This is a genomic window from Asanoa hainanensis (assembly GCF_900188485.1).
Lineage (GTDB): Bacteria > Actinomycetota > Actinomycetes > Mycobacteriales > Micromonosporaceae > Asanoa > Asanoa hainanensis.
Genome location: NZ_FZPH01000008.1, coordinates 113,495 through 169,499, shown reverse-complemented (window position 1 = coordinate 169,499; position 56,005 = coordinate 113,495). Strand labels below are relative to the sequence as shown.

Annotated in this window: 54 protein-coding genes (2 of these 54 cut by a window edge); 25 read left to right on the top strand and 29 right to left on the bottom strand. The window is 71.7% G+C overall.

The window, feature by feature from the left end:
* Positions 1 to 374, top strand: partial view of a DUF4389 domain-containing protein gene (locus CHC05_RS20875; RefSeq protein ID WP_089251378.1) — the 3' portion only. 274 nt of this gene lie to the left of the window's left edge; only the last 374 of its 648 coding nucleotides appear in the window; the start codon falls outside the window, past its left edge; it ends in the stop codon at positions 372 to 374.
* A 21-nt stretch (positions 375 to 395) separates the two neighbouring features.
* Here the strand turns inward: CHC05_RS20875 and tuf are convergent, their stop codons facing one another.
* The 4 genes from tuf to CHC05_RS20855 all read right to left on the bottom strand — a co-directional run bounded on the left by tuf (position 396) and on the right by CHC05_RS20855 (position 5,257).
* A complete protein-coding gene (gene tuf / locus CHC05_RS20870; RefSeq protein WP_089251375.1) occupies positions 396 to 1,583 on the bottom strand; it encodes an elongation factor Tu in 1,188 nt (395 codons plus the stop codon).
* Positions 1,584 to 1,844: 261 nt separating this feature from the next.
* A complete protein-coding gene (locus tag CHC05_RS20865; protein ID WP_089251373.1) occupies positions 1,845 to 3,065 on the bottom strand; it encodes an RNA polymerase sigma factor in 1,221 nt (406 codons plus the stop codon).
* Positions 3,065 to 3,481 (bottom strand): YciI family protein, encoded by a 417-nt coding sequence (locus CHC05_RS20860; protein WP_089251371.1) that lies wholly within the window; start codon positions 3,479 to 3,481, stop codon positions 3,065 to 3,067. Before CHC05_RS20860 ends, CHC05_RS20865 begins: the two co-directional genes overlap by 1 nt.
* Positions 3,482 to 3,640: 159 nt before the next feature.
* Positions 3,641 to 5,257, bottom strand: a complete 1,617-nt coding sequence (locus CHC05_RS20855; RefSeq protein ID WP_089251369.1) for a glycosyl hydrolase family 18 protein — start codon at positions 5,255 to 5,257, stop codon at positions 3,641 to 3,643.
* Positions 5,258 to 5,378: 121 nt separating this feature from the next.
* Between CHC05_RS20855 and CHC05_RS20850 the strand changes: the two genes are divergently transcribed.
* The 4 genes from CHC05_RS20850 to CHC05_RS20835 all read left to right on the top strand — a co-directional run bounded on the left by CHC05_RS20850 (position 5,379) and on the right by CHC05_RS20835 (position 8,012).
* Positions 5,379 to 5,864 (top strand): glutathione peroxidase, encoded by a 486-nt coding sequence (locus CHC05_RS20850; protein ID WP_089251367.1) that lies wholly within the window; start codon positions 5,379 to 5,381, stop codon positions 5,862 to 5,864.
* 200 nt (positions 5,865 to 6,064) lie between these two features.
* The gene (locus CHC05_RS20845) at positions 6,065 to 6,937 is read left to right on the top strand and encodes a DUF4397 domain-containing protein (protein ID WP_179266294.1); all 873 of its coding nucleotides are present in this window, start codon (positions 6,065 to 6,067) and stop codon (positions 6,935 to 6,937) included.
* Between the two features lie 7 nt (positions 6,938 to 6,944).
* Positions 6,945 to 7,676 carry a class F sortase gene (locus CHC05_RS20840; RefSeq protein WP_089251362.1) on the top strand — a complete coding sequence of 244 codons (732 nt, stop codon included), beginning with the start codon at positions 6,945 to 6,947 and terminating at the stop codon, positions 7,674 to 7,676.
* 24 nt (positions 7,677 to 7,700) lie between these two features.
* Complete coding sequence (locus CHC05_RS20835; protein WP_089251360.1) at positions 7,701 to 8,012, top strand: hypothetical protein; 312 nt, start codon at positions 7,701 to 7,703, stop codon at positions 8,010 to 8,012.
* A gap of 83 nt (positions 8,013 to 8,095) precedes the next feature.
* Here the strand turns inward: CHC05_RS20835 and CHC05_RS20830 are convergent, their stop codons facing one another.
* The 4 genes from CHC05_RS20830 to CHC05_RS20815 form a co-directional block, all read right to left on the bottom strand.
* Complete coding sequence (locus CHC05_RS20830) at positions 8,096 to 8,479, bottom strand: hypothetical protein (RefSeq protein WP_089251358.1); 384 nt, start codon at positions 8,477 to 8,479, stop codon at positions 8,096 to 8,098.
* A 108-nt stretch (positions 8,480 to 8,587) separates the two neighbouring features.
* Positions 8,588 to 9,400, bottom strand: a complete 813-nt coding sequence (gene proC / locus CHC05_RS20825) for a pyrroline-5-carboxylate reductase (protein ID WP_089251356.1) — start codon at positions 9,398 to 9,400, stop codon at positions 8,588 to 8,590.
* A 26-nt stretch (positions 9,401 to 9,426) separates the two neighbouring features.
* The gene (locus tag CHC05_RS20820) at positions 9,427 to 10,455 is read right to left on the bottom strand and encodes a 6-phosphofructokinase (RefSeq protein ID WP_089251354.1); all 1,029 of its coding nucleotides are present in this window, start codon (positions 10,453 to 10,455) and stop codon (positions 9,427 to 9,429) included.
* Between the two features lie 156 nt (positions 10,456 to 10,611).
* On the bottom strand, positions 10,612 to 11,130 hold the full coding sequence (locus CHC05_RS20815) for a polyadenylate-specific 3'-exoribonuclease AS (RefSeq protein WP_089251352.1): 519 nt from the start codon (positions 11,128 to 11,130) through the stop codon (positions 10,612 to 10,614).
* Positions 11,131 to 11,180: 50 nt separating this feature from the next.
* Between CHC05_RS20815 and CHC05_RS20810 the strand changes: the two genes are divergently transcribed.
* Positions 11,181 to 12,011 carry a DUF1028 domain-containing protein gene (locus CHC05_RS20810; protein WP_089251350.1) on the top strand — a complete coding sequence of 277 codons (831 nt, stop codon included), beginning with the start codon at positions 11,181 to 11,183 and terminating at the stop codon, positions 12,009 to 12,011.
* Here the strand turns inward: CHC05_RS20810 and CHC05_RS20805 are convergent.
* On the bottom strand, positions 12,008 to 12,880 hold the full coding sequence (locus CHC05_RS20805) for a phosphotransferase enzyme family protein (RefSeq protein ID WP_089251348.1): 873 nt from the start codon (positions 12,878 to 12,880) through the stop codon (positions 12,008 to 12,010). The genes CHC05_RS20810 and CHC05_RS20805 overlap by 4 nt on opposite strands.
* A 299-nt stretch (positions 12,881 to 13,179) precedes the next feature.
* Between CHC05_RS20805 and CHC05_RS20800 the strand changes: the two genes are divergently transcribed.
* Complete coding sequence (locus tag CHC05_RS20800) at positions 13,180 to 13,872, top strand: Crp/Fnr family transcriptional regulator (RefSeq protein WP_089251346.1); 693 nt, start codon at positions 13,180 to 13,182, stop codon at positions 13,870 to 13,872.
* A 47-nt stretch (positions 13,873 to 13,919) separates the two neighbouring features.
* On the opposite strand, the gene CHC05_RS20795 is transcribed toward CHC05_RS20800, so the two are convergent.
* Positions 13,920 to 14,186, bottom strand: coding sequence for a hypothetical protein (locus tag CHC05_RS20795; RefSeq protein ID WP_089251344.1), 267 nt, complete (start codon positions 14,184 to 14,186; stop codon positions 13,920 to 13,922).
* 159 nt (positions 14,187 to 14,345) lie between these two features.
* Between CHC05_RS20795 and CHC05_RS20790 the strand changes: the two genes are divergently transcribed.
* Positions 14,346 to 17,876, top strand: coding sequence for an AAA family ATPase (locus CHC05_RS20790; RefSeq protein WP_089251342.1), 3,531 nt, complete (start codon positions 14,346 to 14,348; stop codon positions 17,874 to 17,876).
* Here the strand turns inward: CHC05_RS20790 and CHC05_RS20785 are convergent.
* Positions 17,873 to 18,601, bottom strand: coding sequence for a lysophospholipid acyltransferase family protein (locus CHC05_RS20785; RefSeq protein WP_089251340.1), 729 nt, complete (start codon positions 18,599 to 18,601; stop codon positions 17,873 to 17,875). The two genes, CHC05_RS20790 and CHC05_RS20785, sit on opposite strands and share 4 nt — an antisense overlap.
* A gap of 174 nt (positions 18,602 to 18,775) precedes the next feature.
* Between CHC05_RS20785 and CHC05_RS20780 the strand changes: the two genes are divergently transcribed.
* The gene (locus CHC05_RS20780) at positions 18,776 to 19,624 is read left to right on the top strand and encodes a DUF308 domain-containing protein (RefSeq protein WP_089251338.1); all 849 of its coding nucleotides are present in this window, start codon (positions 18,776 to 18,778) and stop codon (positions 19,622 to 19,624) included.
* Between the two features lie 378 nt (positions 19,625 to 20,002).
* Positions 20,003 to 21,418, top strand: a complete 1,416-nt coding sequence (locus CHC05_RS20775) for an alpha,alpha-trehalose-phosphate synthase (UDP-forming) (RefSeq protein WP_089251336.1) — start codon at positions 20,003 to 20,005, stop codon at positions 21,416 to 21,418.
* Here CHC05_RS20775 and CHC05_RS20770 read toward each other — a convergent pair.
* Positions 21,405 to 22,721 carry a GH1 family beta-glucosidase gene (locus CHC05_RS20770; protein ID WP_089251334.1) on the bottom strand — a complete coding sequence of 439 codons (1,317 nt, stop codon included), beginning with the start codon at positions 22,719 to 22,721 and terminating at the stop codon, positions 21,405 to 21,407. The genes CHC05_RS20775 and CHC05_RS20770 overlap by 14 nt on opposite strands.
* A 170-nt stretch (positions 22,722 to 22,891) precedes the next feature.
* Here CHC05_RS20770 and CHC05_RS20765 point away from each other — a divergent pair, with 170 nt between their 5' ends.
* Entirely contained in the window at positions 22,892 to 26,281 is a 3,390-nt protein-coding gene (locus CHC05_RS20765; RefSeq protein ID WP_245871092.1) for a discoidin domain-containing protein, read from the top strand.
* Between the two features lie 104 nt (positions 26,282 to 26,385).
* The gene (locus tag CHC05_RS20760; RefSeq protein WP_089251330.1) at positions 26,386 to 27,426 is read left to right on the top strand and encodes a LacI family DNA-binding transcriptional regulator; all 1,041 of its coding nucleotides are present in this window, start codon (positions 26,386 to 26,388) and stop codon (positions 27,424 to 27,426) included.
* On the opposite strand, the gene CHC05_RS20755 is transcribed toward CHC05_RS20760, so the two are convergent.
* Genes CHC05_RS20755 through CHC05_RS20730 form a run of 6 tightly spaced genes read right to left on the bottom strand, consistent with a single transcriptional unit; the run spans position 27,423 to position 32,444 of the window.
* The gene (locus CHC05_RS20755) at positions 27,423 to 28,232 is read right to left on the bottom strand and encodes an alpha/beta hydrolase (RefSeq protein ID WP_089251328.1); all 810 of its coding nucleotides are present in this window, start codon (positions 28,230 to 28,232) and stop codon (positions 27,423 to 27,425) included. The two genes, CHC05_RS20760 and CHC05_RS20755, sit on opposite strands and share 4 nt — an antisense overlap.
* Positions 28,229 to 29,647 carry a flavin-containing monooxygenase gene (locus CHC05_RS20750; RefSeq protein ID WP_089251326.1) on the bottom strand — a complete coding sequence of 473 codons (1,419 nt, stop codon included), beginning with the start codon at positions 29,645 to 29,647 and terminating at the stop codon, positions 28,229 to 28,231. Before CHC05_RS20750 ends, CHC05_RS20755 begins: the two co-directional genes overlap by 4 nt.
* 32 nt (positions 29,648 to 29,679) lie before the next feature.
* Positions 29,680 to 30,348: an endonuclease/exonuclease/phosphatase family protein gene (locus tag CHC05_RS20745; protein ID WP_089251324.1), complete on the bottom strand. Its 669-nt coding sequence runs from the start codon at positions 30,346 to 30,348 to the stop codon at positions 29,680 to 29,682.
* Positions 30,345 to 31,292 carry an ROK family glucokinase gene (locus tag CHC05_RS20740; RefSeq protein WP_089251322.1) on the bottom strand — a complete coding sequence of 316 codons (948 nt, stop codon included), beginning with the start codon at positions 31,290 to 31,292 and terminating at the stop codon, positions 30,345 to 30,347. Before CHC05_RS20740 ends, CHC05_RS20745 begins: the two co-directional genes overlap by 4 nt.
* A gap of 46 nt (positions 31,293 to 31,338) precedes the next feature.
* Entirely contained in the window at positions 31,339 to 31,959 is a 621-nt protein-coding gene (locus tag CHC05_RS20735; protein WP_089251320.1) for a hypothetical protein, read from the bottom strand.
* 29 nt (positions 31,960 to 31,988) lie between these two features.
* Positions 31,989 to 32,444: an SRPBCC family protein gene (locus CHC05_RS20730; protein ID WP_089251318.1), complete on the bottom strand. Its 456-nt coding sequence runs from the start codon at positions 32,442 to 32,444 to the stop codon at positions 31,989 to 31,991.
* Positions 32,445 to 32,565: 121 nt separating this feature from the next.
* On the opposite strand from CHC05_RS20730, the gene CHC05_RS20725 reads away from it, so the two are divergent.
* The 3 genes from CHC05_RS20725 to CHC05_RS20715 are packed head-to-tail and all read left to right on the top strand — an operon-like array spanning position 32,566 to position 36,735.
* On the top strand, positions 32,566 to 34,359 hold the full coding sequence (locus CHC05_RS20725; RefSeq protein WP_089251316.1) for an AMP-dependent synthetase/ligase: 1,794 nt from the start codon (positions 32,566 to 32,568) through the stop codon (positions 34,357 to 34,359).
* Positions 34,356 to 36,059 (top strand): sensor histidine kinase, encoded by a 1,704-nt coding sequence (locus CHC05_RS20720; protein ID WP_089251314.1) that lies wholly within the window; start codon positions 34,356 to 34,358, stop codon positions 36,057 to 36,059. Before CHC05_RS20725 ends, CHC05_RS20720 begins: the two co-directional genes overlap by 4 nt.
* Before the next feature lie 7 nt (positions 36,060 to 36,066).
* Positions 36,067 to 36,735, top strand: coding sequence for a response regulator transcription factor (locus tag CHC05_RS20715; RefSeq protein WP_089251312.1), 669 nt, complete (start codon positions 36,067 to 36,069; stop codon positions 36,733 to 36,735).
* Here the strand turns inward: CHC05_RS20715 and CHC05_RS20710 are convergent.
* Positions 36,732 to 37,178 carry a DUF4395 domain-containing protein gene (locus CHC05_RS20710; protein WP_089251310.1) on the bottom strand — a complete coding sequence of 149 codons (447 nt, stop codon included), beginning with the start codon at positions 37,176 to 37,178 and terminating at the stop codon, positions 36,732 to 36,734. The two genes, CHC05_RS20715 and CHC05_RS20710, sit on opposite strands and share 4 nt — an antisense overlap.
* Positions 37,179 to 37,290: 112 nt before the next feature.
* Positions 37,291 to 38,130 carry a thioredoxin family protein gene (locus tag CHC05_RS42565; protein WP_245871089.1) on the bottom strand — a complete coding sequence of 280 codons (840 nt, stop codon included), beginning with the start codon at positions 38,128 to 38,130 and terminating at the stop codon, positions 37,291 to 37,293.
* A gap of 69 nt (positions 38,131 to 38,199) precedes the next feature.
* Here CHC05_RS42565 and CHC05_RS20700 point away from each other — a divergent pair, with 69 nt between their 5' ends.
* Both CHC05_RS20700 and CHC05_RS20695 read left to right on the top strand, forming a co-directional pair.
* Entirely contained in the window at positions 38,200 to 38,859 is a 660-nt protein-coding gene (locus CHC05_RS20700; protein WP_089251308.1) for a class I SAM-dependent DNA methyltransferase, read from the top strand.
* 12 nt (positions 38,860 to 38,871) lie between these two features.
* A complete protein-coding gene (locus CHC05_RS20695) occupies positions 38,872 to 39,258 on the top strand; it encodes a hypothetical protein (RefSeq protein WP_179266293.1) in 387 nt (128 codons plus the stop codon).
* Between the two features lie 60 nt (positions 39,259 to 39,318).
* Here the strand turns inward: CHC05_RS20695 and CHC05_RS20690 are convergent, their stop codons facing one another.
* The 4 genes from CHC05_RS20690 to CHC05_RS20675 all read right to left on the bottom strand — a co-directional run bounded on the left by CHC05_RS20690 (position 39,319) and on the right by CHC05_RS20675 (position 43,508).
* A complete protein-coding gene (locus CHC05_RS20690; protein WP_089251306.1) occupies positions 39,319 to 40,443 on the bottom strand; it encodes a glycosyltransferase family 4 protein in 1,125 nt (374 codons plus the stop codon).
* A 4-nt stretch (positions 40,444 to 40,447) separates the two neighbouring features.
* Entirely contained in the window at positions 40,448 to 41,707 is a 1,260-nt protein-coding gene (locus CHC05_RS20685) for a M48 family metallopeptidase (protein ID WP_089251304.1), read from the bottom strand.
* A 124-nt stretch (positions 41,708 to 41,831) separates the two neighbouring features.
* The gene (locus CHC05_RS20680) at positions 41,832 to 42,059 is read right to left on the bottom strand and encodes a hypothetical protein (RefSeq protein ID WP_089251302.1); all 228 of its coding nucleotides are present in this window, start codon (positions 42,057 to 42,059) and stop codon (positions 41,832 to 41,834) included.
* 72 nt (positions 42,060 to 42,131) lie between these two features.
* Positions 42,132 to 43,508, bottom strand: a complete 1,377-nt coding sequence (locus tag CHC05_RS20675; protein ID WP_089251300.1) for an NYN domain-containing protein — start codon at positions 43,506 to 43,508, stop codon at positions 42,132 to 42,134.
* 131 nt (positions 43,509 to 43,639) lie between these two features.
* Here CHC05_RS20675 and CHC05_RS20670 point away from each other — a divergent pair, with 131 nt between their 5' ends.
* The 7 genes from CHC05_RS20670 to CHC05_RS20640 all read left to right on the top strand — a co-directional run bounded on the left by CHC05_RS20670 (position 43,640) and on the right by CHC05_RS20640 (position 50,588).
* Positions 43,640 to 45,349, top strand: a complete 1,710-nt coding sequence (locus tag CHC05_RS20670) for a DEDD exonuclease domain-containing protein (RefSeq protein WP_425426818.1) — start codon at positions 43,640 to 43,642, stop codon at positions 45,347 to 45,349.
* A 155-nt stretch (positions 45,350 to 45,504) separates the two neighbouring features.
* Complete coding sequence (locus CHC05_RS20665) at positions 45,505 to 47,286, top strand: RelA/SpoT family protein (protein ID WP_089251298.1); 1,782 nt, start codon at positions 45,505 to 45,507, stop codon at positions 47,284 to 47,286.
* A gap of 394 nt (positions 47,287 to 47,680) precedes the next feature.
* Positions 47,681 to 47,995 carry a hypothetical protein gene (locus CHC05_RS20660; RefSeq protein ID WP_089251296.1) on the top strand — a complete coding sequence of 105 codons (315 nt, stop codon included), beginning with the start codon at positions 47,681 to 47,683 and terminating at the stop codon, positions 47,993 to 47,995.
* A gap of 116 nt (positions 47,996 to 48,111) precedes the next feature.
* The gene (locus tag CHC05_RS20655) at positions 48,112 to 48,648 is read left to right on the top strand and encodes an NUDIX hydrolase (RefSeq protein ID WP_089251294.1); all 537 of its coding nucleotides are present in this window, start codon (positions 48,112 to 48,114) and stop codon (positions 48,646 to 48,648) included.
* Positions 48,641 to 49,453, top strand: a complete 813-nt coding sequence (locus CHC05_RS20650) for a nucleotidyltransferase family protein (RefSeq protein ID WP_089251292.1) — start codon at positions 48,641 to 48,643, stop codon at positions 49,451 to 49,453. Before CHC05_RS20655 ends, CHC05_RS20650 begins: the two co-directional genes overlap by 8 nt.
* 33 nt (positions 49,454 to 49,486) lie before the next feature.
* Entirely contained in the window at positions 49,487 to 49,774 is a 288-nt protein-coding gene (locus CHC05_RS20645; RefSeq protein WP_089251290.1) for an Lrp/AsnC family transcriptional regulator, read from the top strand.
* Positions 49,761 to 50,588 (top strand): alpha/beta hydrolase family protein, encoded by an 828-nt coding sequence (locus CHC05_RS20640; RefSeq protein WP_089251288.1) that lies wholly within the window; start codon positions 49,761 to 49,763, stop codon positions 50,586 to 50,588. The genes CHC05_RS20645 and CHC05_RS20640 overlap by 14 nt, the downstream gene beginning before the upstream one ends.
* Positions 50,589 to 50,646: 58 nt before the next feature.
* On the opposite strand, the gene CHC05_RS20635 is transcribed toward CHC05_RS20640, so the two are convergent.
* The 5 genes from CHC05_RS20635 to ctaE all read right to left on the bottom strand — a co-directional run bounded on the left by CHC05_RS20635 (position 50,647) and on the right by ctaE (position 55,237).
* On the bottom strand, positions 50,647 to 50,832 hold the full coding sequence (locus tag CHC05_RS20635) for a hypothetical protein (protein WP_089251286.1): 186 nt from the start codon (positions 50,830 to 50,832) through the stop codon (positions 50,647 to 50,649).
* Positions 50,833 to 50,999: 167 nt separating this feature from the next.
* Positions 51,000 to 52,604, bottom strand: a complete 1,605-nt coding sequence (qcrB, locus tag CHC05_RS20630) for a cytochrome bc1 complex cytochrome b subunit (protein ID WP_089251284.1) — start codon at positions 52,602 to 52,604, stop codon at positions 51,000 to 51,002.
* Positions 52,601 to 53,737 carry a cytochrome bc1 complex Rieske iron-sulfur subunit gene (gene qcrA, locus CHC05_RS20625; protein WP_089251282.1) on the bottom strand — a complete coding sequence of 379 codons (1,137 nt, stop codon included), beginning with the start codon at positions 53,735 to 53,737 and terminating at the stop codon, positions 52,601 to 52,603. Before qcrA ends, qcrB begins: the two co-directional genes overlap by 4 nt.
* On the bottom strand, positions 53,734 to 54,564 hold the full coding sequence (qcrC, locus tag CHC05_RS20620) for a cytochrome bc1 complex diheme cytochrome c subunit (RefSeq protein ID WP_089251280.1): 831 nt from the start codon (positions 54,562 to 54,564) through the stop codon (positions 53,734 to 53,736). The genes qcrA and qcrC overlap by 4 nt, the downstream gene beginning before the upstream one ends.
* Before the next feature lie 73 nt (positions 54,565 to 54,637).
* Positions 54,638 to 55,237, bottom strand: a complete 600-nt coding sequence (gene ctaE, locus CHC05_RS20615) for an aa3-type cytochrome oxidase subunit III (protein WP_089251278.1) — start codon at positions 55,235 to 55,237, stop codon at positions 54,638 to 54,640.
* Between the two features lie 103 nt (positions 55,238 to 55,340).
* On the opposite strand from ctaE, the gene CHC05_RS20610 reads away from it, so the two are divergent.
* Positions 55,341 to 56,005 carry the 5' portion of a cytochrome c oxidase assembly protein gene (locus tag CHC05_RS20610; protein WP_089251276.1) on the top strand. The gene runs 262 nt beyond the window's last position, so the window shows 665 of its 927 coding nt (coding positions 1-665); its start codon is at positions 55,341 to 55,343; the stop codon falls past the right edge of the window.

The following is a 56,005-nucleotide window of genomic DNA, read 5'->3' as shown; positions in this document are numbered from 1 at the left end:
ACTGGAACCTGGAGCTCCAGCGCTTCGCCAACCGGGTGACCGTCTACTTCGCGCTGATGGACGATCGCTACCCGGCCACGGACGACCACCAGTCGGTGCGGCTGGACTACGACTACCCGGGCGGGACGCTGAACCGGTTCCTGCCGATCGTCAAGTGGCTCCTCGCGATCCCGCACTACGTGGTGCTGTTCTTCCTGCACATCGGCGGCGTGGCCGCGGTGATCATCGCCTGGTTCGCGATCCTGTTCACGGGGCGCTACCCGCGGGGGCTCTTCACCTATGTCGAGGGTCTGCTGCGCTGGCAGAACCGGGTCACGGCGTACGCGTTCACCCTGGCCACGGACCGCTACCCGCCGTTCCGCCTGGCCCCGTAGGACCAGGCGGAACGTGGGTCGCTAGAGGATCTCGGTGACCGTGCCCGCCGCGACCGTTCGGCCGCCCTCGCGGACCGCGAAGCCGAGCCCGACGTGCATGGCCACCGGCCGGCTCAGCTCGACGGTCAGGTCGACCGTGTCACCGGGCAGGACCATGGTGATCCCCTCCCCCAGCTCGATCGCCCCGGCCACGTCGGTGGTCCGGAAGTAGAACTGGGGCCGGTAGTTGGCGAGGAACGGCGTGTGCCGGCCACCCTCGGCCGCGGTCAACGCGTGCAGCCGCGCGGCGAACCGGCGGTGCGGCGTGACGGAGCCGGGCGCCGCCACGACCTGGCCGCGCTGCACCTGGTCGCGCTTGACCCCGCGCAGCAGGATCGCCGCGTTGTCACCGGCCTCGGCCGTGGCCAGCGACTTGCCGAACGTCTCCAGCCCGGTCGCCACCGTCGTCAGCGTGTCGCCGAGCCCGACCACCTCGACCTGGTCGCCGACGCGCAGGGTGCCGCGCTCGATCGCGCCGGTCACGACGGTGCCGCGACCGGAGATCGTCAGCGTGTTCTCGATCGGCATGAGGAACGGCTCGTCGACGGCCCGCGGCGGCACCGGCACGTACCGGTCGACCGCGTCGAGCAGGTCCACGACGGACCGCGTCCACACCGGGTCGCCCTCCAGCGCCCGCAGCGCGGACACCCGCACGACCGGCACCTCGTCGCCCGGGAAGCCGTACTCGGAGAGCAGGTCCCGGACCTCGAGCTCGACCAGGTCGAGCAGTTCGGCGTCCTCGACGGCGTCGGACTTGTTGAGCGCCACCACGAGGTGCGGCACCCCGACCCGGCGGGCGAGCAGCACGTGCTCCCGGGTCTGCGGCATCGCACCGTCGAGCGCGGACACGACGAGGATCGCGCCGTCCACCTGCGCCGCACCCGTGATCATGTTCTTCACGTAGTCGGCGTGGCCGGGCATGTCCACGTGCGCGTAGTGCCGCGTCGCGGTCTCGTACTCGACGTGGGCGATGTTGATGGTGATGCCCCGCGCCGTCTCCTCCGGAGCCCGGTCGATCCCGTCGAAGGCCACGAACCGGTTGGTTGCCGGGTCGGCCTCCGCCAGAACCTTGGTGATCGCGGCGGTCAGGGTCGTCTTGCCGTGGTCGACATGACCCATGGTGCCGATGTTCAGATGTGGCTTTGTCCTTAGGTACTGGCTCTTCGCCATGGTGGGTTCAGTCCTCCTGAACTGGATGAAAGGAGGGCATTTGAAGGTGCGCGGGCGGGCGCCACCCCGCGTCGGGGCCGCCGATCGAGCGGGCCGTGATGACAGAGAACTCCGCGCCAGAACCGGGCCGGGACCAACCCCTCCCCGCGGGTTCTGCTGCTGCGAGGAAGGGTCAGAGATCAGCGCCGTCGGCGGCACACCGCAGGAAGAAACCTGCGGGCCGCGCGGGGCTGCTGAAGAACATGACCATCACGGTACGGATCAACCGCGCGCCCGTCGAACGTATTCCGCCCGGGTGTGGAGGTAGCGCTGTTGCGGCTGGCTCATGGTCTTCGCGGCGGCGGCCAGGTAGGCGGCCCGCGCCGCATCGAGGTCGCCGGAGCGCTCCAGCAGGTGGGCACGGGCGGCGTGCCAGCGGTGGTCGGCGGCGAGGCGCTCGTCCTTGCCCAGCGGGTCGAGCAGCGCCAGCCCGGCGGCCGGGCCGCGGACCATGGCGACCGCCACCGCGTGGTTGAGCGCCACCACCGGGTTGTCGGAGTGGTCGAGCAGCACCTCGTACAGCAGCATGATCTGCGGCCAGTCGGTGTCCTCGGCCCGCGCTGCCTCGTCGTGCAGCGCCGCGATCGCGGCCTGGATCTGGTATGGCCCGGGGTCGCCGCTGGGCAGTGCCGCGGAGACGAGCGCGACCCCCTCGGCGATCTGAGTGCGGTCCCAGCGCGACCGGTCCTGCTCGTCCATGGGCACCGGCGTGCCGTCCGGCGCCGTGCGGGCGGCCCGGCGGGCGTCGGTCAGCAGCATGAGCGCCAGCAGTCCGGTGGCCTCCGCGTCGTCCGGCAGCAGCCGGTGCACGAGCCGGGCCAGCCGGATCGCCTCCGTGGACAGCTCCACCCGCTGCAGGGTGGGGCCGGTCGTGCCGACGTAGCCCTCGTTGAAGATCAGGTAGAGCACGCGCAACACGGCCGCCAGCCGGGCCGACCGCTCGTCCGCCGGCGGGAGTCCGAACGGCACGCCGCTGTCCTTGATGGACTTCTTGGCCCGGGTGATCCGGCGGGTCATCGTGTCCTCGGGCACCAGGAAGGCCCGGGCCACCTCCCCCGTGGTCAGGCCGCCGACCGCGCGCAGGGTCAGCGCGATCTGCGACGCCGGTGACAGCGACGGATGGCAGCACATGAACAGCAGCACGAGCGAGTCGTCCGTGGCCGGACCGGGTGCCGGGACCGGCCAGGCCGCGACCGTCTCCTCGCGGCCCCGGCGGGCCTGGTCGGCCCGGAGCAGGTCGGTGAGGCGGCGGGCCGCGACCCGGACCAGCCAGGCGCGCGGGTTGTCGGGAACGCCGTCCACCGGCCACTGGCGGGCGGCGGCGAGCAGCGCCTCCTGCACCGCGTCCTCGGCCGTGTCGAAGTGGCCGTAGCGCCGGACGACCGCGCCGAGGACCTGCGGCGCGAGCGTGCGCAGCAGGTCCTCCCCCGACGGCTCGAGCATCACTCGTCGAACTCGGGCGCCCCGGCGATCGGCCGCACGTCGACGTACCACTCGTTGGCCAGCTGCGCGCCCGCCGGGTGCGGGGTGTCGGCCAGCTTCGCGGCGATCTCCGTGGCCCGGTCGAAGCTCGCGCACTCGACGATCGTGTAGCCGGCGAGGACCTCCTGGGTCTCCGCGTACGGGCCGTCGGTGACCACCGGCACGCCGTCGCGGAGCGAGACCCGGCGGGTGTGCACCGGCGCGGCCAGGCCCTGGCCGTCGACGAACTCACCGGACTCGACGAGCTCGTTGTTCCACTTGGTCATGAACTCGTGCAACGCCGCCAGGTCGTCGGGCGTCCAGGCGGTGCCGGAGCCCGACCCGGTGATCATGTCGAAGTCGCGCTGCGAGCCGGTCAGCATGATCATGTATTTCATCGTCGTCTCCTCGGTTCGAAGCGGCGCCCGTGGTGGCGCCTGCCAACCGAGACGTCGGCGCCGACCACCCGCTCCGGACATCCTCCCCCGAACCAAAGAGAGCGGAGGGCCGTCGACCGACCCTCCGCTCCCCGTGGGGTGTTGCGTTGACCTAGGGGATCACCCCAGGCCGTTCTTCATCGCCGAGATCAGCTCGCCGTTGGCGGTGTCGCCGGACAGCTCCCAGAAGAAGCCGCCGCCGAGGCCCTGGCCGTTCGCGTACGACATCTTGCCGGCGATGGTGCTCGGGGTGTCGTAGCTCCACCAGTTGCTGCCGCACTTGGCGTACGCCGTGCCGGCGATCGTCCGGTTCGCCGGGCAGGTGTTCTTGAGGACCTTGTAGTCCTCGGTGCCCGCCTCGTACGTGCCCGGCGCGGGACCGGTCGCACTGCCACCGGGCGCCTCCTGCGTCACCCCGGTCCACCCCTTGCCGTAGAAGCCGATGCCGAGCACCAGCTTGCTGGCCGGGATGCCTTTGCTCTTGAGCTTCTGGATCGCCGCGTCGGCGTAGAAGTTCGGAATCGGGATGCCGGTGTACGAGGTCAGCGGCGAGTGCGGGGCCGTCGGGCCCTGTGCCGCCCAGGCGCCGAAGTAGTCGTACGTCATGGGCATGAACCAGTTGACGCTGTTCGCCGCACCCGCGTAGTCGGTCGCGTCGATCTTGCCGCCGGCGCTGCCGTCGGCCGTGATCGCGGCCGTGACCAGCGCGGACGAACCGAACCGCGAGCGCAGCGCGGCCATCACGTTCTTGAACGCGTTGGGCCCGCTCGCGTCACAGCCGAGACCGCAGGCGTTGGGGTACTCCCAGTCGATGTCGATGCCGTCGAACACGTCGGCCCAGCGCGGGTCCTCGACCATCTGGTAGCAGGACTCGGCGAACGCCGCCGGGTTCTGCGCCGCCTGGGTGAAGCCGCTCGACCAGGTCCAGCCGCCGATCGAGTAGATCACCTTGAGGTTCGGGTACATCCGCTTGAGCTTGCGGAGCTGGTTGAAGTTGCCGCGCAGCGGCTGGTCCCAGGTGTCCGCGACGCCGTCGACGCTCTCCGCGGCCGTGTACGCCTTCTCGTAGGCGGGATAGGTCTCGCCGATCGAGCAGCGCCCGCCCGCGGGGTTGCCGAACGCGTAGAGGATGTGCGTCAGCTTGGCCGCCGACCCGCTCGTGTGGATGTTCTTGACGTGGTAGTTCCGGCCGTACACGCCCCACTCGGCGAAGTAGCCGATCAGCTTCTTGCCACCCGAGGGCGGGTTCGTCGGCGGGTTGGTCGGCGGGTTCGTGGGGTTCCCGGTCGGCGGGTTCGTCGTCGGGTTGCCCGTCGGCGGGTTGGTCGGCGTCGTGCCGGTGGAGCAGGACGCGCCGTTGATCGTGCAGTTGAGCGGTGCGCGGTACGGACCGGTGCCGTTGTAGCCCCAGCTCACCGAGGCGCCGGGGTTGAGCGGACCCATCCAGCTCTTCTTCACGGCCATGTAGTGGTTGCCGGTGCGGGTCACGTCGGCGTCCCAGAAGCTGCCCATCGTGGTGCCGGCCGGCAGGTCGAACTCGATCCGCCAGGTCGACAGCGTCGACGACGAGCCGTTGGCCACGGTCACCCGCGCCTCGTGCCCGGTGCCCCAGTCGGAGGCCGCGACGAAGGTGGCGGTGACGGTGCCGGCGCCGAAGGCGGAGGCCACCGGCACGGCGGCGGCGACCACCACCGCCGCTACGCCGGCCCAGAGGGCCCGGCGCACCGAGGTTCTCATAGGAGGTCTCCTTTAGTTAGGAAAGTTTCCAAATAGATAATGATGAGAAGCTACCCACCGCCAGAGACCTCGTCAAGATGTGCATACATCGATGTTCCAATTGATCTAGTAGCCTCAGCCCATGACAGTGCTCGACACCGATATCGCCGCCCTCTCCGGCGGCCCGGCGGACCTCAAGCAGTACGCGGGCAAGGCCGTGCTCGTCGTCAACGTCGCCTCGAAGTGCGGCCTCACCCCCCAGTACGAGGGCCTGCAGCGGCTCTACGACAGCTACGCGCAGCGCGGGCTGGTCGTGCTCGGCGTGCCGTGCAACCAGTTCAACGGCCAGGAGCCCGGCACCTCGGAGGAGATCGCCGAGTTCTGCTCGGTCAACTACGGCGTCACCTTCCCGCTGACCGCCAAGGTCGACGTGAACGGCGCCGACCGCCACCCCCTCTACGCGGCCATGGTGGACACCGCGGACGCCGACGGGCACAGCGGCGACGTCCGGTGGAACTTCGAGAAGTTCCTCGTCGCACCGGACGGCACGGTCGCCGCGCGGTTCGGCCCGCAGGTCATGCCGGAGGCGCCGGAGCTCGTCGAGGCCATCGAGCGCCAGCTCCCCTGACGCATCGCGGGGGGCGGAGTCCCGTTCGCGAGATCAAGTCACGAGATCCGCTCGGGGGAGCCCGTTCGGCCCACCCCGTCGACCGACCGGACATGATCCGTGCATTGTCAGATTTTTCCACCTTTCAGGACTTGCGGTCCGGTCCGACTGACGGGACTCTGTTTCGCGTGCTGCGATTCTCGTCAGCAGGAGGAGATGTCATGACCTCTGCGCGTCCCGCCCCCCGCGCGCTGCGCCGGCTGGCCGCGGCCACCGGCGCCGTCCTACTCGGTGCCGGCCTGTCCGCCGCGATCGCCGCACCCGCGTCGGCCGAGGCCGGCGTGGGCTACGTGCGCCTCGCCCACCTCTCCCCCGACACCCCGCCGGTCGACGTCTACGTCGACGACCTCTCCGGCAAGGTGAAGGGCCTCAAGTTCGACGCCGTCGCGTACGGCGTGATGTCCGACTACCTGTCCGTGCCGCCCGGCACCTACGCGGTGTCCATGCGCAAGGTGGCCGCCGACCCGAAGTCGCCTCCGGTGCTGACCCGGGACGTGAAGGTCACCGAGGGCAGCGCGCACACCGTCGCCGGCACCGGCCGCTTCGCCGAGCTCGGCCTGACGGTCATCGACGACGACATCAGCGCGCCGCCGACGGACCAGGCCAAGATCCGGGTGCTCCAGGCCTCGGTCAAGGCGCCGGTGCTGGACATCAAGACCACCGGCGGCCAGCAGGTCGGCTCCGGGCTCCAGTTCGCCACGACGAGCGACTACCGCGACGTCAAGCCCGGCAACTGGACGCTCGACCTCCAGCCGCAGGGCGGTTCGGCCGCCAAGGCGACCTGCACCCTCGCCGGCGGCACCACGTACTCGCTGCTGGTCCTCGACGGCAAGAACGGGCTGACCACCGACCTCAAGGTCGACGCCAAGGCCGGCCAGATCACCCCGGTCGGCGGTGTCGAGACCGGTGCCGGTGGCACCAGCGGCGCCGGGACGATCGCGCTGGTCAGCGGTCTGAGCCTGGTCGCGCTCGCCGGTGTCGTCGGCGTGGCCGCGGTCGGGCTCCGGCGCAGGGCCGCCCGCCGCACCTGGTAAGAGCCATATGAGCACAGTGGACCGGTCGACCCCCGCGGTGATCAGGCACCGCGGGGGTTGGCTGGTGCCGGCCGGCCGGACCGGCGTCGTCGGCCTCACAGCCACGGCGCTCGCGCTCTGCGCCGCGGCCGGCGCCTCGCTCGGCCTGGCCGTCGGCGACTCGACCCCGCCGCCGGCCGCCGCGCGCTGGCACGTCGGCTGCTGCGTCCGGCCCGTCGAGGCGGCCGTGGTCGCCGACCCGCTGGCCGCCCTGCCGCCGCCGTCCGAGGTGCGCATCCCGCGCGTCGACATCCGGTCCGCGCTGGTCGGCCTCGACCTCGACAGCAAGGGCGAGCTCGAAGCGCCGGTCGACTTCGCCAAGGCCGGCTGGTACGAGCAGGGCACGCGGCCCGGCGAGGCCGGACCGGCGGTGATCGCCGGCCACGTCGACTCGTACCGTGGCCCGGCGGTCTTCTTCCGGCTCCGCGAGCTGCGCCCCGGCGACACCGTCGAGGTGCGGCGGGGTGAGCGGTGGCTGCCGTTCCGGGTGGTCGCCACGGGCCACTACCCGAAGGACAAGTTCCCGACCGCACGCGTGTACGGGGCCACGCCCGGCGCCGAGCTCCGGCTGATCACCTGCGGCGGCGAGTTCGACCGGTCCAAGCGCTCCTACCGCGACAACGTGGTGGTCTACGCGGTCGACGCCCGGGTGCCCGAGCTGCCCCGGACCAAGGGCCACGGGCCGACCGAGTGGCAGTGAGGCCGCCGGCTCGTTGACCATGACGTGCTACCCGACCTCACGCATTTCGAGCGGCACCGGGAGGCGGCGGACGTCGACCTCGACGGGACCGTGCTGCCCGGACTCTCCGCGACGTTCCACCGGCGAGCGGCCGGCTCCCGGACCGAGTCCGTCGGCGTCTACCGCTACGCCGGTGTCGAGGTCTTCATGGCCTGGGGGTACGTGGACGAACCGCACTGCCGGTTCACCGCGTACGCCGGCCCACACGGGTGGGGCGCACCGCGCCGGGGCTGCCCCTCCGTCGACGCGGTGCGCGACCTGTTGGCCACCCTGGGGCCGGTGCCCACTCCCCACTGAGACCACGTGTCGGCACCAGGGACCGCGAATCCCCGGTCGTGGTTCCAGCGTTCCCCGGGCGGGGCACCGGTCCCGGGCCCGGGCTAGTCGGACGGCGCGGTGGCGGGTACCGCGACGGCCGAGCCCGCGTGGGCGGTGGCGAGCCGCCGCACGGTGACGAGCGAGAACAAGGTCAGGGTGAGCGCGGTGACCAGGGCGGCGGCGTGCCAGTACGGGTTCAGGATCTGCGTGAACCCGAGCACGGCGACCGGGAGCTGGACGATCGCGACCAGCGCCAGCAGCGCGAGCCGGCGGCCGGTCCAGAGGTAGGCGGTCCACAGCGGAGCCGTCACCACGCTGAGGGTCAGCACGTCGAGCGCGGCGTGCAGGTACGGGTTGACGACATTGGCGTGCGCGAAGGCGGAGGCCGGCGCGGCGATGAAGAGGGCCGCTGCGACAGCGGCGACAACTGTGACGAGACGTCGCATGGTCGTACCTCCGTGCAATCGGGGCTTCACCATCTGTAATGAAGGTAAGGCCCCGGCCCGGCGGCGCGAAAGTCTCGGCAGCGTGAGTGAATCACCACGAATGGGTGTTCAGGAGTTCTGTTCAGCCAGTTCACGGGCCCGGTCGCGGGCCGCCTCGAGGGCCGCGAGCAGCGCCGCGCGGACGCCGTGGTTCTCGAGCTCGCGGATCGCGGAGATCGTCGTGCCGGCCGGCGACGTGACCGCCTCGCGCAGCTTGACGGGGTGCTCGCCGGAGTCGCGGAGCATCACCGCCGAGCCGATCGCGGTCTGCACGATCAGGTCGTGCGCCACCTGCCGGGGCAGGCCGAGCAGAATGCCGGCGTCGACCATCGCCTCGACCAGCAGGTAGAAGTAGGCCGGGCCGGAGCCGGACAGGGCCGTGACCGCGTCCTGCTGCGACTCGGGCACCCGGATGGTCGCGCCGAGCGGCTTGAACATCTCCTCGGCGAGGGCCAGGTGCGCGGCGGTCACGTGCGGGCCGGCGGAGATCGCCGTCATCGCCTCGTCGACCAGCGCCGGGGTGTTGGTCATCACCCGGACGATCGGCACGCCGTCCTGCAGCCGCTTGGCGAAGAAGCTGGTCGGCAGGCCGGCGCAGAGCGAGATGACCAGCTTGTCGCCGGGGACCTTCGGGCCGATGTCGGCGAGCAGGGTGGCCGCGTCCTGCGGCTTGACCGAGATCGCCAGCACGTCGGCCTCGGCCACCGCGGTGAGGTTGTCGACGACGCGCACGCCGTACCGCTGGCGGAGCTCTTCGGCTCGTTCGGTGCGGCGCGAGGTGGCGAGCAGCCGGTCGACGGGCCAGCCCGCGCGCAGCAGCCCGGAGAGCATCAGCTCACCGATCTTGCCCGCGCCGATCACGGCGACCGTCTTGTTCGTCATGGCTGCTCGCCCCTCACGCTTGTGGATCAAGAACCGAAGAACACCTCGGCCTCGGTGTAGCGCTCCAGCGGCACGGTCTTCAGCTCGCGGGTCGCCTCGACCAGCGGGACGCGGACCACGTCGGTGCCCTGGAGGGCGACCATCTTGCCCCAGTCGCCGTCGTTGACCGCGTCGATCGCGTGCAGGCCCAGGCGGGTGGCGAGGACCCGGTCGAACGCGGTCGGCGTGCCACCACGCTGGATGTGACCGAGGACGACCGTGCGGGCCTCCTTGCCGGTCTTCGCCTCGAGCTGCTCGGCCAGCCACTGGCCGATGCCACCGAGCCGGACGTGGCCGAACGAGTCGAGCTCCTGGTTGTGCAGCACCATCTGGCCGTCGAGCGGCTGCGCGCCCTCGGCGACGACGACGATCGGCGCGTACTGGTGCTGGAAGCGCTTCTCGACGTACCCAGCGACCTGCTCGACGTCGAAGTTGCGCTCCGGGAGCAGGATCACGTTGGCGCCACCGGCCAGGCCGGCGTGCAGGGCGATCCAGCCGGCGTGCCGGCCCATGACCTCGACGACCAGCGTGCGGTGGTGACTCTCCGCAGTGGTGTGCAGGCGGTCGATCGCCTCCATCGCGATGTTGACCGCGGTGTCGAAGCCGAACGTGTAGTCCGTGGCGTTCAGGTCGTTGTCGATCGTCTTCGGCACACCGACGACCTGGACGCCGAGGTCGAAGAGCTTGGTGGCGACGCCGAGGGTGTCCTCGCCGCCGATCGCGACCAGCGCGTCGACGCCCATCGCACCCAGGTTGCTCTTGATCTGCTCGACGCCGTTCTCGATCTTGAACGGGTTGGTGCGGGAGGAGCCGAGGATGGTGCCACCGCGCGGCAGGATGCCGCGGACCTCGGGGATGCCCAGCGGCATGGTCAGGCCCTCGAGGGGACCACGCCAGCCGTCACGGAAGCCCACGAAGTCGTGCCCGTAGGTGGAGACGCCCTTGCGGACGACCGCCCGGATCACCGCGTTCAGACCGGGACAGTCTCCGCCGCCGGTAAGCACGCCGATTCGCATGATCTGCTCATCCTCCTGATTGCGATCCTCGCCCCAAAGGGCACACATGGCCAGAAAGCCCCAGGATCGATAATCGGCGTCGTTGCCGGCCCGGGGCGGGCCGCACACAACTGCGCACTGTAGTCGCCGGTGAAAACGGCGACCAGCGCGACCCACCTACCGGCCGGTGAACTCTCCGGTGCTCCGCATGGCGTTCCACCTGGCCAGGTTGTGCCGGGCGTCGGCCAGCGCGTCGTGCTGGTCGGCCCCGGCCGCTGGCAGCGGCGGTTTGCCCAGATCGTCCCAAAGCTGCCGAAGCTCCTTGGTGTACCGGGGAATCACCCGCGGCAACGCCGGCATCGCGCCCCAGAGCTGGGCGAGCACCACGTGGTCGTACGCGGCGAACCAGGCCCACAGCTCCAGGCTGTCGTTGGTGCCGTTGCCGCGCAGGGGCGCGACCAGGAACTCGTAGAGGTCGTCACGGATCCGCTCGCGTGATCGCCAGGCCTTGTCGCTGGGCGACGGAAGCTTGTCGAGCACGTTGCGGCGCACCCAGGGCACGGCCCGTGAGTCGTCGAACTCGGTCGACACGGCGTAGAACTCTCTGCCGTGCTCGTCGACCACGCCGATCGAGACGAGGTCGACCGTGCGGCCGTCCTCGATGAACTCACAGTCGTAGAAGTAGCGGTAGGTCATCGAGTTCCATCCTGGCCCATCGGCACGAAGATTCGTTACCGTGCCCGGTCATGACGTTTTCGATCGTGGCACGGTCGGCCGACGGGCACTCCCACGGCATCGCCGTCGCCAGCAAGTTCCTCGCGGTCGGGGCCGCCGTGCCGGCCGCCGAGGCGCTGACCGGCGCCGTCGCGACGCAGTCCTACGCCAACCTGGCCTACCGGCCGCAAGGGTTGGCCCTGCTGCGCACCGGCGTGGACGCGGCGGGCGTGGTCGCCGGCCTGACCGCCGCCGACGACGGGCGGGCGCAGCGCCAGGTCGGCGTGGTCGGTGTGGCCGGCGACGGAGCCACCTACACCGGCGCCGACTGCCACGACTGGGCCGGCGGCGTCGCCGGCGACGGGTTCGCGATCCAGGGCAACATCCTGGTCGGTCCCCAGGTGGTGGAGGACATGCGGACCGCCTGGCTGGCATCGGACCCGGACGCCCCGCTGGCCCGCCGGCTGCTGGCCGCGCTGCGCGCCGGCGACGAGGCGGGTGGCGACAAGCGCGGCCGGCAGAGCGCCGCGCTGCTCGTGGTCGCCCGCGGCCAGGGCTACGGCGGCACCAGCGACGTGGTGGCCGACCTGCGGGTCGACGACCACACCGAGCCGGTGCCCGAGCTGGCCCGCCTGCTCGACATGCACGAGCTGCTGTTCGGCAAGCCCGACCCGGCCACCCTGCTGGCCCTCGACGGCGCGCTGGCGGCCGAGGTGCGCGGCCGGTTGGTCGCCGCCGGCCACGAGGGCGCCTCGCTGGACGACGCCCTGGCGAGCTGGGCCGGCGTCGAGAACCTCGAGGAGCGGATCGTGCCGGGCAAGATCGACCCGTTGGTGCTGGCACACCTGCGCGGCGCCTCCTAGGCCGAGGACAGCGCGGCGTGGGCGGCGGACAGCGTCGCCCCCGCCGCGTCGTCGTCCGGGGTGGACACCAGGCGGCGGGCGGCCGCGTCGGCCCGGGCCGCCCAGTGGAAGCGGAGCAGCACCGGCAGCGCAGCGTCGATCTCGTCGCGGTGCACCGGACCGGCGGCGGCGTACCCGTCGACCAGTTCCTCGGTGCCCACGCCGGCGGCGTGCGTGACGGCCGCGGCGAGGTCCGCGACCAGCGGGCCGGTGGCCGCCGGGCCCCAGCAGACCACCGCGGTGCGGCCGGTCGCCGGGTCGAGCCGGAACGCGGTCGCGATCGGTTGGCCGTGCAGCACGCCGTAGGTGAGCCGGTCGGTGACCGTCAGCCGGGTGAGCGCGGCGCAGGCGGACGCGACCGCGGCGCGCAGCCACGGTCGCGCGCCGAGGTGCGGGGCGTCGGGCCGGACGCGGTGCCACGGCGCAAGACCGGAGTGCGCGAAACCGTCCATTCCGGAGTGGAGCCGGCCGAGCGCGTCGCCCCACCACTGCTGGTCGAGCGGGTCGCCGGCGGACAGCGGCCGGCCGGGTGGGCAACGGACCAGGGCGTACGCCCAGCCGTCGTGCTCGGCGACCAGCGCGCCGGACAGGGCACGCACCGGCTCGCCCGCGGCCACGCCGCGCTCCGCGAGATGGCAGGCCGCGGTCAGGCCTGCCTCCAGTCGCTGCCGTTTGCCGAGCGCCACCCGGGTGACCAGGTGACACGTGCCCGCGATGCTGGCCACCCAGGTGGTGGCCGCGGTGCCGGGGATCGACACCGGGTCGAGACGGCCGGGCACGTGCTGCCAACCGCCGCGCAGGGCCGCGAGTGCGGCCTCGTCGTCTGCCACGGCGGGGATTATCCGCCGCCGGTGGGTGCTCGGGTCGGTGAATGGGCGAACGGCCGGAAGAGACACCCCCCAGTGATCTCTCCCGACCGGTCCGCCCCGCGCCCCCCTGGAGGGCCCGCCGTCCCCCGTATGGCCCCCACCAGCAGCGGGTCTGGCAGTCAGATTGCCCGAATGGACAACACGGGACTGTCACGGAAGCGATTTCAGGGGTGTACAGCACGCGACAGGAACGACATGATCTGATGTGTTGCCGGCCAAAGGGTCGGTCAGTGGGATGTGTCCTAGGGAGGGGTCGGGCTGTGGAGGGTCGCCTGCCAGATCCTGGCGACGCTCTGACCGGTGTCGAGTTGTTCGCCGGGCTGGAGCCCGAAGTCCGCCAGCGCGTGATCGCCGCCGCGGTGCCCCGCACCTATCGCAAGGGCCAGCTGCTCTTCGTCGAGAACGACCCGGGCGAGTCGCTGATCGTGCTGCGCCGGGGCGCCGTCGCCGTGTTCGTCACCGCGCCGACCGGCGAGCGCGCCGTGCTCTCCGTCGTCCGTCCACCCGGCACACTCGGCGAGGTGTCGCTGCTCGACGCGTCGACCCGGTCGACCTCGGCCGAGGCCATCGAGGACTGCACCGCCCTCGCGCTGTCCCGTTCGGCGTTCATGGAGCTCGTGCACTCCAACCCGCGGATCCTCGACGCCGTGATGCGCTCGCTGGGCGCGCTGATCCGCCGGCTCACCGAGCAGAACGCCGACCACGTCTTCCTCGACCTGCCCGGTCGGGTGGCCAAGACGCTGGTCCGGCTCGCCGGCGAAAGCCAGGCCCCGATGATCACGATCGAGCTCAACCAGAGCCAGCTCGCGGAGATGGCCGGTGGCTCGCGGCAGAGCGTCAACCAGGCGATCGGCTCGTTCGCCAGCCGGGGCTGGCTGCGCACCGAGGGCCGGCGGATTGTCGTCACCGACGTCGCCGCCCTGCGCCGCCGCGCGGGGATGCCCGACCGATGAGCGAAAGGCCCCCGGCTGACGCCGAGGGCCTTGTCACACAGCAGCGGTCAGTTCGCCGGCGGAGCCGTCGGCCCGATCCAGCCCTCGGCCTCGGTCTTCTTCGGCGGAGACGTCGGGCCGATCCAACCCTGCGCCTTGACGTCGCCACCGGTCGAGGTGGGGCCGATCCAACCCTGTGCCTCGACGTCACCGGCCACGATGCCCTTGGCCTGCAGGTCGGCGAGGGTCGCGGCGTCCACGTCGACGCTCGCCCCCGCGGCGTGCGCGACGCCGGCCGGGTCGGTCCAGTCCTTCTCCAGACGTGCGTGAACCATCGATGCTCTCCTGTCATGAGTGGATCTCGGCCGCGGCCGACTCTACCGATCGCCAGCCGATATGGACTGTCCACTAACCAACAGGACAGTTCCTGACAGGAGGTGGACGTGGGTAGGCTGCGAGCCCTTGACAAGGTGATACGTCGCTAGGAGTGCGCCATTCCCGCTGCCTGCGCACGGTGCGGCCGGACCCCCGCCGAGAACGACAGGTTCTGTGGCGGCTGCGGTGCCGAGCTGGCTCCACCCTGCCGTCAGTGCGGTCGGCCGATCCCCGGCGACGCCGCGTTCTGCACGAGCTGCGGTACGCCCCGCGAAGGCGGCGCCCGCAGCGAGGTGAGCAGCGACAACAGCGAGGACCGGCGCCGGGTCAGCGTGCTGTTCGTCGACCTCATCGACTTCACGCCGTACGCCGAGCGGGCCGACCCGGAGCAGGTCCGGGCCATGCAGAACGGCTTCTTCTCGGCCGCCCGCCGGGTGGTCGGGCAATACGGCGGCGTCGTCGAGAAATACATCGGCGACGCGGTGATGGCGCTGTTCGGCGCCCCCGTCGCCACCGAGACCGACCCGCTGCGCTGCGTGCGCGCCGGCCTCGAGCTGCAGCGGGTGCTCTCCCGCTTCGCGCCCGACGGCGCGGACGCCGCCGGCATGCGGTTCCGGGTCGGCGTGGCCACGGGCGAGGCGCTGGTCGACGTGGCCGCGGCCCGCGACGGCGGGCAGGCGATCGTGGCCGGCGACGTGGTCAACACCGCGTCCCGCCTCCAGTCGTCGGCCCCGCCCGGCGGCGTGCTGGTCTGCGGCAACACCTACGCGCTGACCAAGGACACCGTCCGCTACCAGGACCAGCCGTCGGTCACCCTGCGCGGCCGCTCGACGCCGACCGAGGTCTGGCTCGCGGTCGCGCCCCGGCGCCGCCCGCACGTCGAGAAGGAGCCCGACAGCACCCCGCTGGTCGACCGCGAGCACGAGCTCGGCCTGCTGGTCAACGCGCTGCACCGGTCCACGCACGACCGGGTGCCGCAGGTGGTCACGGTCTTCGGCCGGGCCGGCATCGGCAAGAGCCGGCTGGTGCGCGAGCTGCTCAAGCACGCCGAGCGGCTGCTCGACGAGCCGGTCACCTGGCGCACCGGCCGGTGCCCGCCGTTCGGCGAGAACGTGGCGTTCGCCGCGCTCGCCGACATCGTCAAGGCCGAGGCCGGCATCCTCGACACCGACCCCGCCGCGGCCGCCGCGCAACGGCTCACCACGGCCGTGACCGACCTGGTCGGTCCCGGCGAGGCCGACCGGCTGATCGACGCGCTGCGCCCGCTGGTCGGCCTGCCCGCCAGCCGGCTCGCCGCAGAGGACGCCGAGTCCGCCTGGCGCCGCTTCCTGGTGGCGCTGGCCGCGCGCCGGCCGACCGTGCTGGTCTTCGAAGACCTGCACTGGGCCGACGAGAGCATGCTGCGCTTCGTCGAGCTGCTCGGCGCGTCCGCCCGCGACGTGCCGCTGCTGTTGCTGTGCACCGCCCGGCCGGAGCTGATCGACCGCGACCCGGGCTGGGCGGGCTCGCTGACCGGCTCGCTGACCATCACCCTCCCGCCGCTGCGGGCCACCGGCATCGCCACCCTCTACGCGCACATGTTCGGGCAGGCCGCGTTCTCCGCCGACATGCTCAGCCCGCTGGTCGAGCTCGCCGACGGCAACCCGCTCTACGCGCACGAATACGTGCGGATGCTGATCGAGCAGGGCGCCCTGCGCCAGTCGGGCCGGGGCTGGTCCCTGGAGAAGCGGCTCGACCTGCCGATGCCCGACAGCGTGCACGCGGTCATCGCCAACCGCGTCGACCTGCTCGACCCCAAGGACCGCACGGTGCTGTTCGCCGCGTCGGTCGTCGGCATGGTGTTCTGGCCGGGCGCGGTCGCCGCGGCACTCGGCCGCAACGTCGAGTCCGTCGAGCGCTCGCTGCGCCGGCTGGAGCAGCGCGACTTCGTGCACGAGCAGGTCACGTCCACGATGGCCGGCCAGCCCGAATATCGCTTCGGGCACGTGCTGGTGCGCGACGTCTGCTACCAGCGGCTGCCGCGCACCGAGCGGGTGGCCCGGCACGAGCGCACGGCCGAGTGGCTCGACGCGCTGTCCCGGGGGCGCGACACCGACCTCGCCGAGGTGCTCGCCCACCACCGCTGGGCCGCCCACGAGATCGCCCGTACGCTCGGCGTCGACCCGGCCCCGTTCGCACCGGCGGCCCGCGGGGCGCTGCACCGGGCGGCGCGGCGGGCGTACGCCCTGCACGCCCTGGACGCGGCGGCCAACCACGTCGAGCGGGCGATCGCCCTGGCCGACCAGTCCGACCCGGCCGGCCGCCTCCAGCTCGAGCTGCTGCGCACCGAGATCTCGTTCTACCGCGACCGCGCCGAGTTCCTCAGCGGCGGCGGCCCCGACCAGCTCGTCGCGCTCGCCGACCGGCTCACCGCACACGACGACGCGGCCAGCGCGGCCCGCGCTTGGACCCTGCTCGGCCAGGCCGCCTGGCTGCGCGCCGACCGGCGGGCCGCACTGTCCTGCCTGGACCGCGCGGTCGAGCTGTTCGACGGCGTGCCGGACTCGAGCGAGAAGGCCGACGCCTACGCCGAGCTGGGCCGGCTGCACATGCTCAACTACGAGCGCGAGCCGGCGATCGCGGCGGCCGAGGCGGCCGGCGACATCGCCGAGCGGCTCGGCAACGTGGAGACCCAGACCAACGCCCGGATCACCGTCGCGATGGCCCGCTACCAGGCCGGCGACCGCGGTGCGCTGGCCGAGCTGCACGCGGTCACCGACTTCTGCCGGACCCACGGGCTGCTGGCGCTGACGCGGGCGATCCAGAACCTGGCGTACGCGCTCAGCGAGGAAGGCGACTGGGTCGGCTCCAAGGAGCTGGTCTCCCAGGCCGACTCCGCCCTGCAGGACGGGCACTCGCTGAACACCAACTACTCCGGCGACGTGATGCGGGCGTACTTCGCGGGCGAGTTCGACCGCCTGCTCAGCGCCGCCGACGCGTTCGTCGACACCCCCGACGGGCGCTGGGACATGCAGGTCCGCGGGCTGCGGGCCTGCCTGCGGGTGCTGCGCGACCAGCCGGTGCCGACCGTCGGCGACGCCGACGACGTCGCCGACGCGCTGGAGTTCGCCCGCGACAGCGGCTTCTACCGGCCGCGCTGGACGACGCTCGGCCTCGCCGCCCAGGTCCGCGCGCTGCAGGGCGAGCTCCCCGAGGCGGCGGCCCTGCTCGACGAGCTGGCCGAGTCGTGGTCGGCGGTGCCGGCGCTGGCCAGCGGCGAGTGGGTGTCGGCGGCGGCCTTCGCGGCGGCGCTGGCCGGCCGCGACGCGGCGGTGCGGGTGCGCGGCATGCTCGACCGGGTCAGCCACCGCACCCCGTGGGCGGAGGCGGCGCTGCGGACCGTGAGCGCGGCGCTGGCCGCGACCGCCGGCGACGAGGCCCGGGCGGGCCAGCTCTACGCGGCGGCGGCCGGCATCTACGGGCAGATCCCCGCGGTCACCGACCGGATGATGGCGCTCGCCCTGGCCGCGGGCAGCTTCACCCGGGCCGAGGAGGCGGCGGCGGCCGAGGTGGCCCTGACCGAGGTGCGGGCGTTCGCGACCCGCAACCGGGCGCCGGGCCTGCTGCGCCTCACCGGCACCACAGCCCCCGAAGCCACGCTGGCGAGCTAGGCGGCTACGGCCGTCGGTGGGTCGCTGGCCGGCGCCGGGGCCGGCACCCGCGCGGCGGCGTTCTTGGCCTTCTGCGCGTAGATGTCGACGTACTCGCGGCCGGAGAGCTCCATCAGCTCGTACATGATCTCGTCGGTGACGGCCCGCTCGACGAACCGGTCGCCGGACATCCCCGCGTACCGGGCGAAGTCGATCGGCTCGCCGAACCGGATCCGGACCCGCTTGATCTTCGGGATGACCTTGCCCGGCGGCTGGATCTCGTCGGCGTTGAGCATCACCACCGGCACCACCGGGGCGCCGCTGAGCAGTGCGAGCCGCGCCACACCGGTCTTGCCCCGGTAGAGCCGACCGTCTGGTGACCGCGTGCCCTCGGGGTAGATGCCGGCCAGGTTGCCGGCGCGCAGGACCCGCAGCTGGGTGTCGAGCGCGGCCTGCGCGGCCCGCCCACCGGACCGGTCGACGGGGATCGTGCCCGTGCCGATGAAGAACATCTTCACCAACCAGCCCTTGATCCCCTTACCGGTGAAGTACTCGGCTTTCGCCACGAAGGTGACTTTTCGCCGTACTTCCAACGGCATGAAGATCGAATCGGAGAACGACAGGTGGTTGCTCGCGATGATCGCCGCGCCCTCGGCCGGCACGTTCTCGCGCCCCTCGACGATGGGCCAGAAGACGAGGCGCACCCACGGACCGAGGATCACGTACTTCAGCAGCCAGTACAGCAACCGATGTCCTTCCGCCAACCCGGCCCGGCCTCACGTCCTGGGAGCTGACGCTACGACATCGAGCCTACGAAGCGCGTACGCCATGCCACAACGGACTACTGGAAGGGGCTGCGCACGTGTCACGATTGGCGGCACGGCGCGGGCGACCCCATGCGCCAGGCAGGAGGACATGAGGTGTCTGCGGGTGGTGCCCGCCGTGGCCGGCGGGACAACGGTCTCGACGCGGCCGACTTCGCTGTGGCCGGCGACGTCGACCCACGGGTCGGCGAGCACATTCTGGACGTGCTCGGTGCGGGCGGCATCGCCGCCTATCTCCAGCCCTCGTCCGACCTCAACCCGGTGACCCGCACCACCACGGTGCCGGCGCGGCCCGTCGACCGGCTCTACGTCGACAGCGCCCACCTCGAGACCGCCCGCGGCTACCTGGCCAAGCTGGGCTCCGACGAGGAGCCGGCGCCGGCCCGCACGAACGGGCACGATCCGGACGTCGAAGCCGCCTGGGCGAAGATCGTCGAAGGCTGGGACAAGGAACCCGCCGCCGCGACCTGGCCGGCCTCGGAAAACCTCCCGGCGCCCGACTCGACCGCCGGCACCCTCTCGGCGCCGACCGACCCGACCCGCCCGGTCGACCCGCCCCCGAGCTCCTCCCCCGCCCGCCGCCCGTCGGCCACCGACTTCTCGGGCGTCGCGGTAGGCCCGCGCACCGACGACGGCCCGAGCCTGCTCGACGGCCTCGACACGTTCGGCAACGACCTACCGGGCGAGCCGACCGACGACGAGGGCTACACCCCGCCGCCCCCACCACCCCTGCCCCGCATCTCGAAGTACGCGGTGGCCGGCGTCCTGGGCATCGTCCTGGGCTTCCTGCTCTTCATGTTCCCGGGCGTGGTCCCGATCGACCGCTCGATCGTGACGGTCATCGCCTTCCTGGCCATCCTCGCGGGCTTCGTCACCCTGGTCTCCCGCCTCCGCCACGGAGGCGAAGAAGACGACTACGACCCAGACCAGGGCGCCAAGGTCTAAAACCGGATCACAAAGGTCTGGAGCCAGATCGTTCTTACTCGGGTTCGTCTGGGGCGCGACCGCTGCTCCCGGCGCCAGAGAACGCTCCGCTTCGCTACGCTGCCACCTCCGCGGTTGGCAAGAACGAGACGATCCGGAGCCGCTCGGGCGCTTCCTATCGGGTGACCAGCTGCGGGCCTGGCAGCGGAGCGGAGCGGAGCGGTGTCTGGCGGGAGCGGCGGTCGTGACCCAGGCGGGCCCGAGTAAATATTTCTATTATGTATAAATAGGACACTGAGTTACTCCCCGGCACGCCGGGTGGTAATCGTCGCGTAACGTGGCGTCAGTAGGAATGACGATTGTCCCCGTCGTCAGCGCTTGAGCGGAGCCTGCTGCCCCATGCGTAGAAGCGCCCTCGTGGTCGTCGCACATCGTTTGCCCGTCGATGACAGTGTCGCGCCCGACGGCGCCTGTGAGTGGCGGCGGTCGCCCGGTGGGCTGGTCAGTGCGCTGCATCCCATTCTGCGCAAGAGTCCCGCCACCTGGGTCGGGTGGGCCGGGCAGGCCGGGGCCGCGCGGCAGGTGCCCGACCTCGACGGGGTGCACATGCACTCCCTGCCGCTCGACGCCGACGACATCGCCGAGCACTACGAGGGGTTCGCCAACTCCACGTTGTGGCCGCTCTACCACGACGCCGTCGAGCAGCCCGTCTATCACCGCCGCTGGTGGGAGGCCTATCAGCGGATCAACCAGCGCTACGCGGAGGCCGCCGCCGCGATGGCCGAGCCCGGTGCCGTCGTCTGGGTGCAGGACTACCACCTGCAGCTGGTGCCCGGGATTCTGCGTGCGCTGCGGCCCGACCTGACCATCGGGTTCTTCATGCACGTGCCGTTCCCGCCGCCGGAGCTGTTCATGCAGCTGCCCCGCCGGGCCGAGCTCCTCCGCGGGATCCTCGGCGCCGACCTGGTCGGGTTCCAGCGCGCCCAGGCCGCGCACAACTTCGCCCAGCTCGCCGTCAAGGTGCTCGGGTTGCAGGCCAGCGACCGGCGCATCGCCGTCGGCGACCGGATCGTGCGCGTCGGTGCCTTCCCCGTCTCGATCGACACCGCCGACATGTGCTCGCTGGCCACCAGCGGCCCCGTGGTCGCCCGGGCCCGGCAGCTGCGCTCCGACCTCGGCGACCCCCGGCACGTGATCCTGTCCGTCGACCGGATGGACTACACGAAGGGCATCGAGCAGCGGCTCAAGGCCTACAGCGAGCTGCTCGACAGCGGCCAGGTCAAGGTCCGCGACACCGTGATGGTGCAGGTCGTGGTGCCCAACCGCGAGCGGGTCGAGCACAACCGGGCGCTGCGGGAGCGGGTCGAGCGGGAGGTCGGGCGGATCAACGGTGAGTACGGGCGGGTCGGCGAGCCGGCGATCCACTACCTGAACCAGCCGTTCGACCGGGCGGAGCTCGCGGCGCTCTACCGGGTCGCCGACATCATGGCGGTCACCCCGCTACGCGACGGGATGAACCTGGTCGCCAAGGAGTACGTCGCGTCCAGGGTGGACGACAGCGGCGCGCTGGTGCTGAGCGAGTTCGCGGGCGCGGCCGCCGAGTTCACCCAGGCCTACCTGTGCAACCCGCACGACCTCGACGGCCTCAAGGCGGTGCTGATGCACGCGATGCGGGCCGGCCCGGACGACGTCGAGGACCGGATGCGGGCGATGCGCGGCCACCTGCGCGTGCACGACATCCGGGCCTGGGCGCGCGCCTACCTCCTCGCGCTCGACCGCACCGGCAGCCTGGCCGCCCGACTCACGATCGACTAGCGCGGATCAGGTCGCGATACCAGAAAGCGCTGTCTTTGGGCGTACGCGTGAACGTCTCGTAGTCGACGTGCACCAGCCCGAACCGCTTGCCGTAGCCGAGCGCCCACTCGAAGTTGTCGAGCAGCGACCAGGCGAAGTAGCCCCGCAGGTCGACGCCCGCCGCCATCGCCTCCTCCGCCGCCTCCAGGTGGGTCCGCAGGTAGTCGATCCGGTCGACGTCGGGCACCCGACCGTCGACGACGGTGTCCGCGAAGGCGGCGCCGTTCTCGGTGACGTACAACGGCAGCGGCCCGTAGTCGGCGGTGACCCGCAGCAGCATGTCGCGCAGCCCGGTCGGGTCGATCGGCCAGCCCATCTCGGTCACCGGGCCGGGCGCCTGGTGGTGCACGACGCGGCCGCCGGTCGGGTAGGGGCTGCCGTCGTCGACAGGGGAAACCGCGGCACCGACGAGGTCTGGCTGGTAGTAGTTGACCCCCAGGGCGTCCAGCGGCGCCCCGATCGTCGCGAGGTCGCCGTCGCGCACGAACGCCCAGTCGGTCACCCCCTCGGTGTCGGCGAGCACGTCGGCCGGGTAGGAACCCCGCAGCACCGGGTCGAAGAAGATCCGGTTGAGCAGGCCGTCGATCCGGCGCGCGGCGTCCACGTCGGCCGGTGAGTCAGTGACCGCCCGCACCGTCCCCGCGTTGAGCGCGATGCCGACGATCGAGTCGGGCGACGCCGACCGGAGCTCCGGCACCGCCAGCCCGTGCGCCAGCAGCAGGTGGTGCACGGCCGCGAACGGGTCGGCCCGCCGCCCTGGCGCGTGCACGCCGGTGCCGTAACCCAGGAAGGCCGAGCACCACGGCTCGTTGAGGGTGTTCCACATCGCGACCCGGTCGCCGATCCGCTTCCCCACCGCCGCCGCGTGCTCGGCGAACCGGTACGCCGTGTCGCGGCTGGTCCACCCGCCCTCGTCCTCGACCCACTGCGGCAGGTCGAAGTGGTAGAGCGTCGCGACCGGCCGGATCCCGCGGGCGAGCAGCGCGTCGCACAGCCGGTCGTAGAAGCCGAGGTCGGCCGCGCGGGGCCAGGACACCGAGAACCGGTAGGCGGTCAGGCCCAGCGACGCCATCAGCTCGACGTCGTCAGCCATCCGGTGATAGTGGTCGGCCGCGCCGGCACCCGTGTCGCCGTTGACTACGGCACCCGGCCGCGCCGCGAACGTGTCCCAGATGGACGGCACCCGGCCGTTCTCCGCCACGGCGCCCTCGACCTGGTACGCGGCGGTGGCCGCGCCCCACCAGAAGGTGGACGGGAAAGCCATCTGATCACTCCCTTGGAGAGCGCTCTCCGAATCGAGACCAGCGTCCGGTACCGACCGATCTCCTGTCAACCCCGCATGCCTTGACATCGATGAATGTCGAGCGCAACACTGCCAGCACTGGAGAGCGCTCTCCAAAGAGCTCCGTCCCCTCTCCGGAAAGGCAGTCCCCCGTGAAACCTCGCCTGCTCACGGCCGTCCTTCTCCTCGTCACCGGACTCACCGTGGCCGCACCTACCCCGGCCAGCGCGGCCGACGCCGTCATCTCGCAGGGCAAACCGGCGACCGCGTCCTCCGCGCAGGGCGCCGACCTGCCCGCCTCCGCCGCCGTCGACGGCAACCCGGCCACGCGCTGGGGCTCGGCCTGGTCGGATCCGCAGTGGATCCAGGTCGACCTCGGTGCCACCGCCTCGATCACCCAGATCACGCTGAACTGGGAGGGCGCGTCCGCCCGGGCCTTCCAGATCCAGACCTCGCCGAACGGCACGACCTGGACCGACATCTACTCGACGACGACCGGCCCGGGCGGCACGCAGACGCTGAACGTCACCGGCACCGGGCGCTACGTCCGGATGTACGGCACGGTCCGCAACAGCGGCTACGGCTATTCGCTGTGGGAGTTCCAGGTGCACGGCACGATCGGCGGCACCAACCCGAACCCGGGCACCTGTGGCACCACCAACGCCGCGCAGGGCCGACCGGCCACCGCGTCGACCACCGAGGGCGCCGGCGTCGAGGCGACCATGGCCGTCGACGGCAACCCCGGCACCCGCTGGTCGAGCGTCTTCGCCGATCCACAGTGGATCCAGGTCGACCTCGGCTCCAGCCAGGCCGTCTGCCGGGTCGTCCTGCAGTGGGAGGGCGCCTACGGGCGCGCGTTCCAGATCCAGACCTCGACCAACGGCACCACCTGGACCGACGTGTACGCGACGACGACCGGCACGGGCGGCACGCAGACGCTGAACGTCAGCGGCACCGGGCGGTACATAAGGATGTACGGGACGGCCCGCGGCTCCGGCTACGGCTACTCGCTGTGGGAGCTCCAGGTCTTCACGACCGGCGGCACCACGAACCCGGACCCCGATCCCGACCCCGGCACCTGGCAGACGATCTGGAGCGACGACTTCACCGGCGCCGCCAACGCCGCGCCCAACGCCGCCAACTGGCTGGTCCGCACGGGCACGCAGTACCCGGGCGGCGCGGCGAACTGGGGCACCGGCTCGGTCGAGACCGCCAGCGCGGCGAATGCCACCCTCGACGGCGCCGGCCGGCTCGCGATCCGCGCGACGCGGGACGGCGCCGGCAACTGGACCTCGGGTCGCATCGAGACCCAGCGCACCGACTTCGCGCCGCAGCCCGGCCAGCTCACCCGGTTCAGCGCGGTGCTGAAGCAGCCGGACGTCGCCAACGGCCTCGGCTACTGGCCGGCGTTCCGGGCCACCGGCGCCGCGTTCCGGGGCAACTTCACCAACTGGCCGGGCATCGGCGAGACCGACATCATGAGCGGCGTCAACGGGCGCAACCAGCTCTCCCAGACGCTGCACTGCGGCACCGCGCCCGACGGCCCGTGCGGCGAGTACAACGGCCGCACCAGCGGGCTCGCGTCCTGCACCGGCTGCCAGAGCGGCTACCACGAGTACAGCCAGGTGATCGACCGCACGAAGACCGACGAGGAGATCCGGTTCTACCTCGACGGCCGGCAGACCTGGGTGGTCCGCGAGAGCCAGGTCGGCGTCACCGCCTGGCAGGCGGCCGTGCACCACGGCTTCTACCTGCGCTTCGACCTGGCCATCGGTGGCCTCTACCCGAGCGGCATCGCCGGCTTCACCGTCCCGACGCCGGACACCACCTCGGGCGGCGTGCTCAGCGTCGACTCGGTCTCGGTCGCCCGGGCCACCGGCACCACGCCGGCGGCGATGACCGACCCGGCGGTGCCGGCCGGTCCCAGCGTCGTGCGGGTCACGGGGACCCAGGGCAACTGGCAGCTCCAGGTCAACGGGGCGCCGTGGGAGGTCCGCGGGCTCACCTACGGCCCGCCGCAGGGTGCCGCCGACGGCTATCTGCGCGATCTGAAGAACATGGGCGTCAACACCATCCGCACCTGGGGCGTCGACGACGCGCAGACCCCGGTGCTGCTGGACGCCGCCGCCCGCCAGGGCATCAAGGTGATCGTCGGGCACTGGCTGAACCAGGGTGCCGACTATGTCAACGACACCGCGTACAAGAACACCGTGAAGGCCGAGATCGTCGCCCGGGTCAACGCGCTCAAGGGCCGCCAGGGCGTGCTCATGTGGGACGTCGGCAACGAGGTCATCTTGACCATGCAGGACCACGGGCTCGCACCGGACGTGGTCGAGGCGCGGCGGGTGGCGTACGCCCGGTTCGTCAACGAGGTCGCGGTGGCGATCCATGCCGCCGACCCCAACCACCCGGTCACCTCGACCGACGCGTACACCCACGCGTGGACCTACTACAAGCCGTACTCGCCGGCGCTCGACCTGCTGGCGGTCAACTCGTACGGCGCCATCGGCGGGGTGAAGAACGACTGGATCGCGGGCGGCTACACCAAGCCGTACATCGTGACCGAGGCCGGACCCGACGGCGAGTGGGAGGTCCCGAACGACGTCAACGGCGTGCCGGACGAGCCGTCGGACCTCGAGAAGCGGGCCGGCTACGCGGCGAGCTGGGCGGCGATCAAGTCGCACCCGGGCGTCGCGCTCGGTGCCACCGAGTTCCACTACGGCCTCGAGAACGACTTCGGCGGCGTCTGGCTCAACGTGACCACGGGCGGCTGGCGCCGGCTGGGCTACCACGCGCTGCGGCAGGCGTACTCCGGCCAACCCGCTCCGAACACCCCGCCCGAGATCACCACGATGACGGTCGGCTCACAGACGGCCGTGCCAGCGGGCGGCACGTTCCCGGTGTCGGTCGCGGCCACCGACCCGCAGGGCGACCTGGTCCGCTACAACCTGATGTTCAGCAACAAGCACATCACCGGCGGTACGGGCTTCTCGAACGTCACGTTCACCGAGACCGGCAACGGCACGTTCTCGGTGCGGGCGCCCGAGCAGCTCGGCGTGTGGAAGGTCTACGTCTACGCGTTCGACGGCCAGGGCAACGTCGGCATCGAGCAGCGGTCGTTCAGGGTCGTGCCGCCGACGGTCGCGGGCACCAACATCGCCCGGGGGCGGCCGGTGACCGCGTCGACGTACCAGCCGACCGGCACCAACGGCCCGCAGCTTCCTGCGTACGCCGTCGACGGCGACTACGCCACCCGCTGGGCCAGTGAGTGGGTGCCGACGGCGTGGGTGCGGGTGGACCTCGGCTCGGTGCAGTCCTTCAACCACGTGCAGCTCGCGTGGGAGGCCGCCTACGCAACCGGTTACCAGGTGCAGACCTCGAACGACGGCAACACCTGGACCACGGTGTACGCGACGACGAGCGGCAACGGGGGCTTCGACAGCCTCGCGATCACCGGCACGGGCCGCTACGTCCGGATGAACGGACAGACCCGGGCCACCGCGTACGGGTATTCGCTGTGGGAGTTCGGCGTGTATCGGTGATCTCGGATGGGTGGCGGACCGCCTCCCTGCTAGCGTTGGCTTCACCAGGCGGGCGGAGAGCGCTCTCCGCCCGCCGGTTCGACACGAGAGGGCCGACGCGCGACGTGACCACCGACAACGCACGCCTGCCGACCCTGGAGGACGTGGCCCGGCTCGCGGGGGTCTCCCGGGCCACGGTCTCCCGCGTCATCAACGGCATCCGCAACGTCAACCCCGAGCTGCACGAGGTCGTGTGGAACGCGGTGAACGCCACCGGCTACGTGGCCAACCGCGCCGCCCGCTCGCTGGTCACCCGGCGCACCGGCACGATCGCCCTGGTCGTCTCGGACTCGGAGAGCCACGACGACGACCCGTTCATGAGCCGCTTCTTCAGCGACCCGTTCTTCGGCCGGGTCGTCGGCGGCCTGATGAGCGCGCTGCGCCCGGCCGGCATCCAGCTCGCGCTCCAGCTCGTGGGCGCCGACCAGGCCCGCGGCCAGCTCGTCGGCGACCTGCGCCAGGGCCAGGCCGACGGCTCGGTGGTGCTGTCGCTGCACCCCGGTGACACGCTCCCCCAGCTCCTCGCCGACGCCGGGCTGGCCGGCGTGGTGATCGGTCGCCCGGCCCGGCCCGTGCCGATCAGCCACGTCGACGTGGCCAACGACCGGGGCGCCGCGCTCGCCGCGGAGCACCTGGTGTCCCGGGGCCGGCGCCGGGTCGGCATGATCACGGGTCCGATCGACGTGCCGGCCAGCGTCGACCGCAGCGCGGGCTTCCGCGCGGCGATGGCCCGGCTCGGTCAGTCCTTCGTGCCGTCCGTCATCGGCAACTTCACGCACGAGAGCGGCGAACGCGGGATGCGCGAGCTGCTCGCCGACAACCCGGACCTCGACGGCGTCTTCGTGGCCAACGACCTGATGGCCCAGGGCGGTCTGGCCGCGCTGCACGAGCTCGGCCGCCGGGTGCCCGACGAGATCGCGGTCGTCGGCTTCGACGACAGCAGCGCCGCGCTGGCCGCCCGCCCGCAGCTCACGACGGTGCGCCAGCCGCTGGAGGACATGGCGGCCGAGGCGGCCCGCCTGCTGATGGCGCACATCGACAACCCCGGGCGCGAGACGGCCGCGGTGGTCTTCGAGCCGACGCTGGTGGTCCGCGCCTCCTCTTAGTGGTCGCCCTTCTCCAGCCAGTCCAGGATCGCGTCCAGGGGCTCCGGCCAGCGGGCGTCGAGCATCAGGTCGTGGCCCATGCCCGGGAACAGCAGCGGCGCACCGCCGTAGCGCGCGGCCACCCGGTCGAGCGCCGACCGCGGCACCACCCGGTCGTCGGGCGTGCCGACCACCAGCACCGGCGGGGCGCCGACCGGCTCCTCCGGCGCCCGCGACCGCAGCAGCTCCCACTGGGCGCGCCGCGAGGCGTGGCCGATCCGCTTCAGGTAGTCGCGCGCGACCGGCTCCGGCAGGTCGCGGCTGAACAACTGCCGCCGGCCAACCCGCACCTTGCCGCCGAACGCGCCCGGCAGCGTGCCGAACAGGTTGTGCCGCAGCGCCAGACCCAGCGTCGCCCAGCCGCCGAACACCGGCGCGGCCAGCACGCCGGCGCGGGCGGGATAGCGGGCCAGCGCGTGCGCCACCACGAGGGCCCCTGCGCCGTGGCCGACCAGGACCGCCTGGCGCGGCAGGCCGGCGGCGACCTGCACGACGTCGTGCGCGTACGCCCGGAGCTCGGCTTTCGGCGCCGGCTCGCTGTTGCCGTGGCCGCGCGGGCTGACCGCGTGGGCCGCGAAGCCGCGGCCGGCGGCGTGCTCCAGCCAGTGCTCCGCGTACGCCCAGGCGCCGTGCCCGAAACCCGGCACGAACAGCACCGGCGGCTTGCTGTCGTCGGGCAGCTCGGGGGTCGCGGTGAGCACCTCGCGGCGGGCCGGCGGCACCGGGTTGGCCCAGTCGCGGTTACGCATGATCCGCACGGAGGTCATCGCGTGCTCCTTGCTGCCGTCGCAGTGGCCGGGGAGAGCTCGTCCAGGGCGCTCTGGAGGGCCCGCAGGTAGTCGATGTGGTTGACCTCGAACCAGTGCCGCGTCGAGTCCTTGACCCGGGCCCGGTTCCAGCGCTTGCCCACGTCGGCCGAGGCACGCGACCAGAACGCGGCCGCCCGGGCCAGGTCGCGGTCGCGCAGCCGCAGCCAGCGGGCGATCAGCACGGTCTGCCAGTGCACCAGCGGGAACAGCCCGGAGTCGGGTTGCAGCAGGCCGGCCACGGCGAGCGTCGGGTACGTGCGCGGGAACGCGTGCAGGTAGAGCGTGGGTCGGCCGTGCTCGTCGGCGCCGAGGATCTCGGGCGCGAGGAACTCGAACCGGGGCAGGTAGCCGGTGGCGAAGACGACCAGGTCGGGCTCGACCTGCCGGCCGTCGGTCAGCTCGACCGCGGAGCGATGGAAGCGCCGCACGTCGGGCACGGGCGTGATCGTGCCGTGGCCGAGGTGGTACATCAGCTGGCTGTTGGAGATCGGGTGGGTCTCGAAGACCTTGTGGTCGGGCTTCGGCAGGCCGAACCGGCCCTGGTCGCCGACGGTGAGCCGCAGCGTGCGGGCGGCCAGCCACTGTCGCACGCCCAGCGGCAGCCGGGCCGCCTGCATCTGGTCGTTGACCTGGTCGGCCGGGCGGCCCAGCAGATACTTCGGCAGGTACCAGTAGCCGCGCCGGGTGGAGTGCCAGGTCTGGCTCGCCGACGTGGCCGCCTCGACCGCGATGTCGCACCCGGTGTTGCCGCCGCCGACCACCAGCACCCGGCGGCCGCGCAGCTCCTTGGGGTCCTTGTAGGCGGACGCGTGCATCGTCTGCCCCCGGAACTCGTCGAGCCCCTCGTAGGCGGGCTGCTTCGGCGCCCAGTTGTGCCCGTTGGCCAGCACGACGGCCAGGTAGCGGTGGGTCCGCTCGGAACCGGCTCCGCCGGCGCTGCGGGTGGTCACGTCCCAGCTCGTGTCGTCGGCCGGCTCGACCTTGACCACCTCGGTGCCGAACCAGACGTGCGGATTGAGGTCGAAGTGCTCGGCGTAGCGCTCCAGGTAGGACAGCAACTGGCTGTGGTGCGGGTAGTCCGGCCAGGTGTCCGGCATCGGGAAGTCCGGGAACTGGGTGAACGGCTTCGACGAGATCAGGTGGGTGTTGGCGTAGATCGGGCTGCGGTCGTGCCGCCAGTTCCAGGCGCCGCCGACGCTGGTCTCGCGCTCGTAGCAGTCGACGCCGAAGCCGTGCTCGCGCAGGTTCTTGACCGCGGCGAGGCCGCTGGCGCCGGCACCGACCACGCAGACCGTGTCACGCCGGTCGTAGACCGGGCGGCCGTCGCGCCAGAGGGTGGTGGAGGGGTCGAAGCTGTCGTTGGCGGTGGACACCGCCCGATCCTTCCGACTGACCCTTGTCTTGTCTAGTCGGGTATCACCAGATCTACGGCGATCGGTAGATGGTCGCTGGCGCGGCGGGCCTGCGCGGAATCCACCACCCGGAAGCCGGCCACCTCGATGCGCTTGTCGACGAAGACGCCGTCGATCGCGCGGCGCGGTCCGGAGGACGGGTGGGTCGGTGCCGTGCCCGCGATGTGCAGCCCGTCGGCGACCGCGGCCCAGGTCGGGTCGCCGGGCTCCGCGTTGAGGTCGCCGGCCGCCACGACGGGCAGGTCGCCGCGGCGCATCTCGGCCCGCCACGCCGCCGCCTGCGCCGGGCGTACCGCCGGGTCGGTCGACAGGTGGGAGCCGGTCACCACAAACCGGGCGCCCGGCACCGCGCAGGTGGCGAACACCGCTCCGCGCAGGTGGTGCCCGGGGACCAGGGGGTAACGGACGTCACGGGTCTCCAGCACGCGTACCCGCAGTGTGGTCAGCACCAGGTTGCCGAGCGACCAGAGCCCGCCACCGCCGACCACCATCCGCAACTGGTCGGCGAGGGCCGCGTTCTTCTGCCGCCAGCGGAACCGGCGGGCGCCCTCCTGCACGATCAGCACGTCGGGCGCGAGGTCGGCGACCACGCCGGCGAGCGCGTGCAGGTCGTCTTTGAAGCTATGGATGTTGTACGAGACGACCCGCACGCGCGCTGTCATCGACGCCGGGCCAGGTCGGCCGCACCAACCAGTCCCGCGCCGTTGCCCAGTTTCGCGACCCGCAGGTCCGCGACCGGCCAGCGGCCGCGCTGGGCCAGCGACTCCTGGTAGGACGCTCGGGCCGGGCCCATCAGCAGCTCGCCGGCGTCGACCACGCCGCCGCCGACCACGAGCACCTGCGGGTCGAGCACCTGGACCATGTCGGCCAGGCCCATGCCGAGCCAGGTGCCGATCTGGGCGAACGCCTCGCGGGACACCTCGTCGCCGTCTTGGGCGGCGGCGGTCACCATCGGGCCGGTGACCCGGTCGGGGTCGCCGCCGGCCAGGGCGAGCAGCCGCTCCGCGCGGTGCGGCTCCTGCCGGGCGCCGGCCCGGGCGAACCGGACCAGGGCGTTGCCGCTCGCGTACTGCTCGATACAGCCGAGCCGGCCGCAGCCGCACTTGTGCCCGCCGGGCACGAGGCCCATGTGGCCGAGCTCCGCCGCGATGCCGTTGGTGCCGCGGACCAGCTCACCGCCGAGCACGATGGCGCCGCCGACCCCGGTGCCGATGGTGAACATCACCATCGAGTCCTCGGCGTCGTGCGCGGCGCCGTAGCGGAACTCCGCCCAGGCCGCCGCGTTGCCGTCGTTCTCCACGATGACCGGCAGGCCGACCTTGTCGCTGACGTAGTCGCGGAGCGGCTCGTCGCGCCACGCGATGTTGGGTGCGAACAGCACGGTGGAGCGGGAGGCGTCGATCCAGCCGGCCGCGCCGATGCCGACGGCGGTGGCCGGGTGGGCTGCGGCCAGCTCGGCGGCGACCTCGACGATGGTGTCCCGGGTGCGGGCGACGTCGTCGGCGGGGGTGTCCCGCCGGACGGTCGTGACGACCGTCCCGTTCTCGTCGACCACCCCACCGGCGACCTTGGTGCCACCCACGTCGACTCCGATGGTCAGCGTCACCGCTGCCGCTCCCCTCTGCTGTGCTGTGGTCTTCCGGGCAACGCGCTCAGGCGTCGTCGTCCGACCGTGGCGCCGGTGGCGCCGTCCGCTTGACGGCCTTGCGGGCCATCGGTTTCGCGGGCTTGCGCTGCGGCTCGACCTCGTCGTCGGCCGCGCGCCCAGCCGCGGTGGCCTCCGCCCAGACGTCACCGGCCGCGGGGCCCGGTCCAACATCATCGCGGGTACGGGTGGCCGCGCGCCAGATCTCGTCGTCGGAGAACCGGGGAGCGGGCGGGGGCGGCGGCTGCGGATCCCGCACGGCCGTGGAGCTGTTGACCGCCCGGAGCAGGCTGGCCACGCCGGCCGCGAAGTCGCCGGCGCCGGTCGCGAGCCGCTCGGCGAACTCGGGGCTCGGGTCGCGCAACGCGACGATCACGCGGCAGATCGGGCAGACGCAGCACTCCGCGTCGCCGGTGGCGATCTTCGGCCCCGCTCCGGTCTGCGTACCTCCGGATGGGTGATGGTCGCCGCCGAAGGCGCTGCCGAGCACGTCGGTCAGCGAGCCGAGCGCGCTCATGCCGGCCGCGAGGCCCGGGCCGTCGCCGGCGCGGCGCGCCATGGCCAGCGCGGCGGCGACCAGGCGCTCGGCCTCGCCGCGGGCGGAGGATGGGTCTGGTTGCGGTGCCATCGTCGTTCCTCAGGTAGGTGCGGGCCCGGTCAGGCGCGCGGGTAGAGGGTCTCCACCCGGCCCTTGAGCTGTTTCAGGGCGGCATCCATGATCATCTTCTCGGCTTTCTTGCGGAACATGCCAAGCATGCCCACCGCCAGGTCGACTTCGAGCGTGTACGTGACCTCGCTCCCACGCTCGCCGACCGGTTCGATGTCGTAGGAACCGTTCTGCGTCTTCTGCATCTTCGACGGCGCGACCAGATGCCATTCGATGCGCGAGATGTCCTCGGCGTACTCATATTGGAGGGTGTATTCGTCCACCAGCACGCCGGCGTCGATCACGAACCGCACCTGGCTCGCATAGCCGTCTTCGTATTCCTCGACCACCTCGACCGACTTCATCGCCGTGGTCCACTCCGGGTAGCGCGCGAAGTCGCAAATCACCGCCGCGACCTGGGCCGGGGTGGCGTCGATCTCAATCGACTGGGTGGAGGAGTCCGCCATGTGGGGCAGGCTACCTCTTTGTGCGCCGCCGACCGGCTGACGGCTCGCTGGTCCCCCGGGTCGGACTCGATGTCGATACGGGTAGGTTGCATTTAGCTGATCGCGTTCTGTAGGAGGCCAGGTGCGCGAATTCTCCGTTCCCCCCGTCGTGACGATCGGGGACGCGGCGAACCTGACCGATCCGGTCTGGGACAACGCCGTCGAGGCACCCGACGCGGTGCAGTTCCGGCGCCGCCGCGGTGGCGAATGGCTCGACGTCACCTGTGGGCAGTTCCGGGACGAGGTCGTCGCGCTCGCCCGCGGCCTGGTCGCCGCGGGCATCCAGCCTGGTCAACGCGTGGGGCTGATGAGCCGCACGCGGTACGAGTGGACGCTGGTCGACTACGCGATCTGGTCGGTCGGCGCGGTCACCGTCCCGGTCTACGAGACGTCGAGCGCCGAGCAGGTCCGCTGGATGCTCGAGGACTCCGGCGCGGTCGCGCTGTTCGTCGAGACCGACGCCCACGCTCTTCTCGTGGCCGGCATCCGCGCCGACCTGCCCGACCTGGCCGAGGTGTGGCGGATCGAGTCCGACGACCTCGACCAGCTCCGCGAGCGCGGCGCGACCGTCGACGCCGCCGTCATCGAGGAGCAGCGGCGCACGTCCACCGCCGACGACATCGCCACCATCATCTACACCAGCGGTACGACCGGCCGGCCCAAGGGCTGCGTGCTCACCCACCGCAACCTGCTGTCCGACATCGCCAACGCGGTGCCGGTGCTGCCGGACCTGTTCCACCAGGGCGGCTCGACACTGCTCTTCCTGCCCCTCGCGCACTCCTTCGCCCGGCTGATCCAGATCGGCATGGTGCACGCCCGCGCCACGATGGGCCACCTGCCCGACACCAAGACGCTGGTCGCGGACCTCCAGGACTTCCAGCCGACGTTCCTGCTCTCCGTGCCGCGGGTGTTCGAGAAGGTGCACACCGGGGCCAAGCAGCGCGCGGCGGCCTCGGGCAAGGGCGCCATCTTCGACAAGGCCGAGCAGGTCGCGATCGCGTACTCGACCGCGATGGAAGGCTCCGGTCCCGGGCTGGCGCTGCGCATGCAGCACGCCCTCTACGACAAGCTGGTGTACGGCAAGCTGCGCGCCGCGATGGGTGGCAAGTGCACCCGGGCGATCTCGGGCGGCGCCCCGCTCGGCGCCCGCCTGGCGCACTTCTTCCGCGGCATCGGCGTCACCGTGTACGAGGGCTACGGCCTCACCGAGACCTCCCCGGCGATCGCCGCCAACCTGGAGAGCGCCACCCGCATCGGCACCGTCGGCCGCCCGCTGCCCGGCGTCACCGTCCGGGTCGCCGACGACGGCGAGATCCTGGTCAAGGGCCCGCTGGTGTTCAAGGAGTACTGGCGGAACCCGACCGCGACCGCCGAGGTGCGGGGCGACGACGGCTGGTTCGCCACCGGTGACCTGGGCGAGCTCGACGACGACGGCTTCCTGAGCATCACCGGCCGGAAGAAGGAGATCATCGTCACCGCGGCCGGCAAGAACGTCGCGCCGGCGGTGCTGGAGGACCGGATCCGGGCCCACTACCTGGTCAGCCAGGCGATGGTGGTCGGCGACCGGCAGCCGTTCATCGCCGCGCTGGTGACGATCGACCCGGAGTCGCTGCCCCGCTGGCTGGAGTCGATGGGGCTGCCGGCCGACACCTCGGTGGCCGACCTGCGCACCGACGAGAAGCTGCGGGCCGAGGTGCAGAGCGCGGTCGACGACGCCAACAAGGCGGTCTCGCACGCCGAGGCGATCAAGGAGTTCCGCATCCTGCCGGCGGACTTCACCGAGGCGACCGGCGAGCTGACGCCGTCGCTCAAGGTCAAGCGGAGCGTCGTGATCAAGACGCACCAGGCCGAGATTGACGAGATCTATCGCCGATGACCCCTGAGGCGCCCGCACCGACGCCGATCCGCGCCCACCCGCTCGCCGTGGCCGCGCGGATCGTGATGCTCGCGCTCGTCGCTGTCCTCGTGCTGCTCACCACGCAACAGCTGGAACAGCTGTGGTGGGTCGCGCTGCTGATCGTCGCCGGGCTGCCCGCCGTGATCGCGCCCCGGCACCCGGTGCTCGCCCCGCTCGGGCGGTTCGCCGAGGTGATCGTGGTCGGCATCGGGGCCAGCCAGGTCGCCGAGCACACCGCGAGCAACGCGCTCGGCCAGGGCATCGGCGCGGCCGCGCTGCTGCCGTACCTGTCGGTCCCGCTGACCGTGACGGCGCTGCGCCGGCGGTCCCGGGAGAGCGCCGCGCTGCTCGGCACGGCCACGCTGGCGCTCGTCGTCGGCGGCGCGATCAGCTCGACCGGCGACGATCCGCTGATCGCCAAGCCCGGCTACCTGGTCGTCGCGGCCCAATGGCTGATCCTGGCGTCGCTCGGCACGCTGGCGGCGTCCACCCTGCAGCGGATCATGCAGCAACGGGAGAAGGCGGGACGGCCCCAGCCGTACGCGGAGGCGACCCGGCTGTTGACCCAGCTCCGCAGCGTCGCCCGGCAGCTGCCCGGCGCCACGCTCGACCCCGGTGGCATCTCCGAGCACTTGGTCGAGGAGCTGCGCGGGGTGGCCCGGGCCGACCGCGCGGCGGTGCTCTCGGCCAGCGGCGGCGGGCGGTTGGTGGTGCTCGCCCAGGCGGGCGTCGACCGGGTCGACTGGGAGACCAGCCTCGACGCGGACTCCGCGATCGCCGAGGCGTGGGCCAGCCAGCAGCCGTACACGGCCAGCCGGTCGCAGGCCCGCTCCCACCGTCGGGGTGACGTGTCCGCGCTGGTGGTGCCCCTGGTGGCCGGCGTGCGTACCGTCGGATTGGTGATCATCGAGGCCGACGTGTCCGGCGCCTACCCGCCGGTCGTGGTGCAGCGGGTGACCGGGCTGACCGGTCCGGCCGCGCTGCGCCTGGAGGCGGCGCTGCTGTTCGACGAGGTCCGCTCGCTGGCGACCAACGAGGAGCGGCAGCGGCTGGCCCGCGAGATCCACGACGGGGTCGCGCAGGAGCTCGTGATGGTCGGATATGGGATTGACAACGCGCTCGCGACGCTCCCCGACGACGCCAAGGAGACCGCCGAGGAGCTCCGGACGTTGCGCGGCGAGGTGACACGCGTGATCACCGAGTTGCGGTTGTCACTGTTCGAGCTGCGGTCCGAGGTCGACCGGCAGGGGGGTCTGGCTGCGGCGATCTCCGAGTACGCGCGGACGGTCGGTGCCTCGGGTGGGCTGCGGGTGCACGTCACGCTCGACGAGTCGACCGCCCGGCTCCCCGCGGCCACGGAGGCCGAACTCCTGCGGATCGCACAGGAAGCGATCACGAACGCCCGAAAACACGCCGGAGCCACTAACCTGTGGGTCTCGTGTTCCATCGATCCGCCGTACGCACAGATCGAAGTGTCGGATGACGGTCAGGGCATCGCCGACCAGCGCCCAGACGGCCGTTACGGTCTTGCGATCATGGCGGAGAGAGCGGAACGTATCCGAGGCCGGTTGGAGATCAGTCCGCGAAGCCCGTCCGGCACGACCGTGGCGGTGGTAGTCGGCACACCACCGCGGCGCGGTAGCGTGCGCGATAGCGTCACCGCATCAGAAGGGGAGTAACCCGAGCATGACGACCAGCCCATCGCCGGCCACTCGCACCAAGGTCCTCCTGGTCGACGATCACGACCTGATCCGCAAGGGCCTGCGGCACGCCTTCGAGCGCGACCGCCAGTTCGAGGTCGTGGGCGAGGCCGCCACCGCCGCCGAGGGCGTACGCCAGGCCGGCGCTCTGCAGCCCGATGTCGTGATCATGGACCTGCGCCTCCCCGACGGCAGCGGCCTCGAGGCGACCCGCGCCCTGCGCAAGTCGAGCGCGACGATGGGCATCGTCGTGCTGACCATGTACGCGGGCGACGACCAGCTGTTCGGCGCGCTCGAGGCGGGCGCCAGCGCGTTCGTCCCGAAGACCGCCCCGGCCGACGAGGTCGTCGCCGCCGCCCGGCACGCCGCGTCGTCGCCGTCGGCGTTCACCGCGGCCGACCTGGCGGAGGCGATGAAGCGCCGGCTGGCCCCGTCGGGCCCGCAGCTCTCCCCGCGCGAGGGCCAGGTGCTCCGCCTGCTCGCCGACGGCATGTCGGTGGCCGGCATCGCCAAGCAGCTCTTCGTCAGCGAGTCGACGGCCAAGACGCACATCTCGAAGCTCTACGAGAAGCTCGGCGCCGCCAACCGGGCCCAGGCCCTGATGACCGCGCTGCGACTGGGCCTGCTCGAGGCCCCGGACGCGCCCAAGTTCTAGTCGTCGGTGCTGACCCGGGCGGCCATCGGCCTCCCGGTCATCCGGCGCGTGGCCAGGTAGAGCTCGCACCCGAGGCACAGCCCGAAGGCGCTGTTGAGGAACGCGGCGGCCAACCCGAACCCGGCCGCCGTGATCCCGACGGCCGTGCCGGCAGTGCCGCCGGCACCGAAGCCGATGGCCGCCACGATCGCGAACACCCCGCCGAGCGCCTGCGCGAACCGCACGGGCTCGGCGGGCTCGCGCTCGGTGGCTTTCTTGAGCCTGGGTGCCACCAGCGTGCGGAAGAGCAGCGAGTAGGGACCCTTGCGGGGGTCGATCGCGGTGACGGCGAAGACGACGGCCTGCGCGAGCGCGAGCCACCACGCGCCGGTAATCAGGACAAGCACGAAAACGATCGCGGTAAGGCCGGCGGCGAAGCGCGGGCCACGGGGGTCGAGCAGCATCGGATGCCTCGGGTTGGGTCTCGTCGGGCCAGGGCTGGTCTCGTCGCTCAGCGACAGAGACTCGCGGCAAGACGTCCAAGGTCGACGGTGCGACGGCGGGTGAGCTTGTCGTTCATCGCTCGGCCTGATCGATCATCGGCGCGACGGCGGCGACCACCTGGGCCTTCGCCGGCACGCCGGAGGCGCGCTGCACGACCCGCCCACCGGCCACGATCAACGTGGTAGGCGTACGCCAGATGTCCAGCGCGCGCACGGCGTCGAGGTGACTCTCGGCGTCGACCTCGAGGTGGGTGACCCCGTCGACCATCGCGGCCACGTCCGCGAGAACGCGCCGCGTGACCCGGCAGGGCGCGCAGAAGGCAGACGAGAACTGCAACAGGGTGACCGGCGTCGCCGGATCGACGCCGAGGTCCAGGAGCGTCCGGTCAACCGCCGGGTGGGTGCTGTCGGTGGCCAGGGTCGCGGGACGGTCGTCGCTGGGCAGTGCCAGCGCTCCTGATGTCACGCTCTCGGCCGGGACGCTCCCGCCAACGCCAGCCAAGCCCGCGTCGTGGCCATCGACCGAACCCGCCCCAAGGCCGTCGACCGAACCCACCCGGCTGCCGCCCGCGAAGCCCACCCCGCTGCCGCCGGCCAAACCCGCGTCGTGGCCATCGGCCAAACCCGCCGCGCTGCCGCCGGCCAAACCCGCTTCGCGGCCATCGGCCGATCCGGGGCCGCCGTTGTGCCCGGAGGCCGGTGCGTTGCTGCCGACGGCGGCTGATCGGTCGTGGCTGGTGGCGGTCAGGTGTTCCCTTCCGCCCGAGGCGCGTGTGTCGGTGTCGCGCGCGACTGCTCCCGCGGCCACGGGCCGCAGGCGGCCGTCGTGCCGGTTGCGCCACACACCGAAGACGGTCGCCACCACCAGCACGGCGGCGGCCACCACGAGGCCGGTGACGGCGGAGGAGCCCACGGACCTAAGTTGCCACGATCACCCACCCCGGCGCCATGACGTGGCCCACGTCTCACATGAGTAAGGTCCATGATCGTGCTGGAACCCGACTTCGTGACCAAGACCCGGACGTCCTACAACACGATCGCCGTCGGCTATGCCGACCTCTTCGCCGACGAGCTCGAGCGTTGGCCGCTGCACCGGGCGCTGCTGACCTGGTTCGCCGAGATCGTCGGTGACGGCCCGGTGCTCGACGTGGGCTGTGGCCCCGGCCGGACCACCGGCTTCTTGCACGGGCTCGGTGTCGATATCGCGGGCCTGGACCTCACCCCCGGCTTCCTCGCGATCGCGCGGGCGGAGAACCCCGACATCACCTTCACCGAGGGCTCGATGCTCGACCTGAACCAGGCGCCGGGGAGTCTCGCGGGCCTGCTGGCCAACTACTCCCTGATTCACCTCCCGGACGAGGTCCTGCCGGAGGTACTGGCCCGTTTCCACCGGGCGCTGCGTTCCGGCGGCCTGCTGTGGGTGGCCTTCCAGGTAGGCGACGAGCCCCGGCACCGCACGGAGGCCTGGGGCCACGAGATCGACCTGGTCTTCCGCCGCCGCCAACCGGACCAGGTGGCCGCGTTCCTGGCTGCGGCCGGCTTCGACGTGCAGGTCCGCGTGGTCCGTGAACCGATCCACGACGAACTGACCCCGCACGCCATCCTGGTAGCCAGCAAGCGCCCCGACTCCGACCTCCTCTAACCAGGCCGCCAGATGCACACCCACAACGTCTACGAGAACCCGCCGGCCCTCCCCCACGACGTCGTGGCGGAGGTCCTCGATCGGGCGCTACGCGAGGACACCGACCCGGGCGAGGCCGCGGACGTACTGGTGGGAATCGCGCTGTACGACGACGACCCCGAGTTCGTCGAAGGGTGGTGCGTCGAGGTGGGAACCCGGGCGCAGGCCGGCAGTCCGTTGCTCGGACTGGCCGGCCTGTGCCTGGGCCACACGGCCCGGCGCTTCGGTCAGCTCAGCCCCAAGGCCGTCGCCCTCGCGGAGAGCCTCGCCGCCCGGTCGCAGGCAAACCCGTCCGACGTGGACACCCGCGCGCTGGACGGACTCGATGACATCCGCTGGTTCCTGTTCCGCGCCGAGTAGCCCTCCGGCACGAACAAAGTTCGCCACACCCTGATCGCCGCATCGACGCCGGATGGCGTCCTAGGGGGTCAGTAGGGCGCGCATGCGGGTGGCCTGGGTTTGCCAGCGCCAGTCTCGTTCGACCCAGGCTCGGCCGGCCTGGCCCATGCGGCGGGCCAGGGTCGGGTCGGACAGCAGGGTGGTGACGCGGTCGGCGATCTGGGTGATGTCGCGGCCGTCGACTACGTAGCCTGTTTCGCCCTCGCGGACCGCGTCCGGTGCGCCGCCTGAGTCGCCCGCGACTACCGGGAGGCCGGTGGCTGAGGCCTCCAGGTAGACGATGCCCAGGCCTTCCACGTCGAGGCCGCGGTTGCGGGTGCGGCAGGGCATCGCGAAGACGTCGCCCGCCGCGTAGTGGGCCGGTAGCTCTTCCCATGGGACGCCGCGGGTGATGACCACGTGGTCGGTCACGCCCAGCGAGGTGGCCAGGCGGCGGAGGCGTTCGTGGTTGGGGCCGCCGCCCACCAGCAGGAGGACGGCTTCCGGGACCGTCTTGATGATCGCGGGCATGGCCCGGATCAGGGCGTCCTGGCCCTTGCGCGGCACCAGCCGGGAGACGCAGACCACGACCGGGCGGTTCTCGATGCCGTGGCGGGCGCGGACGGCGCTGCCGTCGACGTCCGGGTGGAACAAGTCGACGTCGACGCCCGGTGCCAGGCGGCGCAGGTCGGTCAGGCCGTGCAGGGCGCGCTCCAGGCGGGTGCGCTGGTAGTCGGTCAGGTAGGTGATCACGTCCGCGCCGCGAGCGATGCGGCGGAGCAGGCCCCGGGCGCCGGGCAGGGCCGCCCAGCCGATCTCGTGGCCGTGGGTCAGGGCGACCACCCGGGAGATGCCCGCCCGGCGGCGTAGGCCGTCGGCCAGCAGGCCCAGCGGCGCGGCCGCGCCGAACCAGACCGTGTCGCACTCGTGTGCCAGGGCCAGCTCCGCCGCGCGGCGGGCGACCGCCGGGGTCGGTAGGAGCACCCCCGTGGACTCGCGGACCACCTCGAAGGGCTGGTCGGCGTCGAACTTGTCGGCGCCGCGCCAGGTCGACGAGTAGACCACCACCGAGCCGGCCGGTTGCCGAACCGCCAGCTGGTGGACGAACTTCTGGATGCCGCCGGGGCGGGGCGGGAAGTCGTTGGTGACGAGCAGGGTGCGACTCACCGGTCTAGGGCCTTTCGCCGCGGGCGTAGGCGCGGGCCGCGGCCATGCGCTCCACGGTGGACGGATGGGACGCGCCGAAGAGGTATTCCCAGCGCGGCGGGTCGGGGTCGCCGATGTTGACCGACGACAGCCGGCTCTGCATCGCCTCGAAGGTGGTCGGGTCGTTCGTCAACGCCAGGGCGTGCGCGTCGGCCCGCATCTCGACCCGCCGGGAGATCAGGGCCTGGGCCGGTGACGAGACCAAGCCGGCGACCGCGACCACGGCGACCAGCAACGCGAATGCCGTGGGCGAGGCGATCGAGGTGACGCCGGCGGTGCGCAGCAGGCCCGTCCAGCCGCCCAGCAGGAACAGGGTGACCACCGCCAGCGCCGCGCCCAGCGCGCCGATCAGCGTGCCGGTGCGGACGTCGTTGTCTTTCGCGTGCCCGAGCTCGTGTGCCACGACGCTGACCACCTCGGCCGGTGGCGCCTCGCGCAGCAGGGTGTCGTAGACGACGATGCGGCGGGTCGGGCCGAGGCCGGACACGTAGGCGTTGACCGCCCGGGTGCGCCGGGACGCGTCGGCCACGAGCACGTCGCGGACCGGGACGCCGTCGGTCTCGGCCAACTGCATGAGCTCGGTGCGCAGTGGGCCGGCGGCCATCGGGGTGAACTTGTTGAACACCGGCTCGACCAGCACCGGCAGCACGAACGAGAGCAGCACCGCCAGCGTCGCGGCACCGGCCGCGCCCCAGGCCCACCACCAGCGCGGCGCGAAATGGGTGATCGCGTAGAAGCCCAGCAGCGCCACCACACCGATCACGGCGGACACGGCGTAGCCCTTGAGCAGGTCGACCGTCCAGCCACCCCAGCCCTGGGTCGACAAGCCGTAGCGGGTCATCACCGTGTGCCGCCAGGCGGCGAACGGCAGGGTGACCAGGTCGGCGACCAGCAGCACGGCGAACGCGCCGAGGATGGCCTGAGCCACCCAGTGATCACCGAACGGCCGACCCACGGCCTCGATCAGCCGGGCACCGAGCGGGCTGAGCCCCAGCGCCAGCGCCACCGCCAGCCCGATCAGCAGGCTCCCGTAGCCCGCGGGGCGCAATGCCGAGCGGAAGGCCTTGCCCGCGGCGACCTGCTCGGCCGGCAGCGACCGCAGCGCCGCGACCTGGTCGGCCCGCGGCGCGGGCGGCCGGTGCCAGGGCACCAGCACGACGACGGTCACCGCCAGGGCGACCGCGAGCACGCAGAAGGCGACCACCGCCCACCACCGTGGCGTCACCAGGCAATGCCTCCTCCGGTCCTCAGGCACCTTGCCGCTGACGCGGCAACGCGCCTTCCGGTCACTCCCGCGAGCATCGGATCATAGTAAAGGTCAGGCGATCCGGGCTCCGGATCGTCAGCGATCAGGCGACCCGAAACCCGGATCGCGAGCGGGGCCGCACCATCCGTAGCGCGGCCGGCTGCGCGCTGACCACCTCGACCTCGAAGCCGGCCCGCGCGAACACCTCGATCGCGCGTAGCTCGTCGGCATCGAGGCCCTCGATCTCGGCCGGAGCGTCGAGCAGCGCGTTGACGAAGCACCCTCGGCACGCCGCGCCGCGCACCGCGCAGCTTGAGCAGTCGATGAGCATCACAGGCTCCTGTCTAGGAAGACACCGTCTGTGACGTAGACGCTAGCGAGCGGGTCCGACAAAAATGCCGGGTCAACTCCGGGACAACCGCCTGACCAGGGCATCCGCGCCCAGCGGGTAGGCGCCGTGCCGGCGTACACCATCGGCGACCTCACGGTCCGAACTCACCACCACCACCGGCCGCCCGGCCGGCTCGGCGCGGACCAACCGCCGGATCAGCTCGTCGGCGGTCTCGCCCTTGCGGGAGAACAGCACCCGGACACCACGCGGCGCCGGTGGCAGGCCGTGCACCCGCTCGGCGCCGTCGAAGACCACCGTCACCTCGTCGCCGGTCTGCGCCGCGATCCCGCCGAGGCCCGTGATCAGCCGCTTGCGCTGCTGTTCGAGCGACATCTCGCCGTACCCCCGTTTGGTGACGTTGTATCCGTCGACCACCAGATGGGCGCGCGGCAGGGCGAGCAGCTGGTCGAGGCGGGCGGGGTCGTCGGTGTCGAGCGCGCGGGCGGCGGAGGCGGGGGTGCCGGGCTGGTCGCCGTGCGCCTCGGCCACGTAGTCGGCCGGGCGCCGGTCGGTGGGTTCGAGGGCGAGCTCGCGGCGCAACCCGACGGCGGCCTGGCCGATCGTCTCCAGCAGGAGCCACAGCCGCGCGTCGTCGACCGAGCGCGCCTCCTTGGCGCTCTGCCGCGCGCTGCCGGCCACGGTCTCCGCCTCCGCGAGCCGGGCGCGCACCCGGCGCAGCTCGGCGTCGTGGTCGGCGGCGGCGCGGGCGGCCCGGCCCTTCTCGGTGGCGAGCATCTCGGTCGCCTTGCGCTCGCGGGTCTGCAGCTCGCGCAGCGACCGGGCCTGCACCCGCAGCTCCTCGCGGAGCGATCCGAGCTCGGCACTGACCCGGGCCAGCTCGTCGCGGAGCTTGTCGGCCTCGCTGCGGGCGACGGCGCGGTCGTGCTCGGCCCGCGCGGTGCGCTGCTCGGCGTCGCGGACCAGGCCGGCTACGGCGGCGCTGTCGGCCTCCGCGCGGACCGCGTCGCCGGCCGCTTCGACCAGCTCACGCCAGCCGGTCGGCCGGGCAAGATAGGCCAGCGCGGCGACCTCGACCGGGTCGGCGGCGGCCGGGCAGATGCCCTCGAGGACGGCGGCGCCCAGGTCACCGACCTCGGCGATCACCCGGGTGGAGATCCGCTGGCGGAACAGCGAGTCGGCGGAGAGCTGCGCGGCGATGGCGGGGCCACCCAGCCGGGCCCGCCGGTTGGGCGCGAACTTGGCCACCCGGCGCAGCGGCACGGGCTGCTCGTCGAAGGGCAGGCCGGGCAGCGCGGAGGCGGCCAGCGCGACGACGCGCTGGCGGACCGGCTCGGGCAGGAGAGGCTCGGCTTCCGGCTCCGGACCGGCGTACGACGGCGGGACCGCTTCCTCGGGAAGGCGGCCGTCGCGCGGTTCGGGCTCGGACATGGAGCAAGTCTCCCACCGACCGCCACTCCGGCGCCCGTCGATGTAGTCGATCTTTTCTCACCGGGTACGGCGAAACGCCTGGGGCCCGTGCGACAGAAGTGTCGTACCGGCGTTCTAACGTCCTGCACGTGGTGGAACCGCTCTTCGTCCAGGGCACGCTCGACGGCGTGCTGACCGCTGCCGCGACCAGCCTGCGCGACACGACCTTCGTGGTGGTCGACCTCGAGACCACCGGCGGCGCGCCCGACGGCGGGGGCATCACCGAGGTCGGTGCGGTCAAGGTGCGCGGCGGCGACGAGCTGGGCGTGCTGGCCACGCTGGTCAACCCGGGCCAGCCGATCCCGCCGTTCATCACGGTGCTGACCGGCATCACCGAGGCGATGGTGCTGCCCGCGCCGCCGATCGAAGAGGTGCTGCCGCCGTTCCTCGAGTTCATCCAGGGCGCCGTGTTGGTGGCCCACAACGCGCCCTACGACGTGGGCTTCCTCAAGGCGGCGTGCGCCAAGTTCGGCTACACCTGGCCCAACCCGCGGGTCCTCGACACCGCCGCGCTGGCCCGCCGGGTGCTCCTCCGCGACGAGGTGCCCAACCGCAAGCTGGGCACGCTGGCCGCGCACTTCCGCACCGCCCGCCAGCCCACCCACCGGGCGCTCGACGACGCCCTGGCCACGGTCGACGTGCTGCACGCCATGATCGGCCGGCTGGGCAGCCACAACGTGACCACGGTCGGCGACGCGATCGAGTTCCAGAAGGCGGTCACCCCGACCCAGCGGCGCAAGCGACACCTGGCCGAGGGACTGCCGCACGGTCCCGGGGTCTACATCTTCCGGGCCGCCGACGACCGCCCGCTCTACGTCGGCACCTCGGTCGACATCGCCACCCGGGTCCGCAGCTACTTCACCGCCGCCGAGAAGCGCGCCCGGATGTCCGAGATGCTCAACGCCGCGGAGCGGGTCGACGCCGTCGAGTGCGCGCACGGGCTGGAGGCCGAGATCCGTGAGCTCCGGCTGATCGCTGCGCATGCCCCGCCCTACAACCGGCGCTCGAAGTTCCCGGAGCGGGTGGTCTGGCTCAAGCTCACCGACGAGCCCTACCCGCGGCTGTCGGTGGTGCGCGCGCTGGCCGAGGGCGACACCGCCTACCTCGGGCCCTTCACCTCCAAGCGGGCCGCCGACCTGGCCGCGGCGGCGGTGCACGACGCGATCCCGCTCCGGCAGTGCACCCTGCGCCTCTCGGCCAAGACCACGACGCCCGCGTGCGCGCTGGCCGAGCTGGGCAAATGCGCGGCGCCGTGCGAGCACAAGATCAGTCCGGAGGCGTACGAGGAGGCCGCCGCCGCACCCTTTCGCTCGGCGACCACGGGCGACCCGCGGGCGGTGGTCGAGGCGCTGCTCAGCCGCATCTCGGTGCTGTCCGACGCGCGCCGCTACGAAGACGCGGCGGTGATCCGCGGCCGGCTGGCCGCGGTGCTACGGGCGGCCGTCCGGATGCAGCGGCTCTTCGGCCTCACCTCGATCACCGAGCTCGTCGCGGCGCGGCGGGCCGGCGACGGCGGGTGGGAGCTCGCGATCGTGCGGCAGGGGCGGCTGGCCGCGGCCGGCAACTCGCCACCCCGGGTGCATCCACGCGCGACGATCGAGATGCTCCGCGCGACGGCCGAGACGGTGCTGCCCGGCCACGGCCCGGTTCCGAGCGCGACCGCCGAGGAGACCGAGCGAATTTTGTCCTGGTTGGAGAAACCCGACACCCGACTGGTGGAGGCGTCCGCCGGCTGGGCGTCGCCCGTCCGTGGAGCAGGCCGCTACCGGGAGTTGCTCCGAAAGGCGGAAGCCCTGGCCTAATCGGCAGACTCACCCGTTCGCACAGAAGCAACTGACCATTTGGACTACGGTGCGTGACTTAGTCTGGTAGAGAAATGCACTCGTGACTGTCTCGCCCGATTTCCCGGGCGAAGGCACGATTCGCGGGTGCTGGCCTCGTCAGGAGGTGTGCGGGCGTGGATGTCGACGCCGGTCACGGCGCCGCGCTGGGTCGTGTGGTGCCTGTCCAATCCAGCGACCTGCCCATCTCCCGCCGGCTACGGACGTTCCTGTCCTGGCCCGCGTCCGACGACGACCCGGTCGGGCGGCTGGTCCGCACCCACCGCGAGGTGCACGCGGGCGACGCCGGTGTGCTCCGCCGGGCGTACGGCATCGCCGAGAGCATGCACCGCGGCCAGTTCCGCAAGAGCGGCGAGCCGTTCATCACGCACCCGCTCGCGGTCGCGCAGATCCTCGCCGAGCTGGGCATGGACACCACCACCCTGGTGGCGGCGCTGCTGCACGACACGGTCGAAGACACCCGCTACACGCTCCAGGCGCTCGACGGCGACTTCGGTCCCGAGGTGGCCCACCTGGTCGACGGCGTGACCAAGTTCGACAAGGCGTTCTACGGCAAGGCGGCCGAGGCCGAGACGATCCGCAAGATGCTGGTCGCCGCCGGCAAAGACGTCCGGGTGCTGATCATCAAGCTGGCCGACCGGCTGCACAACATGCGCACCCTCGACGCCCGCTCCCCCTCCTCGCGGGCCCGGATCGCCAAGGCGACCCTCGACGTGCTGGTGCCCCTCTGCGACCGGCTCGGCATCCAGCTGCTCAAGCGCGAGCTCGACGACGTGGTGCTCTACCACCTGGAGCCCGAGGGCTACGCGACGGTCGACGAGCACGTCCAGGCCCGCACCGGCTGGGACGAATACGTGACGGAGGTCGCGCTCCGCGCCAAGACGACGCTGCGCCGCAGCCGGGTGACCGCGACCGTCACGGCCCGACCCCGGCACTACTACTCGATCTGGAAGGACACGGTCGAGGCCGGCTACGCGGTGCCGCACGACCTGCCCCGGATCGCGGTCGTCGTCGACGGCACCGACACCGACTGCTACGCCGCGCTCGGCGCGATCCACGGTTGTTGGCGGCCGGTCCCGGGCCGGTTCAAAGACTTCATCGCGTCGCCGAAGAACAACCTCTACCGCTCGCTGCACACCACGGTGATCGGCCCCGACGACCGTTCGGTCGAGGTGCTGATCCGCACCGAGTCGATGCACCAGCTGGCCGAATACGGCATCGCCGCGCACTTCCGCTATCCCAAGACCCCGGCCGCCATGGCCGAGTCCCGGATGGAGCAGCTCGCCTGGCTGCGCCGCGTACTCGACTGGGAACAGGCCACCTCCGACGCCGCGCAGTTCCTCGAGTCGCTGCGCTGCGACCTCGCCGAGTCGCAGATCCAGGTGTTCGCCGAGAGCCGCCAGATCGTCCTGCCGTCGGGCTCGACCCCGGTCGACCTGGCCTACGAGCTGGCCACCGAGCGCGGCGACCACTGCCTGGCCGCCACCATCAACGGCCGTCTGGCCCCCCTGTCATCGGAGCTCAACGACGGCGACGTGGTCGAGATCTTCACCGAGGCCGACTCGACCGAGAGCGCGGCCGTGCCGGCCGGGCCCCGCAAGGAGTGGCTCGGCTTCGTCAAGTCGCCCCAGGCCCAGATGCAGATCAACCGCTGGTTCGCCGACCACGACGAGCCCGGCATCAGCATCCCCGACAAGGTCCGCCTGGGCCGGGCCACGATCGGCCTGGCCCTACGCCGCCACGACCGGGGCCTGGCCAACGACCAGCCGCTGCGCCAACTCGCCGACGAGATGGGCTACCCCGACCTGGAAACCCTGCTGGTGGCGGTCTTCGACCGCGCCATCACACCGGAGTCCGTGGTCGACCGCCTGGTCGCCCTCGTCGACCGCCGGGAATAGCAGCCTCCGGCCCGACGGTCGGCCACCTGACACCATCAACCCGGACGAATTGTCCGATCGCTCGCTACAGCCTGCGGCAAAGTGCTCACTGGACGGACTGCCCAGGCGAACTCGCGGGGGTTACGCGCCGTCTTACAGGTCGGTAACCTCTACTCACGAGGAGCGTTTACCAGGTGTCACGTCCTCGTCACGCTTACGGTGGTGACTACGAGGAGCTGCTAAAGAAGCTGGAAGCAGCGAAGTGGACGATCAACGGCGGAGGAAACAGGCACTTTAAGCTCAAATGTCCGAATGAGTGTAAGTGCATGATCATGATGGCAACCACCCCGTCGGGAAGGTACTACCTTCGAAACTTCAGGCTTCAACTGAAGCGTGCGACCTGCTGGGAGGAAGAATGAACGAGTTTCATCTCGCGGTGGAGATGACCTTCGTCAGCACCCCCCACGGCACCGACGAACAGTTCGAAGAGTTCCTCGACGAAGTCGTCCTGCAGCTCGACAACATCGGTCGCGAGGCCAACCTGGCGGCCCGCCTAGGGGATCGCGTGGCCGACTTCGCGGCCAGCGTCACCGCCAACGACTTCACGATGGCAGCCGCGGCTTTCCTCATGGACCTTCGGACGGCGCTGCACGCCGCCGGTTGCCACACCGCCGGATGGCCGGTCTTCGAAGCAACGGATCACAAGGTCCGAGAGCTGCTAGAAGCCTAAGTCCGACGCCGGCCGCAGACGGCGGACCCCGTGCCCGTCCGCCTGTGTCGGCAGTCGGCGAGCCTCTTGCGATGGGCTGCCTCTAGCCTTGCTTTGTGGAACCCCGCCGCCGCGTGATGCGTGCTTTCGTCTACGGAGTTTTCTACCGGCTTCCGCATCCGGTGCGCAGGCGGATCGTGCGGACGTTCGTGCCCAAGTACATCGTCGGCGGTGTGGTCCTCGTCCGCGACTCCGAAGCGCCCGCTCCTGGGCGGTTGCTGCTGCTGCGCCAGCCGCCCGGCAAGGGGTGGGGGTTGCCGGCCGGGTTGCTGCAACGCGGTGAGCCGCCGATCGTCGGTGCGGCCCGCGAGCTCGCCGAGGAGTCCGGCATCACAGTGGACCCTCGGGCCCTGACGCCGGCCGTGCCCAACGCGGTCGTACACGCCAAGGGTTGGGTCGACATGGTGTTCGAACTGGAGGTCCCGGCGTCGACCACCGTGCTGGAGGTCGACGGCGCCGAGGTGTACGAGGCGGCCTTCCACCCGATCGACGACCTGCCGCGGCTGACCCTGTCGACCCAGCGGCTCCTCGCGTACTACGGCATCGGCCCGCTCGTCGCGCCGGACGACCCGACCAGCTGGGACCGGCCGTCGGCGCCGAGCCACGATGGGTGACCTCTGCGCCGTCGTGCTGGCGGCCGGCGAAGGGCAACGGCTGCGGCCGCTGACCGGCACGGTGCCCAAGGCGCTCTGCCCGGTCGGCAACGTACCCCTGCTCGACCTCGCCCTCGCCCGCGTCGCCGGGTTCGGGCTGAGCGGGCCGGCCGACGTCGCCGTCAACGCCAGCTACCTCGGCGACCAGGTGGTCGCGCACACCGGCGACCGGGCCCACCTCTCCGTCGAGCCCGACCACCCGCTGGGCACCTCCGGCGGCCTCGGCAACCTGCGCGACTGGATCGGGGGCCGCGGGGTAATGGTCGCCAACGCCGACGCGTACCTCGCCGGCGGTGACCCGCGAAGAATCCTGGACGGCTGGGACGGCGAGACCGTCCGGCTGCTCGGCCAACCCGTCAGCGAGCACCGGCCGGGACTGTTCAGCGGGCACCGGTTCGTCGGGCTCTCGCTGCTGCCGTGGCGCCGCGTGCGCGACCTCGCCGCCACCCCGGCCGAGCTCGTCCACACGGTCTGGCGACCGGCCGAGGCCGACGGTGAGCTCGACGTGGTGCCGTTCGACGGGGTCTTCTTCGACACGGGTACGCCGCGCGACTACCTGGCCGCCAACCTGCACGCCGCGGCCGGCGGCAACCTGGTCGCCGGCACCGTCACCGGGCGCTGCGTGCGGTCCGTGGTCGGTGACGGTGCCATCGTGGCCGGCGACGTCACCGACAGCGTCGTCTGGCCGGGTGCCGTCGTCGCGGCGGGCGAGCGGCTCGACCACGTGATCCGGGCGGGCCAGCAGCTGACCGTCCCGGGCCGATAGCATGCCCCCAGGCACGACGAGAGGAGCCCATCGGTGATCACCGCGATCGTCCTGATCGACTGCGCCGCCGACTCGATCCCCGAGGTGGCCGAGAAGCTGGCCGACATCGACGGCGTCAGCGAGGTCTACTCCGTCGCCGGCGGCGTCGACCTGATCGCGATCGTCCGGGTCCGCGAGTTCGACCAGATCGCCGACGTGATCGCGGGCGGCATCTCCAAGGTCGACGGTGTGGTCAGCACCGACACCCACATCGCGTTCCGGGCCTACTCGCAGCACGACCTCGAAGAGGCGTTCGCGATCGGTCTCCGTGAGTCCGACTGAGCAGCGGTTCGTCGACCGCGGGTCCGACCGGCTCGCGCTGCACCACTACCCCTCGCCCTCCCCCACCGCGCCGGTCGCCGTGGTGCTGCCCGCGATGGGCGCCGCCGCCCGGTTCTACCGCCCGCTGGCGGAGTCCCTGGGTGCCGCCGGCTTCGAGGTGGTGGTCGCGGACCTGCGCGGCACCGGCGACAGCACACCGCGGCCGAGCCGCTCGTCCCGCTACGGCTACACGGACCTGGCCGGCGACGTCGGCGCTGTGCTCGACGAGCTCAAGGCCGACGACCGCCGGATCGTGCTGGTCGGCCATTCGCTCGGCGGCCAGGCCGGCTTGCTCCACCTGGCGACCGCACCCGGCGCGCCGGTCGACGGCATCGCCCTGGTGGCGGCCGCGATCCCCTACTGGCGGTCCTATCCGCGGCACGGCCAGGTCATCCGGGCATACACGCAGGCGATCGGCGCGGTCGCGAGCGTGCTGGGCTTCTGGCCCGGCTGGACCTTCGGCGGCCGGCAGGCCAGCGGCGTCATGCGGGACTGGGCTCGTTCCGCCCGCACCGGCGCGTTCCCGGGCGCCGACGCCGCGATGACCGAGGTGACCACCCCCGTGCTGGCGGTCAGCATCGACGACGACGTCTACACACCGCACGAGGCGGTCGACCACACGACCGCCAAGCTGCGCCGGGCCACCGTGCGCCGCGAGCGCATCGCGCGGATCGAGGCCGAGGGACGACCGGCCCATTTCGCATGGGTACGCGCACCCGAGCCGGTCACCACACTGATCCGCGACTGGTTCGACACCCTCCCGCCCCACCGCTAACCGCCGCCACCCACCCCCGCGAGGGCGCCACCCCCGACCGGATCGGCGCTAAGCGGTGCTAGGCCGCGGTGCGTTGGACCGGGGCTACGCCGCCCTTGCGGCTGGAGCGGAGCCAGACCGTGATCGGGGCGACCACCACGGCCGTGCCGCAGCCCTCGCACATCAGCTCAGGTGCGTCGCCCGGCCGTGCGGGCGGCAGCTGGGTGCCACACACCGAGCAGGTGAGTTCCTCCTCGCCACGCATGGCGTCTCCTTTCGAAGAGCGGAACCCGAACGCGAGTGGCCGTCATCACCACTCACGGGTCACGCTGCCACGCTCCGTGGTCGCACCGTGGGAAGTGCGTCGGCGTGTCGCCGTACGCGCGAAGGGCGAGGACCCCAGTGGGATCCTCGCCCTTCGACGAAACAACCTCAGTGCTTGGACTCGATCTCGCGCCGCTCCGGCGCCGCCTCGACCGGCGGGTGGCCCGGTGAGACCGGAGCCTCGGCGGGGCGTTCGAGCGGCCGGAAGAAGCCCTTGAGCGCCGGGCCGAGCGCGCCCAGGCGGTTCATCTTCTTCGGGACGACCCAACCCGCATAAGGAAGAGCCTCGTGGTCGTGGCCCAGCGGCTGGTGCACCTCGTAGAAGCGCCCGTCCGGCGAGCGCCGGATGATGCCCGTCTCGACGCCGTGTGCGAGCACCTCGCGGTCGTGCTGCTGGAGGCCCAGGCAGATCCGGTAGGTGACCCAGTAGGCGATCGGCGGCACGATCAGCAACCCGATCCGGCCGGCCCAGGTCATCGCGTTCAGGCTGATGTTGAACTTGTCGGCGATCACGTCGTTGCCGCCGGACAGCGTCAGCACCAGGAAGAACGACACCGCCATGGCGCCGAGTGCGGTGCGCTGGGGCACGTCACGCGGGCGCTGCAGCAGGTTGTGGATCTTGTTGTCCTTGTTGAGCCGCGCCTCTATGAACGGATAGAGCAGCGGCAAGGTGGTCAGGATTCCGGGCAGCACCACCGTCGGCCAGAAGATCGGCGGGATGACGTACCCGTTGCCGATCCCGATGTTGATCTGCCAGGCGGGCATCAGACGGGTCGAGCCGTCGAGGAACATGACGTACCAGTCGGGCTGCGACGCCGCCGACACGACACCGGCCTCGTACGGGCCGAACAGCCAGATCGGGTTGATCTGGAGCGCACCGGCCAGCACCGCGATCACGCCGGCCACGGCCATGAAGAAGCCGGCCTGCTTGATCGTGTAGCGGGGGAAGAACCGCTCGCCGACCACGTTGGTGTTGGTGCGGCCGGGGCCGGGCCACTGCGTGTGCTTCTGCTTGAACACCAGCGCGAGGTGCACGGATATCAGCGCGACCAGCAACGCCGGGATCAGCAGTACGTGCGCGATGAAGAACCGGCTGATGATGATGTCGCCCGGGAACTCCCCGTTGAAGATCGACGAGGTGAGCCAGGTGCCGATCAGCGGGATGGACAGCATGATCGCCGAGGCGATCCGCAGGCCCGTGCCGGAGAGCGCGTCGTCCGGGAGCGAGTAGCCGGTGAAGCCGGCGAGGAAGCCGATCCAGAACAGCAGCGAGCCGATGATCCAGTTGACCTCGCGCGGCTTGCGGTACGCACCCGTGAAGAAGATGCGCAGCATGTGCACGATGATCGCGGCCATGAAGACCAGCGCCGACCAGTGGTGCATCTGGCGCATGACCAGACCGCCACGGACGTCGAACGACAGGTCCAGCGACGACGCGTACGCCGCCGACATGTGCACACCCCGCAGCGGGGTGTAGCTGCCGTCGTACGTGACCTCCTTGAGCGAAGGCTCGAAGAAGAGGGTCAGGAACGTGCCGGTCAGCAGCAGCACGATGAACGAGAACAGCGCGATCTCGCCCAGCAGGAACGACCAGTGGTCGGGGAAGACCTTGTTGATGATGCTGCGCAGCGGGGTGGCTACGCCGAGCCGGTCCTCGACCTCGTTGCCCGCCTTGGCCGGCAGGGTCTTCAGGTCAATCTTTCGGCGCTTCACGGCCGCTCCCAGAAGTCAGGTCCGACGGTGGCCTGGTAGTCCGACCTCGCCACGAAGTATCCCTCTTCGTCGACGTCCAGCGGAAGCTGCGGCAGGCTGCGGCTTGCCGGACCGAAGACGGGCTTGGCGTTGTCGGTGATGAGGAACTGCGACTGGTGGCAGGGGCAGAGCAGCCGGTTGGTCTGCTGCTCGTAGAGGCTCGCCGGGCAGCCCGCGTGGGTGCAGATCTTCGAGTACGCGATGTAGTCGCCGTACATGAAGTCGCTGCGGTCGAACTTGTCGTGCCCGGTGCCCTTGACGTTGTTGGCCCGCGCCACGGCCGCGTCGTCCGGCCGCAGGTGGATCAGCAGCGTCGGCGAGTCGGCGTGCGCGTTGGTGGCGCCCTCGGGGATGCCGGGGAACACCGTCATCTGGCCACCGGCGCTCACGTCGGCGGGCCGGATCGGGGTGCCGTCGTCGCGGGTCAGCCGGACCAGCCGGGTGCCGCCGTTGGGCTCCTTGATCGGCGACCAGCCGGTGGTGAACATCTGGTTGTCGGCGTGCGGGTTCTTGATCAACCCACCGACCAGCGGCGCCGCCACGACCACGGCCACCGGCGCGAGGCCCGCCGCGGCCGCGAGGCCGAGCAGGGGCCGCCGCTTCACGCCGAGCTCCTCGACCATGTAGGCCAGGGTCTGGCCGACCGCCCGGCGATCGCCCTCGGGCGCCCCGCCGTCGTGCCGGTCCTGGATCGAGACCTCCTTGGGCAGCAGCTTCTTGCCCCAGGTGAGGATCGCGAAGGCGAGGAACAGCAGCGCCAGGCCGAGCGTGGCACCGAGCAGCGGCGTGTAGTACTTCATCATCACGTCGCCCTGCTCGTAGCGCCAGGGCCACACGATGTAGAGCACGACGAACGCGGTGCCGAAGAGCCCGACCAGCAGGAACATGAACGCGACGCTGCGGGACATCCGCTTCTCGAGCCGCGAGCCCCGCTCGGGGAACTGCGGCTCGTAGTGCACGATGTCGACGCCGTCCTGCCGGGCGGCGGCCTTGACCTTCTCGAACCGGGTCGTACGCGGGTCGTCGTAGTCGATCTCCTCCGGAACGGACGACCCGTGGCCGTTGCCGTTGGATCCGGTGGTCTGGACGGTCATGACTTCCCCGCAATCCACAGTGCCGTGAAGATCAGCGCGGTGATGCCCACCACGAAGACCGCGAGGCCTTCGGTCGTCGGGCCGAGCCGGCCGAGGTTGAAGCCGCCCGGGTCGCGGTCCTTCAGCGTCTCCTGGATGTAGGCGATCACGTCGCGCTTCTGGTCCGGGGTGAGCTGGTTGTCACCGAACACGGGCATGTTCTGCGGGCCGGAGAGCATCGCGGCCCAGATGACCCGGTCGTCGGTGTCGCTGATCCGCGGGGCGAACTTGCCCGAGGACAGCGCACCGCCGCCACCGCCGAAGGCGTGGCAGGACGAGCAGTTGAGGCGGAAGATCTGGCCGCCCGCGGCGACGTCGCCGCCCGAGTGCAGGTCGTTGCCCTCCGGCAGCTGCGGACCGCCGCCGAGCTCCTGCACGTACTGCGCGAGCTGGCGGGTCTGCTCCTCGTTGAACACCGGGGGCTTCTCCACCGCCTGCGCGCCCTGCGAGCCGAGCGGCATGCGGCCGGTGCCGACCTGGAACTCGACCGAGGCCCCGCCAACGCCGATCAGGCTCGGGCCGCGGCCCTCGATGCCCTGGGCGTTCATGCCATGGCAGCTGATGCAGCTCGTGTCGAAGAGTGCCTTGCCCTCCATGGCGGCCGGGGACAGCGGTGCGTCCTGGGCGGAGATGGCCGGCGCGAACGCCGTGTAGAGGCCGCCGGCGAAGACGAGGGCAGCGATCAGCCGGAGCGCCGAAGCGACTCGGCGACGGGCCCGGCTCCGCGGCACGGCGCGCCTCCTGCGCATCCGGGCGAGCAAACCGCCGGACCGGTGCGGAGATGTCATCAGGCTTTGTCCTTCACGGGTGTGCGACCTTGTCCCTGGGACGATGCGGGGGTCGGAAACGTGACGTTCATGATCACTGGAGACCGTAGATCATGAGGAACAGACCGATCCACACGACGTCGACGAAGTGCCAGTAGTACGACACGACGATCGCCGACGTCGCCTGCGCCGGGGTGAAGCGCCCCATCGTCGTCCGGATCATGTAGATGATGAAGGCGAGGAGACCGCCGGCCACGTGCAGGCCGTGGAAGCCGGTGGTCAGGTAGAACATGGAGCCGTAGCCGTCCTGGTTGATCTTGACGCCTTCGCCGACCAGCGTGTGGTACTCGAACAGCTGGCCGCACAGGAACGTCAGGCCCATGAAGAACGTCAGCGTGAACCACTGCCGCAGCTTGTAGACGTCGCCGCGCTCGGCGGCGAACACACCCATCTGGCAGGTGATCGACGAGAGCACCAGGATCACCGTGAACGTCGTCGCGTACGGGATGTTGAGCTCGGGCGTGTGTTCGGCCCAGAGCTCAGGCGCCGCAGCGCGAATGGAGAAGTACATCGCGAACAAAGCCGCGAAGAACATCAGTTCACTGGAGAGCCAGACGATCGTTCCCACGGAGACCATGTTTGGTCTCGTCAGGGAATGGATCCGGCTCTTGTCGATCGCTGGGGCCGCAGTCACGCGGTCATTATTGCGCTCCACCACCGAAGACGATCGCGGGGGTGCGTCCGGCGCGCCGTGGCCCGGCAAATGCCACCAACCTACCCGGGACTAACCTGGCTGCGTGGTCCTGGCAGAAGCGACGCCCCCGCCGTTCACCATCGCGTCGGTGTTCACCGAGATCCAGCTCGACAGCTGGCTGACGGTGCTCCTCGTCGTGGCGGCCGGCCTCTACCTGTACGGCGTGCACCGGCTGCGCGCACGCGGCGACAGCTGGCCGCTCTCCCGCACGCTGCTGTTCCTCTTCCCGGGCCTCGGCGGTATCGCCTCGGTTACGGTCAGTGGCCTGCACGCGTACGACACGACGTTGCTCTCGGTCCACATGGTGCAACACATGGTGTTGTCCATGGGCGCGCCGATCTTCCTCGCGCTCGGCGCCCCGATGACGCTGGCCCTGCGTACGCTCCAGGGAGCGCCCCGCAGCCGCCTGCTCGCCGTGGTGCACAGCCACGTGGCGAAGGTCCTCACGTTCCCGCTGGTGGCGTTCGGCCTGTTCGTGGCCACGCCGTTCGCGCTCTACTTCACCGGCCTCTACGAGCAGACCCTGCGGCACGAGTGGCTGCACGAGCTCACCCACGCGCACTTCATCCTGGTCGGCTGCCTGTTCTTCTGGCCGCTGCTCGGCCTGGACCCGCTGCCCGGCCGCTGGCCGTACCCGGCCCGGGCCCTGCTGATGCTGCTCTCCGTGCCGTTCCACACGGTGCTGGGGCTGACCATCATGCAGAGCAA

Bases quoted from the DNA above. Each gene is read 5' to 3' on its own strand.
- CHC05_RS20730 (WP_089251318.1), bottom strand. From the start codon at position 32,444: ATGGCGGACTCCTCCACCCAGTCGATTGAGATCGACGCCACCCCGGCC.
- qcrC (WP_089251280.1), bottom strand. From the start codon at position 54,564: ATGACATCTCCGCACCGGTCCGGCGGTTTGCTCGCCCGGATGCGCAGG.
- CHC05_RS20775 (WP_089251336.1), top strand. From the start codon at position 20,003: ATGCGTAGAAGCGCCCTCGTGGTCGTCGCACATCGTTTGCCCGTCGAT.
- CHC05_RS20655 (WP_089251294.1), top strand. From the start codon at position 48,112: ATGCGTGCTTTCGTCTACGGAGTTTTCTACCGGCTTCCGCATCCGGTG.
- CHC05_RS20840 (WP_089251362.1), top strand. From the start codon at position 6,945: ATGAGCACAGTGGACCGGTCGACCCCCGCGGTGATCAGGCACCGCGGG.
- CHC05_RS20675 (WP_089251300.1), bottom strand. From the start codon at position 43,508: ATGTCCGAGCCCGAACCGCGCGACGGCCGCCTTCCCGAGGAAGCGGTC.
- CHC05_RS20715 (WP_089251312.1), top strand. From the start codon at position 36,067: ATGACGACCAGCCCATCGCCGGCCACTCGCACCAAGGTCCTCCTGGTC.
- CHC05_RS20810 (WP_089251350.1), top strand. From the start codon at position 11,181: ATGACGTTTTCGATCGTGGCACGGTCGGCCGACGGGCACTCCCACGGC.
- CHC05_RS20745 (WP_089251324.1), bottom strand. From the start codon at position 30,348: ATGACAGCGCGCGTGCGGGTCGTCTCGTACAACATCCATAGCTTCAAA.
- CHC05_RS20850 (WP_089251367.1), top strand. From the start codon at position 5,379: ATGACAGTGCTCGACACCGATATCGCCGCCCTCTCCGGCGGCCCGGCG.
- CHC05_RS20755 (WP_089251328.1), bottom strand. From the start codon at position 28,232: ATGACCTCCGTGCGGATCATGCGTAACCGCGACTGGGCCAACCCGGTG.
- CHC05_RS20770 (WP_089251334.1), bottom strand. From the start codon at position 22,721: ATGGCTTTCCCGTCCACCTTCTGGTGGGGCGCGGCCACCGCCGCGTAC.
- proC (WP_089251356.1), bottom strand. From the start codon at position 9,400: ATGACGAACAAGACGGTCGCCGTGATCGGCGCGGGCAAGATCGGTGAG.
- CHC05_RS20855 (WP_089251369.1), bottom strand. From the start codon at position 5,257: ATGAGAACCTCGGTGCGCCGGGCCCTCTGGGCCGGCGTAGCGGCGGTG.
- CHC05_RS20860 (WP_089251371.1), bottom strand. From the start codon at position 3,481: ATGAAATACATGATCATGCTGACCGGCTCGCAGCGCGACTTCGACATG.
- CHC05_RS20820 (WP_089251354.1), bottom strand. From the start codon at position 10,455: ATGCGAATCGGCGTGCTTACCGGCGGCGGAGACTGTCCCGGTCTGAAC.
- CHC05_RS20845 (WP_179266294.1), top strand. From the start codon at position 6,065: ATGACCTCTGCGCGTCCCGCCCCCCGCGCGCTGCGCCGGCTGGCCGCG.
- CHC05_RS20720 (WP_089251314.1), top strand. From the start codon at position 34,356: ATGACCCCTGAGGCGCCCGCACCGACGCCGATCCGCGCCCACCCGCTC.
- CHC05_RS20680 (WP_089251302.1), bottom strand. From the start codon at position 42,059: ATGCTCATCGACTGCTCAAGCTGCGCGGTGCGCGGCGCGGCGTGCCGA.
- CHC05_RS20695 (WP_179266293.1), top strand. From the start codon at position 38,872: ATGCACACCCACAACGTCTACGAGAACCCGCCGGCCCTCCCCCACGAC.
- CHC05_RS20700 (WP_089251308.1), top strand. From the start codon at position 38,200: ATGATCGTGCTGGAACCCGACTTCGTGACCAAGACCCGGACGTCCTAC.
- tuf (WP_089251375.1), bottom strand. From the start codon at position 1,583: ATGGCGAAGAGCCAGTACCTAAGGACAAAGCCACATCTGAACATCGGC.
- CHC05_RS20635 (WP_089251286.1), bottom strand. From the start codon at position 50,832: ATGCGTGGCGAGGAGGAACTCACCTGCTCGGTGTGTGGCACCCAGCTG.
- CHC05_RS20830 (WP_089251358.1), bottom strand. From the start codon at position 8,479: ATGCGACGTCTCGTCACAGTTGTCGCCGCTGTCGCAGCGGCCCTCTTC.
- CHC05_RS20650 (WP_089251292.1), top strand. From the start codon at position 48,641: ATGGGTGACCTCTGCGCCGTCGTGCTGGCGGCCGGCGAAGGGCAACGG.
- CHC05_RS20710 (WP_089251310.1), bottom strand. From the start codon at position 37,178: ATGCTGCTCGACCCCCGTGGCCCGCGCTTCGCCGCCGGCCTTACCGCG.
- CHC05_RS20660 (WP_089251296.1), top strand. From the start codon at position 47,681: ATGAACGAGTTTCATCTCGCGGTGGAGATGACCTTCGTCAGCACCCCC.
- CHC05_RS20735 (WP_089251320.1), bottom strand. From the start codon at position 31,959: ATGGCACCGCAACCAGACCCATCCTCCGCCCGCGGCGAGGCCGAGCGC.
- CHC05_RS20865 (WP_089251373.1), bottom strand. From the start codon at position 3,065: ATGCTCGAGCCGTCGGGGGAGGACCTGCTGCGCACGCTCGCGCCGCAG.
- qcrA (WP_089251282.1), bottom strand. From the start codon at position 53,737: ATGACCGTCCAGACCACCGGATCCAACGGCAACGGCCACGGGTCGTCC.
- CHC05_RS20815 (WP_089251352.1), bottom strand. From the start codon at position 11,130: ATGACCTACCGCTACTTCTACGACTGTGAGTTCATCGAGGACGGCCGC.
- CHC05_RS20795 (WP_089251344.1), bottom strand. From the start codon at position 14,186: ATGGTTCACGCACGTCTGGAGAAGGACTGGACCGACCCGGCCGGCGTC.